The following is a 55786-nucleotide window of genomic DNA, read 5'->3' as shown; positions in this document are numbered from 1 at the left end:
GCCCCGAGCCAGGATCAGGCTGGGGCGAGGTCTGCCCAAGCGCCGGAAACGTCACCAGCGCGACAAGGCCGAAAAACAACGATCGCCGCAAGATCATAACCAAATTCTCCGAGCTCTGTGCCTATTCGAATGCCGGCACCTCCACCCCTCGCTTCACGTCAATCACCTGACCGTCCGGGCCATAAGCCAGCACTCCCGGAATCGGTGCGAGCCGATTGATATAGAACGATCCATTGTTGGGATATGTACCGATCACGCGAAAATCGGCTGTGACGATGCCCGTCGGATCTACGCCAGGCATAATCGGCGAATCCGGTCGCACCGGTACCAACGTCGCGACGAGAAACAGATTGCTGCCGTAGATGCTGGCACCGAACCCGGACTCAGCGGCAAGTTCGGGCACCTTGGACTTACCGCTCGCCTGATCGGCCAGATATGTGCCGACATCGACAATACGGCCGGCGGGCGCGGAGAAACCGACCGTTCCAAGGCAATTGCAGACCGTCATGTAGTTGTTGTTGGTGATCCCGTAGAGCACGTAGTCACCCGGCGGCACCTCGACGAGGTAGAAGTCTCCCCCCTCGCCCGTCGCGCTCGGCTTTCCGTCGACATTCTGTACGTTCGGTGCGCGCGATTGTTCGGTCGTCCCGGCCGGCACCACACGCATCAGCACTGGTCGCGCCGATGGCTCGCCCGCGCCGCGGCGCGTGCGGAAGAGGATATAGGCGCGATCAGGTCTGATCGTGATCGGCTGCCCGGCTGGCAAGGTGACGAAAATACGCACCCGATCACCCGCGACCGCTGGCGCGGCTACGGACAACAGCACGACGACCAACCACAAGAAGTGTCGCAACATCATTTCGCCGGCACCGGCAGGTCGGGTCTGGGGCCGGAAGCGAGCTTGGCCAGGATCGCCACGTCGCGCGTCGGATCACGTCCGTCGAAGCTTTCCCACAGCTTCTTGGCCATCGGAAAGCGGGTATAGCCGCGCGTTTCCATGCACCTGCGCATCCGCGACACGCGATCGCGGCGGTCTAACATATCGTTGATCGCGCCGCCGATCACGTCAGCAATTGCGGCGCCGACCAGCCCAAATGACTGGTTTCCCGAAGACTTGGTTTTCCTGGCGACGCCCTGAAAGGACGAATAGCCCGGCAACGCCAACAACTGTACCTTCGGCAGGTATCCATGACAAAAAGCTACGTCGGCACGCGCTGTTTCGAACGAGACCCTATCCTTATGGAAAAAGTGATATTTCCACCCATTGGCGATGAGGTCATCGGCCGCTGCTCTATCTTTGGGCAAGCTGACATCAGGCACAGCAATTGTGGCGGGATCGATCTTGCCCTGCGCGATTACAGGCGATGAGATGACCGTCGCCATGATGATCGCCAGTGAACCAGCAAACCGCATAATACCCCCACAACCAAGCCCATCCTATGGCGCCGCAACCGACCGGGCAACCGTTCAGGCGGGTACTCAGCGATGATGCGCGACCGCATCCTATAGGCAGGCGACGCGGGACGGACCGTGATCTAGTCGCTCAGGAAAGCGCCTTCTTCAGCAACTCGTTGACCACGCCCGGATTGGCCTTGCCCTGCATCGCCTTCATCGTCTGGCCGACGAAGAAGCCGAACAGCGCCTCCTTGCCGCCGCGATACTGCTCGAGCTGATTCGGATTCTTCGCCAGCACGTCGGCGATCACCGCCTCGATCGCACCGGTGTCGCTGGTCTGCTTGAGCCCTCGTTCCTCCACGATCTTGCCCGGCGCGTCGCCGGTCTCGAGCATCACCTCGAACACCTGCTTGGCGAGCGTGCCCGACAGCGTGCCGTCGCCGATCAGCGCGAGCAGTTCGGCCGCTTGGCCGGGCGAGACCGGCGATTCGGTGATGTCCTTGCCCAGCCGATTGAGCGCGCCGAACAGTTCGGACGACACCCAGTTTGCCGCCGCGACGGGCTTGGCGCCCTGGTCGAGCAAGGTGTCGAACCAGCGCGCGATCTCGACCTCGGCGGTCAGCACGTTGGCCTGATAGGGCGTGATCCCCTGCCCCTCGTACCGCGCGCGCTTGGCGCCGGGCAGCTCGGGCAGGCTCGCGCGGCACGCTTCGAGGAACGCGTCGTCCAACTCGAGCGGCAGCAGATCGGGATCGGGGAAATAACGGTAATCGTGGGCGTCTTCCTTCGACCGCATCGACCGCGTCGTGCCGGTGTCGGGATTGAACAGCCGCGTTTCCTGGACGATCTTGCCGCCCGATTCGAGCACATCGACCTGACGCGACGCCTCATGCTCGATCGCCTGCATCACGAAGCGGATCGAGTTGACGTTCTTGGTCTCGGTGCGCGTGCCGAATTCGTCACCCGGTTTGCGCACCGAGACGTTGACGTCGGCGCGCATCGAGCCCTGATCCATATTGCCGTCGCACGATCCGACATAGCGCAGGATGGAGCGCAGCTTGGTCAGATAGGACCCGGCTTCGGCCGGCGAGCGCATGTCGGGCTTGCTGACGATTTCCATCAGCGCGACGCCCGAGCGGTTGAGGTCGACATACGACCGCGTCGGATGCTGGTCGTGCATCAGCTTGCCGGCATCCTGCTCGACATGGATACGCTCGACGCCGATCTTTTTGGTCGCCTCGGCCTCGCCTTCCAGCTCGATCTCGATCGCGCCCTCGCCAACTAGCGGATGGTAGAGCTGGCTGATCTGATAGCCCTGCGGCAGATCGGCGTAGAAATAATTCTTGCGGTCGAACCGCGACCATTTGTTGATCTTGGCATCGATCGCCATGCCGGTGCGCACCGCCTGGCGGATGCATTCGCGATTGGGCACGGGCAGCATGCCCGGCATCGCCGCGTCGACCAGCGACACTTGCGTATTGGGTTCGGCGCCGAATTCGGTCGCCGCGCCGGAGAATAATTTGGCCTGCGAGGTGACCTGCGCGTGGACCTCGAGCCCGATGATCACTTCCCAGTCGCCGGTGGCGCCATGGATGCGGTAGGTCGAGGGAGCGGCAGTGCTGAGCGGTTCGGTCATGCCGGCCGAATAGCCTTAGCGACACGCGGGCCGCAAGGCTCAGGACATCGGATAGACGTCCGAACTCCTGATCCAGCCCCTAACCGGCTTGCCGCCACCGAGGAAATCGACCTGGAGCCAACCCGGCCGCTGGGCGCGGATGCCGACGCCATCGCCTTTCACGACATAGCTTTTGCGCGGCACTGCGTTGGCCGGGCTATCGTATAAATGGGCGCGGGCGCTCTTGATCACGGCCACCGCCACCCAGGGATAGGCCGTCTGGAGGGTGAATTCCGCCGGCTGATCCTTGTCGGCGAAATGCTGGACGTTCCAGCAGCCACCATGCTCCGTCGCCAGCCGGACGCTGAGGCTCCCGTCACTTTCCCGGGACAGCGTTCCCATGACCACCTCTTCGGGAGTCTCCGGAAAGTAACTGCGGATCGCGCCGTTCACCTTGCCGGAAAAATAGAAGATGCAGTTGAATCGCCCATTGCCGGTCGACGATTGATAATAGCCGCGGACGATATGTGATGCCGGGTCGACGGCGATCAGCATGTCTCCCCCATAATTGCCGCTGGCGATATTGCTGTCGGTTACGGGACGCGAACTCGCGGGAGAGGCGGTGGCGACCGCCAGGAAAGCAATTCCGGCCAGCGTCCGCATCAGTCCGCCCATCGTACCCTCCCCTGTCTTCGCGGCTTTATCGCTACGCCGCGGCTTCCTGATCGAACAGCGAGAAGCCGCGCGGCAGGCGGCGTGGGCGCGGGCGCCCCTGGATCTGCCCGTCGATCGCTGCGATCGCGGCGATCAGGTCGGCCTGGCGATAGGGTTTGGCGAGGCAGCCGCGGGCAAAGGCGCGACCCCCTTCGGGGCATTCGCCGGTGACGAAGACCACCGCGACGCCGCGGGCATGTGCCGCCCGCGCAACCTCGATCCCGCTGCCATCGGCCAGGGTGATATCGACAAGAACGAGATGGACATCGACACCGGACGCCAGCACCGCGATCGCGTCGGCGATGCGGTCAACCGTGGCGACGACCTCGAATCCATGCTCGATCAGCGCATGCTCGTTCTCGAATGCGATCAACGGCTCGTCCTCGCAGACGAGGAGGCGCGTAATGACTCTTTTTCCGTGTCCGAACATCATGATCGTTCAACCCAGTCGCGCGCAGATCGTTTCGTCAGCGCGTCGTTACGTGTGCGTGGCTTAACGCCCGGCAACGGGTAGGGTGTAAATTTTCCCCCGCTCCCCAGCCATTCAGTATATTGGCGCGACCATGCCTCCCTCCAAGACTCCCGACGATCAGCGGATCGCAAAAATGTTGGCGCGTGCCGGAATCGCCTCGCGGCGCGAAGTCGAACGCATGATCGCCGAAGGCCGCATCGCGATCGACGGCGTCGTCGTCGAAACGCCCGCGACGCTCCTGACCTCGCTCGCCGGCGTCACCGTCGACGGCAATCCGGTGCGTGAGGCGGAAGCCGCGCGGCTGTTCCTCTATCACAAGCCCAAGGGCCTGCTGGTCACCGAACGCGATCCGGCAGGCCGCCCGACGATCTACGATCGCTTGCCCAAAGCACTGCCGCGGCTGGTCCCGGTCGGTCGGCTCGACCTCGCGACCGAGGGGCTGTTGCTGCTGACCACCGATGGCGGACTCAAGCGTCAGCTCGAACTGCCGGCGACCGGCGTCGAACGGGTCTATCGTGCCCGCGCTTATGGCACCGTCGCCCAGTCACAACTCGAGGATCTGATCCACGGCGTAGAGATCGAGGGCGTCCGCTACGGATCGATCGACGCTAATATGGAGCGACGCACGGGCGCCAACTTCTGGATCGAACTCAAGCTGACCGAGGGCAAGAACCGCGAGGTGCGGCGCGTGCTCGAATATCTCGGCCTGGAAGTCAGCCGGTTGATCCGCACGCGCTACGGCCCGTTCGTGCTCGGCGACCTGCCGATGGGGGCGATCGGCGAAGTCCGCGCGCACGATATCGATTCGTTCCGCAAGGATCCGACCCGACTCGATCTGCCGCAACCGGCACGCAAACAGGTCAGCGAACTTTCGAGCCCCTCGCCCGCAGCTGCATCACACGCCGCTCGGCCGAAACCAGCGGGCACTTCCCGCGCGCGCAACGAGCCAGAGCAGCGACGCTGGCAGACGGCAGCGCCTCGCGCCGCTCGCCCGGCATCTTCGGCGACGCACCAGCGACCGCAGCAAGACGCCCCGCATCGTTCGGAGCACGCGCGCGACGCGGCCGATCGGGCTCCGTTCAGGGGCCGCAGCACGCGCACTTCCTCGCCCGACGACGTGCCGCGGCCAGCGACGGGCAAACGCCCGCCCAAACCCAAAGCGGGCCCGCGCCAGCGCGCCGACGGAACGCTGGCGACCCGCTCGACCGGTGCGCGAAGCGATCGCTCGCGCAATTTTCGCAACGACCGCAGCGATCGTGACACGGCCGAACGGCCAGAGCGTCCAGGTCGTCCGACCCGCCCTGCTGGTGCGACTTCCTCGCGTGGCTCTGGGCGCCCATCGGCGCCGTCGCGTCCCTCCGGCCCAGCGGGCTCGCGCGGCCCTTCCGCCCCCCGCGGCGGAACGCGGCCGCCGCGAAAGCCGCGCTAGATGCGGATCATTGCCGGACAGTGGCGCGGCCGCCCGCTCGTCGCACCCAAGGGTGACGCGACTCGCCCGACCGCGGACCGCACGCGCGAAGCCTTGTTCTCGATGCTCACCAGCCGGCTCGGCAGTTTCGAGGACCTCGCCGTCGCCGATCTGTTCGCCGGTTCGGGCGCGTTGGGGCTCGAAGCTTTGTCGCGCGGTGCCGCCTCGTGCCTGTTCGTCGAGCAGGACAAGCCTGCGCTCGACGCGCTGCGCACCAATATCGCCAAGCTCGGTGCCAAGGCCGATGTCCGCGCGCAATCGGTCATGGCGCTCGGGCCAGCGCGTGCGCCGCTCGACCTGATCCTGATGGATCCGCCTTACGGCACTGGGGCCGGCATAGTGGCGCTCGACAAATTGGCGCGGCTCGGCTGGGTCGGCCCGGCGACCTGGATCAGCATCGAAACGGCGAAGAACGAAAAGCCGCTGGCGATGGCGCGACACGAAGCGGCCCCGGCCTTCGCCGGGGCGACGGCTAATTCCGATCGCTACTTCCGACAGGTCCTTCCGACGGCTATTTCCTACGCCGCCTTCTTCACCGGCTTCGGCACCGGGTTGGAGAAGTTCATCTCGTCGTCGACCGACCCGAACTTCAGCGCCATCAAATCGCGGACGTAATTCTGGTGGACCCGCCACGGCTTGCGGTCGCCCTGGCGCGGGAATTTGTCGATCGAGCGCTGGACATAGCCCGAGGTGAAATCGAGGAACGGCTCTTCCCCCACCGGCGCTGAAGGCTGCGGCGTCGCCTGGCGCAGCCCGCGCTTCCGCATCGTGTTGAGCAAGCGGCAGACATAGGCACAGGTCAGATCGGCCTTCAGCGTCCAGGACGCATTGGTATAGCCGAACGAGGACGCCATGTTCGGGATGCCCGAATACATCATGCCTTTGTAATTGATCGTCCGCGACAGATCCTTGGCCTCGCCGTCGACGGAGAATTGGACGTCGCTCAGCAATTGCAGTTCCAGCCCAGTCGCGGTGACGACAATGTCGGCGGGCAGCGTCTTGCCCGATTGGAGCAGGATTCCTTCCGGCACGAACCGCTCGATCGTATCGGTCACGACATCGGCCTTGCCCTCGCGGATCGCGCGGAACAGGTCGCCGTCGGGTACCAGGCAGAGGCGCTGATCCCACGGATTATAGCGCGGGGTGAAATGCGTCTCGATATCGTGGTCGGGCAATTCGGCGCGGACCATGTCGATGATCCGCTCCTTCGCCTTGGCCGGATATTTCCGCGCCTGATTGAAGAAGAACAGACCGAACAGCACGTTGCGCCAGCGCACCAACCCATAGGCCAATTTGCCGGGCAGCTTGGTGCGCAGCCAATTGGCCAGCTTATCCTCGGCCGGCCGCGCGACGATATAGGTCGGCGACCGCTGCAGCATGGTGATGCTTTCGGTCTGATCGGCCATGGCCGGAACGAGCGTCACCGCGGTCGCGCCCGAGCCGATCACCACCACGTTCTTGCCCGAATAATCGAGATCCTGCGGCCAGAATTGCGGATGGACGATGCGTCCCTTGAAATCCTCGACGCCGGCGAAATCGGGCGAATGGCCCTTGGCGTAATTGTAATAACCCGAGCACATGAAGAGGAAATTGCAGGTCAGCGTGACCGGCCCGTCGGCGGTTTCGGCTTCGACCGTCCAGCGCGCGTCCTCGGTCGACCAGGACGCCTTCTTGACGTGGTGATTGTAGCGGATGTGCTTGTCGATGCCGTATTGGGTCGCCGTTTCCTTGAGGTATTTCAGGATCGCGGGTCCGTCGGCGATCGCCTTGGCGTCGGTCCACGGTTTGAACGAATAGCCCAGCGTGTACATGTCCGAATCCGAGCGGATGCCCGGATAGCGAAACAGGTCCCAGGTCCCGCCCATCTGCGGCCGCCCCTCCAGGATCGCATAGCTGCGGTCCGGGCTCTGCGATTGCAGATAATAACCCGCACCCACGCCCGAAATGCCCGCCCCGACGACGAGGACGTCGAAATGCTCCATATGTCTCACCTCTCCGCCATACCGGATATTCGATTCCGTGCGGGTTGCAAAGAGGCTGTTTACATGGGTGTCAGTTAGAAGCGGCCGACGCACCTCAATCCGTCGTCACCCCGGCCTTGTGCCGGGGTCCACTTCTCCAAAACCGAGATGGGGTGTTGTTGCGCGGTGGATGCCGGGACAAGCCCGGCATGACGTTCGCGATTGGGGAAATCGTCAGAAATCCTTCTGATATTTGACGCTCGCGCCAGTCCCGCTGAACGACCCCGTCTGCGACAGGATGCTGAGGCTCTTGGTCAGCGCGATCTCCAGCTGGGTCGCGGTGAAGCCCTTCGCGTCGGTGATGATCTCCACATAGATATTGTCGGTGATGTACTTGCCCGCCGCGAGTGCCGTGCCGCGGCCGCTGGCCTGGTCCGCGCCCAGGATCCGCAGGCGGTCGATGCCAGCCGCCCCACGCAGCTTGCCGAGCGGATTGAGGCCCCCACCCCCGCCACGCAGCGAATTGAGCGCGGCGGCAAGCTGCAGCGCCTCGATCGCCGACAGATTCTGCGGGCTCGATCCGAACAGCAAACGACTCAGCACTTCGTCCTGCGGCAAGGCGGGCGACGAGGTGAAGGCCACTTGCGGACGCTGGCCGGTGCCGGTGATGTTGATGATCGCGTTGATGCCGTTGGTCGTGGTCGAGGCGGAGATGTCGAGCGTCGGATCGGACAGCACGCCGCCACTGAAGCGGACGTTACCGCGATTGATGTCGAACCGCTTGCCCGCGAAATTATAGGTACCGCGCACGATCGTCGCGCTGCCATTGACCTTCGGCGTCGTCGCGGTGCCGGACACACGCATTGCCAGACTCCATTCGGATTCGAGGCCCATGCCCTCGACGAAGACCTGGTCGTTGGCGCGGATGCGGATATCGAGCGCGAAATTGCTCGGCGGCTTGGGCGCGATGTGCGGCCGCGGCGGGTCGCTCTTGCGGCGGATGCCCTTGAGTTCCTCGACTTCGGCCTGTCCCTGATAGACCACCTGATAGCGGGCGTTGGGAATGGTCAAGTCGCCCTTGACCAGTCCGCCGTCCCTGCCGTTGGTCACGGTCAGCGTGCCGGTGGCGGTTGCCCCCAGCGAATCCCCGCTCGCCAGCGTGGCCCTGTTGAGTTTCGCCGTCWGGCTCATCGGGAAATTCTGGTCGGCCGACAGGCCGACCCAGCCGCTCGCCTCGACCGTGCCGTCGCCCGCTTTCGCGTTCAACTGGCTGATGTCGAACCGGTCGTTGGTGAAGCGGCCCGCGAGCTTCATCTGCGTCAGCTTGGTGCCGTAATTCGAGTTGATATAGGTCAAATTGTCGCCGCGCACGATGCCGTTGAGCTGCGGCGATCCCAACCGGCCGGAGAAATCCGCCGCGACGACCACCCCGCCGGCGACCTGCTGGCCCGCCAGGCCAGAGAGCGAGAACAGCACGCCGGACGGCCCGTTATAGCGGATCCCACCCGACAGCGGCGCGGCATAGAGCCGGTCCATCCAGCTCGCGCCGCCGCCCAATGGCGCCAGCCGCGCCTGCAAGCGGCCGACCGTCGTCACCCCGCGCTTGACGAGCGCGCGCATATCCCCGCCCGCCTCGGTCAGCCGGCCGACTACCTGGATATCGACCGGCTCGGAGACGATCACCGCGCTCGATCGCGTGAAGTTCGTGATCGTCAGACGCGTATCGATATTGGGCACGTTCGCGCCCGCCGGCTGGACGTAATCCACGCTGCCGGTCGCGCTGCCGTCGATGCCGAGATCGGGGAACAGTGCATTGGCCACCGACAGGTCGAGCTTGTCGAGCCGCGCCTGCATCGACAGCCCCTTGCCATAGGAGCCGGCGATCCGGGCGCTGCCCTTGTCGAAATCGAGCTGGCTCGGGAGCAGGCGGTATTCGCCGTTCAGCGGCTCGATCTGCGCCGCGCGCGGCGTGCGGAAGCCGATCCCGTTGGCCTTGCCCGATACCGCCACCAGCCACAATTTGGGCTGGAGCCGGGCATTGATGCCCATGCTGAACGGAACGCCCGACGACCCCGCCAGCACTGCCTGGGCAGTACCGCTGCCGTTCGAATAATCGATCTTGGCGCGTGCCGCCTGGAACACCGTCGCGCCATAGCGCATGTTGCCGACCTGGATGTCGGCCAGCACGCGCGGCGCGTTCGGGTAGAGCACCACGCTGGCGCTGACGATCGCGCGACCAATGGTGAAATCCTCATTGCCCGGGATCGTCGCGTTATAGGCGCGCGCGGCGATGTCGGCGCGCTGCACCTTGCCCTCCGCGCCGAGCGTGGCGGTGCCGTTGATCCCCGATCCGGCGAATTGCAGCTTGCCCGCGAACGGTCCCGCCGCGGTCTGTTGCAGCGCACCGGTCAGGTTCATGCCCGCGAACGTACTGCCCTGGTTGACCTGGATCGCCAGCGTCTTGCCGCTGCGCACCAGCACGTTGGCGGCGAACGGCCCGTAATTGGTCGTACCCTTGGCGACGATGGCATAGCCATCGCCTTTGCCGCGGATCGTGGCTTCGAGCCCGGCGAGGCCGACGCCGACGCCCGGACGGGGCGCATGGATCACGATCACCGGTGCGGCGGCGGTCCCGGTCACGCGCGCATTGATCGGGCCGTAATCCTTCGAATGCGCGTCGCCGACAAAGGTGATCTGACCATTGGGCCGATAGCTGCCCGAGCCGCGATAGATGCTGAGGCGCGGCGCAGCCAGCTTGACGTTGGAGAAAGTGAAGACCCCGTCAGTGCCGTAGCCGATATCACTGGTGACGATCGCCTGGCCGCCGAGGAAGCTTTCCGCGCCCGAATTGAAGATGCGCCGGGTCCTGGCCGCGATCCGCCCTTTGATCCCGAATCCGCCCTTGGGCATCGACACCAATTTGGCGTCAGTGGTCAGGTCGACAATGCCGATCCCGTCGATCGTATAATTGTTGACCCGCCCCTTCAGTGCCCCGGTATAGTGCCCGCTCGGCAGATCGGCGACGACGATCGCGGTGGCGTCGATCTTGTCGGATTTGAGCTTCAGATTGTCGGACAGAAGCTTGCCGTTCGAATAAGCGAAGTCGCCGACCGCGGTGACATTGGTCAGCAACATGCCGGCAGCCGCATTCAATCCGGTGACGCGGCGGGCGCGCGCGTTGACCGGGATCAGGACATGCTTGGCATCGACCGTCGCCTTGCCCGAGGCGGTCAGCCCTTCCAGGCCGGTCCCGCTGAACGCGATCGCCGCGGCGCTGAGATTGTAGCCGATGGTCGGGGTCGCGAACGGCCCGTCGAGCGTCCAATGCGTCATCACGTCGCGCCCGGACAGATTGGGCAGCATCGCACCGGGTGTGAGCAACCGCGCGTCGATCACGAAATTGCCGAACTTGTTCTCGCCGAGATCGAGCAGTCCGCTCGCGGCCACTGCCAGCGCGTCCGACTTGAGCGTCATCCGCGTCGTCGCCTTGCGCTTCTCCAGGGTCGAGACGATGTCGACGTTCAGCCCAGGCGCGGTCAGGCGCTCGACCGGCCCTTTCAGGTACAGGCCGGGATGAGTCACGCCCTTGATCGTGAAGGTGCCGTTCTGCGCGCCGAGATCGAGATCGGCGAGCGACTGGCCGTTGAGCGCGGCGACGCCCTTCCCTTTCCACGATTTCCAGTCGCCGGCGCCGCCGATCCGGATCGCCATCGGCGCCTTGACGCCGGTCATGCTCGCGGCGACGCCGTCGGCGGGTGCGTCGAACCTGACGCGAATGCCCAACTTGTTCGCGTCGGGCTGGGCGTCGAGCACCAGCCGCAACCGATCGCCACCGGCAATTCCCGGCCCGCGTACCGCGTCGGCATTGGCGATCAGCTGCGCGCGGCGGTCGGCGATATGCGCGACGCCGTCGAGCCGGATGATATGCTGCTGTCCGGTTACCGGCGCCTTTAGCCACAGCCGGTCGACCTTCAGGCTGCCGATGTCGATGTCGATATCGGGGAGGATCGGCGTGTTGGGCGCGCTGGGCAGCAACGACGGCGAACGGTGCATTACCACGGTCGGCGCCGCCATCGAATTGACGTCGATATGGTTCCACAGGAACTGGAACGGATTCCAGTCGATCGTCGCGGTCGGCGCGGTCAGGAAAATGCCCTGGGGATCGCTGACCCTGAGGTCGAGCAATTCCATCTTGCCGTAGATCGAGCCGCGAATCCGCCCGACCTTGATGTTGAGCCCGGTCTCGGTCTTGTAGCCTTCCAGCCGCGAGACGATGAAGCGGTGGCCGGGCGCGGTATCGAGCCCGAAATAGACCATCGCGAGCAACGCCAGGATCGCGACGCAGAAAATGACCACGCCGCGTGCGAGTTGCAGCCACCAAGGCCGCTTCACCACGACGACATCGTTCTCGGGAGTCTCGACCGGGGGCGTCTCGTCGACCATCAGAAGGCCTGGCCGATCGAGATGTAGAGCGCGATCCGCGAGTCACCCTTGCGCTTGTTGAGCGGGGTCGCGACGTCGACGCGGATCGGCCCGAAATTGGTATAGAAGCGCCCGCCAATGCCCGCGCCGAATTTCCAGTCGGTGAATTTGGGCATCGAGCTGGCGTAGGAATTGCCGGCATCGATGAACGGCACGATGCCGTAATTGCCGAACCGATAGCGCGCCTCCAGCGCGAATTCGTTGACGCTGCGCCCGCCGACCGGATCGCCATTGGGATCGAACGGCCCCAGCCGCTGATAGCCATAGCCGCGCACCGACCCACCACCGCCGCCATAATAACGCCGCGACGGCGCGAGGTCATCGCGGGCAATACCCAGGATCGATCCGACTCGCCCGCGGCCGGCGATCACGATGCTGCTCGTCACCGGATAATAGACGCTCGCGTCGATCTGGGTGCGGGCATAGGGACGGATCGGCCCACGCACCGACGTTTCCGGGCTGAGCGTCAGTTTCAGGCGATAGCCCTTGGTCGGATTGAGCAGATCGTCCGACGTGTCCCACTGAATGTTGAGCGGCAGCGCGGCGATGAAATAGGTGCCGCGTTGGCGCTTGCCGGCATTGAAATTATAGACGCTCTCGTTGGTCCCGGTCAGCTCGAAGCCATAGCCATACGTGATCCGCTTCTGCCAGATCGGCGTCGAATCGTACGAGACGCGGCCGAACAGCGACAGGGTCGCGGCGTCGAAGGCGTCGTAATTGTTATGCCCCGCGCTGAGCCCGAACGACAGCGTGCGATCGCGCTGATTCCAGTTCGAGCGACGGAAAGTGACCGTCCCGCTCTGTTCCTGCGTGCCGGCGACCGCGCCGACGATGAACGCGCCTTCGGGCGGGAAAGCATTGCGCGCGGTGAAGGTGCCTTCGACCTTGATCCCCTCGCCCGTGCTGTAGCCTCCGGTCGCCGCGATCGACCGCGTCCGGCCGACCCGCTGGGTCACCGCCAGGTCGACGATCCGGGTACCGTCGGGGGCGGTCTTGCCGGTATCGACCGGCTCGACCGTCACGGTGGAGAACAGCCCCGTCGCGACCAGCGCTTTCCTGAGATCGTCGACCTTTTCGGTGTCGTAGAGCTGGCCCGGCTTGAAGCGGCGCAGGAGGCGGATGTGATCGGGCCCGAAGGCAAGCCGCCCGCTCGTGCTGACATCGCCGAAACTCGACCGCGGTCCGGTGTCGACCGGCAAGGTATAATCCCCGGTAAAGGCGGCGTCATCGAGCAGGATGTCGCGTGTGCCCAGATGCACGAACGGATAGCCGTTACGTCCCATCTCCAGCGTGACATTGGCCTCGGCGCCCTGCACGCGGACCGCATCGATCGGCTCGCCGACCTTGAGCGGCAGGTTTCTGGTGATCAGGTCGCCCGGCACCACCGGCTGCGAATCCACATTGATCGACGCGAACGTGTATTGCTTGCCCGGCACCGCGTTGATCACCACGCGGACGCGGCCGGGCTGGTTGGGGATGCTCTCGACTGAGGAGAGCGCCGTCGCGTCGTAATAACCGCGCGAATGCATCAGCCGGACCGCCAATGCCTCATCCTCGCGTCCGCGCGCTGCCACCATCGCCGCGTTGGCCGCCTTGCCGTCGCCCTTTTTCAATGACGAGAAGGTCTTGAAGTCGCTGTCGAGGCCGAGGTCGCCGAGTCCGTTGACGACCGTGTCGTACCGTATCTCCGCACTCTTGCCGCCCGGCACGTCGGCGACTTCGGTCACCGGCGTCGTATTGTAGCTGTCGAGCGTCGGCAGCGGCGCGGCGAGTTCGGGCGCGGGCTCGGGTGCCGGCGGCAGCGTTCCCGGCGGCACGTCTGGAGCCGGCGCCGGCGGCGTGACGCTGGGCGGCGCCTTGTCCGCGGTCTGCGGGGTGAACGGCGCTTCCTGCGGGATCGGCTCGAGCGGCGCGTTGATGTCGTTCGACAAAGGCGGCAGCGACTTGTCGAACTGGTCGTCGGGCACGATCGGCTTGTCGCCAAGCGGATCGCTGGTCGGGGTCGGCACCGGCTTGGGCTCGCCCGATTGCCGCGCTTGATCCTGGCTCGAAGGGTCGGCCGGCGCGCTGCTGTCGGTGCGCGCCGGCGGGTTGGTCTGTTGCGCGACCAACGCTCCGGGAACAACGGCGCACGCCGCGATAGCCAGACAACAATGCGATACAAGACGCGACACGACGGCCCCTTTTCGGGGATCGTCCTTCGCCCCCTTCGCGCCTGCCAACGCGCCACAGCCCGATCGGTTCACGCTCAATCCGCCCCGACGCCCTCGGGCGCGACTTCGCTGGCCGCCGCCTCGATGCGATCGAGCATCGCCGACAAGGCAAGACGTTCGCCGGCGTCGAGCTGCTCGAGCAGCTTGGCCTCGAGCTCGAGCGCCTTGGGCGCGACCTGCTCGTAGAGCAGCCGGCCGGTGGCGGTCAGCGCGAGCAAGTGCGATCGCCGGTCGCCTTCGTTCGGCGCGCGCGCGACCAGCCCGCGCTCGACCAAAGCCTGCGCTGCCCGGCTCACCGTCACCTTGTCCATCCGCGTCGCCACACCCAGCGCCTGCTGCGTGATCCCCGGCCCTTCCGCAATAACAGCGATCAGGCGCCATTCGGGGATGCGCAGCCCGAACAGCCGGTCATAAGCGGTCGCGATCGCCGCCGACACGCGGTTGGACACGACCGAGAGCCGGTACGGAAGGAACTGATCGAGCTTCAAATCGGCCATTGCTTTGTGACGCTAGCGTGACCCTTCTCATTCGTCACCCCGGACTTGTTCCGGGGTCCAACCTTCCCAGCGGAATTCGTTCGTTGTTGCACGTTGGATGCCGGAACAAGTCCGGCATGACGGGCTTTGGCTAGCTTTGACCTGCAAGCAAAATGCCTATATAGTTTCATCTGAAACGACTTTTCCCCCTGGAGCATGTTCCAATGACCGACGCGCACGACAATCCGATGGGCCTGGACGGGTTCGAATTCGTCGAATTCACCTCGCCCGACCCGGAAAAGATGGCCGATCTGTTCGAGAAAATGGGCTTCACCCATGTCGGCACGCACAAGTCGAAGAATGTGCGCCGCTATGCCCAGGGCGACATCAACTTCCTGCTCAACATGGACGATGCCGGCCAGGTCGCTGGCTTCCGCAACGTGCACGGCCCGAGCGCCAATGCGATGGCGTTCCGCGTCGCCGACGGCGAAAAGGCGCGCGACCTCGCGCTCGAACGCGGTGCGACCGAAGTGAAGGGCGAACACGGCCCGGGCGAACTCGACATCCCAGCGATTGAGGGCATCGGCGGCGCCAACCTCTATCTCGTCGATGCCAAGTCGAAGATCTACGAGACCGACTTCGTGCCGACCGGTGCAGGCGTCGACGATCATTCGGTCGGGCTGCACACGCTCGATCACCTGACCCACAATCTCAACCGCGGGCGGATGGATTATTGGGCGAATTATTACGAGCGGATCTTCAACTTCCGCCAGATCCGCTATTTCGACATCGAGGGTCAGTCGACTGGCCTGTTCTCCAAGGCGATGACCGCGCCCGACGACAAGATCCGCATTCCCTTGAACGAAAGCCAGGACGAGCATTCGCAGATCGAGGAATTCATCAAGGATTATAAAGGCGAAGGCATCCAGCATCTGGCGCTGGCGACCGACGACATCTTCTCGACGATCGACCAGCTGCGCGCCAACGGCATCCGGTTCCAGACCGCGCCCGACACCTATTTCGACCTGATCGACAAGCGCCTGCCCGGCCATGGCCATGACGTCGCCGAGATGCGCAAGCGCCACATCCTGATCGACGGATCGCCGGAGACCGGCGGCGGTCTGCTGCTGCAGATCTTCACCGAGAATATGGTCGGTCCGATCTTCTTCGAGATCATCCAGCGCAAGGGCAATGACGGCTTCGGCGAAGGCAATTTCAAGGCGCTGTTCGAGAGCATCGAACTCGACCAGATCCGCCGCGGCGTCGTGCCGGCGAAGGCGGAGGCTTGACACTTTAACGCCCTCGCCCCTGGAAAGGGGAGAGGGATACCGAAGCTTGGCAGCTTGCTGCCTAGCGTAGGTTGGGAGAGGGGTTGAGCGAGCCGCAGGCTCGCGCCGAGCTGCGCTCGGCACACCCCTCTCCCAGCTCCGACTAGGGCCGCGCGACAGCGCGACCCAAGTCTGCGCAACCCTCTCCCCTCGTCCCGAGGGGCGAGGGAGGAGATGGTGATGACAAACTACCAAACCGGCTTCGGCAACCATTTCGCGACCGAGGCGATCCCCGGCGCATTACCCGTCGGTCGCAATTCGCCGCAAAAGCCCGCTTTCGGCCTGTACACCGAGCAACTCTCAGGCACAGCGTTCACCGCACCGCGTCACGAAAACCGTCGCACCTGGCTCTACCGCTTGCGCCCTTCGGCCGCGCACCCTGCCTTCGTCCGCTACCAGGGCGCCAAGCGCTTCGCCCCCGGCCTGTCGAAATCCCCCCTCGCTCCCAACCGCTTGCGCTGGCGGCCGCTCGAAGAAGCGACCGACGCCGACTGGCTCGACAGTCTGACGACGATGGTCGTCGCCGGCGACGGCCCGCGCACCCAAGCGGGGGTGGCGATGCATCTCTATCACGCCACGCGCGACATGACCGACCGCGCCTTCGCCTCGGCCGATGGCGAGCTGTTGATCCTGCCCGAGCAAGGTGCGCTGCTCCTGCTGACCGAAATGGGCCGGATCGACCTCGCGCCGGGCCAGGTTGCGGTGATCCCGCGCGGCGTGCGCTTCCGCGTCGAACTGCCCGACGGACCCGCGCGCGGTTATGTCGCCGAAAATCACGGCCAGCCGTTCCGCTTGCCCGACCTCGGCCCGATCGGATCGAACGGCCTCGCCAATCCCCGCGATTTCGAGACCCCGGTCGCCTGGTTCGAAGATCGCGAAGGTGATTTCGCGCTGATCCAGAAATTCGAGGGCGCGCTATGGCAGACCGAGCTCGGCCGCAGCCCGCTCGACGTCGTCGCCTGGCACGGCAATTACGCGCCCTATCGCTACGATTTGAAGCATTTTAACACGATCAACACGGTCAGCTTCGACCATCCGGACCCGTCGATCTTCACCGTGCTGACCTCGCCCAGCGACGTGCCCGGCACCGCCAATGCCGATTTCGTCATCTTCCCGCCGCGTTGGATGGTCGCCGAGGACACGTTCCGCCCGCCCTGGTTCCACCGCAACACGATGAGCGAATGTATGGGCCTGCTCTACGGCGCCTATGACGCCAAGGCCGACGGCTTCCGCCCCGGCGCGATGTCGCTCCACAACCAGATGTCGGGCCATGGCCCCGACCTCGCCTCGTGGAAAGGTGCGAGCGAGGCCGAGCTCAAGCCGCACAAGATCGACGGCACGATGGCCTTCATGATCGAGAGCCGCTGGGTGTTCCATTGCACTGACTATGCGTTGGAAACGAGCGCGCTCGACGAGGATTACGATCAGGTCTGGTCGGGATTCCCCAAGGCGGAATTGCCCTAGCGCTAACGATCAATCGTCGTCTTCGTCGCCTTTGGTCAGAAGGGCCTTGGCCTCCTCCGCCTTGCCGGCATCGATCAAGTGCAGAGCATCAAGCGGAATGTTTTTGGCGCGCAGGCTGTGCGGGGTGAAGGCAATTGGCTGGAGCAAGGCGCGCGCAGTGGCCGCGTCGCCGTCCAGCAGGAATTGCTTGGCGAGCGCCATGCGGACATCGTCGCTCTCCGGCGCCAGAACGGCGGCGCGCATCAGGCCTTTGATCGCGCCCGGGCTGGGCTTGGTCTTGGCGCTGACGAAGCTCATATAATAGAGATATAGCGGCATGACCTGATTGGGATCGGCGCGGTTCGCCTTGAGAAACCAGGCACGGGCTGCCGTCCACACAGCAGGATCGCTGGCCTTCGCTTCGTGTGCCCGGGCGATCCCAACGCTTCCCTTCTGGAGGAGCGCCAATACCGAATTGGGATCGACCGCCAGTGCCTTGTCGGCCGCCGCGTCGGCCTTGTCGAAACGCCTCGCCACCGTCTCGATCTCGGCAAGCTGTGCCGCGACCACCGCGTCGTCCGGATAACGCTTAGCGATGCCTTGTGCGCTCTGAGCAAGACCGATGCGATACAATTTTGTCCCACCGGTCCGCATCGCGGCATAGACCGGCAGCATCGCCGCTTCCCCGGGAGTCAGCGTCGTGACGACGGCGGACACCGGTTTGCCCGGCGGGACCCGAAGCGGCGCCAGAAGCAGACTTCGTCGATAGCCGCTGAGTTCTTTGTCGAGCGCCGCCAGATCGCCGAACGCCTGTTGCGCGGCCTTGAGGCTCGGCACGCCTGCGTTCATTGCCGAGAGATAGGCGGCAAGCTGGCCACGACGCTCCGGCTTGAGCATCAGATAATGGGTCAGTAGCCATCCATACCCATAGATCAGATCGGGATTGTCGCCGTATCCGTACTGGTTCGGATCAAACAACCGCTTCAGCGACGGTTTGGAACCGTTCAGCAACCCGTCGCCACGGTAATTGGCCGGATAGCCGATGATCAGCGACCCGTCCTTTTCGAATGACGTGTTGGCATTGAATTCGGCGAAGCCTTCCTGGAACCAATAAGGATAGGCGATCGGAAAATTCGTCGACACGAAATGGTGGGTATATTCGTGCAACAGCAGCGCCTGTGAACTCCACCCTCCCGTCTTTGCCTTGCGATCGATGTTGGGAAGGTGGAGCGTCATGATGAACGAGCTGTCGGTCCGCGCCGAATAGAAGCCTGCCATGGCGGGACAGCGGCACGCAGCAAAGAACAGGCCTTCCTTGAACGCGTAGATGGCGACGGGGCGCAGATGCTGATCGGGGTTGTCGGGCACGCCGTAGAGCAGGCGCAGCGCCGCATCGAACCGCTCCAGCCGCACCGCGAAATCGCGCGCATTCTCTTCACTGTCGTCGATTGTCAGGATGAAATGATCGGTTCGCGCGTGCCGCCATTCCGCCCTCGCTGGCGACATTATCGCCAGGATGAGCCCGATCATCACGATCAGCCTGCGCATTTTCCCCCTCGAGAAACTACCCCGTTTCCGCACGATAGGCGAACAATAGCGGTCGAGGAAGGGGCGCGGCCCGCGCGGCCCTCAGGCCGGCAATACCGTCATCGCTCGCCAGCTTATTGCGATCAGCACGGCCGCGAGCACCAGCACGCCGATCATCATAGCGAGGCTGCGCCGACCGGTAATGATCATCCACAATCCATAGGTGATCGATCCAAGTCCGAACACGATCACCGCGGCGAACACGGTCAGGATCGTCTTTCCCTGCTCCGCGGTGCCGGTGAAGGTGGTGCCGCCGGTCAGGTCGCCGGGATGCGCCATTGCGGGGGCGAGCACGGTCCAGAGATAGCCCATCAGCCCGACGAGGAAGACACCGCAGGCGAGCAGCAACCAGCCCAGCGCGCGGATGGTGCGCGGCGTCCGCATCTTCCCGCCGCAATTGGGGCAAGGGTTGACGGTCCCCTCGACCTTGGTGCGGCATGACGGCGCAAGACAAGTGCTGACGGCTGGCATCGATTTCCCCCTTTTGAACCGAGCGGTAACCAGCCGGACAATCGCACGACGGCATGACGAGTCAACGCCGGGAAATCGACATTCAGCGTTTCTTGCCGCCCCCGTTCGCCGCTGACGCTGCGCGGACCAACGCCTTGAACGCTTCCTCGTCGATCGCGTCGCCCTCGTGAAAGTCGATCGCCCGGCGGACATTGCCGTCCAGGCTCGAGTTGAACAATCGCTTGGGATCGTCGAGCGCCGCGCCCTTGGCGAAGGTGGTCTTGACCGCGTTCTTGTACGTCTCGCCGGTACAGATGATCTTGTCGTTGGCGTACCAGGTCGGCACGCCGCGCCATTTCCATTCCTCGACGATATCGGGTTCGGCGTCGCGGATCAGGGCGCGGACCCGCGCCAGAGTCGTGCCGCGCCAGTCGCCCAGCGACGCGATCCGGTCGTCGATCAATTCGGACGGCGACTTCGCGTCGGCTTCGGTCGTGGTCATCGTTCTTCCTTTTCGATCGCTCAGGCGGCATCGCGTGCGGGCGACGCCGTGCGACCCTTCGCCAGATAGGGTAGCGCGAACATGTAGAGGCCGGTTATCATCAACAGGATCAGCGGGGACAAGGCCGTCAGCCCGACCCATGTCGCCTGGCGGCCCAGCACGAGCATGACCGTATTGAAGATCACCGCCACCACGAAGACGATCGACGTCCAGCGGTGAAACTGGCGGATAGCCGAATTCCCGTTCATCCCTTCCTCCCTGATATGCTCGAAAAAACGTGGCGATCAGTCGATCCGGGCCACGACCTCGTCCAGATTGGCGAGGAATTTCTGCCAGCCGAACTTGGCGCCGGCGAAGGCCTGCTGCTGATCGGGCCGAAAGCCCGCCTGCTCCATCCGAACATGCGTGCCGGCGGCCGACGGCGTCAGCGTCCAGGTGACCACGCTCTCCAGCCCCATCGCATCCCAGCTATAGGCGAGTGCCCGCTGCGGCTCGACCTCGAGCACCTTGCAATCGACCGATCCCCAATCGCCGGTCAGCGTGAAGCGATGATCGACCGTCGGCACGAAATCGTTCTTCATCAGCCATTCCGCGATCAGATGCGGCTGGGTCAGCGCGCGCCAGAGCTTGTCGGGCGCATGCGCGAACTCGCGTTCGATCACCACGGAACGGGTTTCGGTCGAAGTCGTCGTCATTGGTCCATCCTCTTGAGCAAATCATCGAGATCGTCGAACCGGCTTTCCCAGAATTCGGTCATCTGGCTGGTCCAGTCGACCAGTGGCGCGAGCGCCTGTCGCCGCGCGGTATAATGGGTCTGGCGCCCCTCATGCCGATCGAGCACCAGGCCGGCCTTTTTCAGCACGCCGAGATGCTTGGACACCGCCGGCTGCGAGACACCTGCCATCGCGGTCAGTCCGCCGACCGTCTGCTCGCCGCCACGACACAGCCGCTCGAAAATCCCGCGACGCGTGGGATCCGCCAGGGCGCTGAAAATGACGTCGTGTTGGGTCGACATGAAACGTATAACTCTCCGGCTATGGATGCAACCCATAACCGCGAGGTTATATATCAGTCAAGAGGTGACGTGCAGCCGATCGCGCGCCCGAAATAATGCGCCGACGATGCAGGCAGCGAACAGCGCGCCCTCCACGCCCCCGGTCACGACTTGTGTGGCCAAACCGAAGTCGTGATCGCCCACCAATATGCCCAGCTGGCCGAGCCGCAAGTGCGAGCCGGGAAAGGTTCGCGCCAGCAGGTCCAGGCTGCCGCCCATCAGCCTCCCGCCCAATAGCGGCACCAGCACGCCACCCACCGCTCCGACCAGACCGGCGATAGCGATCCTGCGCCGCGTTGAAGCCGCTCGTTGCCGGCCGGCCAGCCACGCGCCCAGCCCCACCGCGCCACCGAGCAATAACCCCTCCGGCGCGCCGGTGATACCGCCCGGCGATCGGCCGAGCAGCAAGCTGAACGCATCGAGGCCAAGCAGCTTGACGATTCCCCCGATAGCCATGCCGCCAAGCGCGCCGCCGACGATGGTCGACCAACCGCGCCGAGCGAAACCGGCCACGGCAATCCCGAAGCTCACGCCGGCGCCGCCGACCAGCGCCACGACGATAGTCAGCCACAGCAGCACGAACAGCACCGACGCCCCGCCCCCGGACTCGAGCGGCTGCGATGCGGCGACGAAGCCGTAGAACAGTCCGCCGATCGCGCCGGCGATGCCCGCCCCGATCGTTCCTGCGCCGCCGAGCAACACGACCTCGCGCCAGGAATAGGAAGAGGTCGGCGATATCGGGGTCGCCGCTATCGGCTCGATGCTCGCCTGCTCTACCCAGTCGACCGGCGCGACGAAGCGATAGCCGTGCTTGGGGATGGTTTCGATGAACCGCGGATTGGCCGCGTCATCGCCGAGTTGGCGCCGCAGCGTCTTGACGCATTGGGTCAGGGCTTCGTCGGTGATCGGCACGTCGCGCCACACCTCATCCAGGAAGCGATCCTTGGTGACGAGCTTGCCGCTTTCCCGCAGCAACAGGACGAGCGCATCGAAATAGCGTGCGTTGAGCTCGACCACGGCACCATCGCGCATCAGCCGGCGCTGGGCCGGGTCGAGCTCGAAACCGTCGAAGCGAAAGCTGCCGGACGCCATTTTTCAGCGAAACCTCAGGAGTTGCTCATGCCGCTCACCGGCGAGTCCGTCAGGATGACGCCACATTCAAGCATGGAGGCGACGTGATGGCAAAGGCGATTGAACGCGGACCTGGCGTGAACCCCTGGAGGGTAGCAGGCTGGAGTCTTGCCGCGCTGTTGCTGCTGTTGCCGCTGGTGGCGATGCAATTCACGCGCGAGGTCAACTGGACGCCGTTCGACTTCGCGTTCGCCGCGATGATGATCGGTGGAGTCGGCATCGCGTTCGAATTGACGGTCAGAGCCACGCGCAACAATGCGTATCGCAGCGGTGTCGCGATCGCGCTGGCCGCGGCGTTCCTGCTCATCTGGATCAACGGCGCGGTCGGTATCATCGGCGACGAGGATAACCCGCTCAACCTGCTCTATATCGGCGTCATCGCCATCGCCTTCGGCGGCATGGCCTGGACGCGCTTCCGGGCGAGAGGCGCGGCACGCGCGATGACCTCGGCGGCGATCGCCAATGCCACGGTCGGACTGGTCGCGATCGTGGCGGGGCGCAACGACCCGCCCGGCATCGTCGGGCTGATCCTGCTGAACGGCTTTTTCGTCCTGCTGTTCCTGGGGGCATCGCGGTTGTTCGGCATCGCGGCGGCAAGCGGCGCTACGCCGAATGAGCCTGATCCGAGCGCTAACGGTCGGTAATTGCGCCGGCTCGGAGCGTCGGGCGATCTAGCATTGCAGGTGCCCGCACCAGTTCGATGGGTACGGTAGATGCCTAGGACGCCGGCGCAGCTCCGATCTGTTGCATAAGGCCCAAAAGGTCCGGCTGACCACGCTCCTCGACGATCTTGCCGTTGGAAACGCGGTAAAAATTCACAGCCTGGACAGCGATCGACTTCCCGGTGGCGGGAACGCCGAAAAAAACGCCTTGGTGCGTTCCCCGCATGGTGAAGCGCGCTGCGATCCGAGTACTGCCGGCTCCGAGCTTGTCTTCTTCGGCAATCGTCTCCTCCAGCGTCCACTGGATGTCGGGGAAACCACCGCGCATCATGCCGATGATGGCAAGATAGCCCGCAAGGCCTTGCATGGGCTCACTCTGGTTCGGGACGTGGAAGATTGCCTCATCGGCGATCAGCTCATTCCCGAGCGTTTCGTCGGCCGTATTGATGAACTCGACAAAGCGCCGCATGAATGTGTTGGCAATGATAGACATGATCGTCTCCGCGCTAGACACCGTTTGGCTGATCGCTTGCAGGTCGAGGCAAACGTCCGCGCTCACCTTCGCGGCAAGGGCGTCACTTCTGACGGCTCTCCCTTGAGGAAGCAACGTAATCGGGCAAGGAAGGGCGATGAAGTTCACTGAATATGCGGCCCGCGATGCCGTCGGCCTGGCGGAGCTGATCCGGCATGGTGAGGTCTCGCCGCTCGAGGTCGTGGACGCCGCGATCGAGGGCATCGAACTTTATGATCGCGAGATCAACGCCGTCGTCTATCGCGCATTCGATGAGGCGCGGGCGGCGGCGGAAGGGCCGCTGCCGGAAGGTCCGTTCACGGGCGTTCCCTTCCTGGTGAAAGACTTGCTGCTGCAGGTCGCGGGCTGGCCGCGTACGTCGGGCAGCCGCTATGCGGCGAATGCGGGCTTCGCGGATGCCCAGGACAGCGGCCTGATGCGCCGCTACCGAGCGAGCGGGGTCGTCCCCCTGGGTAAGACCAACCTTTCGGAGTTCGGGATCGCCGGCACGACCGAAGGAGCATTGTTCGGGCCGTGTCGAAACCCATGGGACCTTGGGCACATCGTCGGCGGATCGTCGGGCGGTTCGGCGGCAGCGGTGGCGTGCGGCATGGTGCCGATGGCGCATGGCGGCGATGGCCTTGGCTCGATCCGGATTCCCGCTTCATGCTGCGGCCTGGTCGGGCTGAAGGTGACGCGCGACCGCAATCCGGATCTGCCCGACGGCTACGATTTCGCCCAAGGCAATGTCGTAGAGCACGTGATCACCCGCACTGTCCGCGATACCGCGGTGATGCTCGACGTGACCGGCAATCCGGAACCGGGGTCGCCCTATGCCATCCCGTCGAAGGAACGGCCCTATGCGGACGAAGTCGGGCGCGATCCGGGACGGCTCCGCATCGCGTGGTCGGGCGGGACGCCGCTCGGGCGCGCGATTCATCCCGACGTGCAAGCAGTGCTCGAGGATATTGCGCGATTGCTCGACGGGCTCGGCCATCACGTGGAGGAGCGCGCGCTCGGCACCAATACGCTGAGCGACTATGTCGCCAATCTGCCGCTTGCCGGCGCGAATTTCGCCGCCGGCATGAAACGGATGATCGAGGCGATTGGGCGCGAGCCGGCAGCGGACGAGCTGGAACCGCTGACCTGGGCAGTGCTCAACGGCGCGCGCTCGGTGTCGGGTGTCGACGCGCTCTACAGCGCGCAGGAACGCCGGATGCGAGCCCGAGCGACGCTTCGCTTTTTCGAGGATTGGGACGTGTTCCTTTGCCCGGTGATGGGAACCCCACCGCCCAAGATCGGCTATCTCGATCCGATCAACGTGTCGGCGGCGGACATCCAGACGCGAAATGGCGAGGTCTATCCCTTCGCCGCCCCGTTCAACTTCACTGGTCAGCCCTCAATCTCGCTGCCGCTCGGCCAATCGCGTGAGGGTTTGCCGATCGGAATGATGTTCTCGGCGCGCTACGCCGACGAAGCGACACTGATCCGACTTGCGGCCCAGCTCGAACAAGCCTGCCCGTGGCATGACAAGCGACCGAAGCTCGGCGGGTGGGTAAACGGCGAGCAAACTTGACCGCCCATTCTCGGGGGCGCCGTTTATGGCTCCCGACCTAATCCTCGATCAGCTTCATCAGCCGCCGTTCGATCGGCGCCAGCACCGGGCCGAGTTCATGGCCGCGCTTCACTACCTGGCCATGTTCGGCGATCAGCGCCCACATCCCCTGGCGATTGCGCAGATCGGGGCGTTTCTCGATCCTGAATTCGGGGCGCTCGGCGGTGCGGCGGAACGCGGCGAACACCGCCGCGGCGTGGCCGAGCTCGATCGCATAATCGCGCCAATGCCCGGCGGCGACCATGCGGCCGTAGAGATCGAGGATCCGGGTGAGCTCGAGTCGCTCGAAGCCGATCTGGCTCGGTTGGCGGCCGGATAGCGGAAACGGCGTGACCGTCCCCATCAGGCCCGGTCACGCTCCGGCAGCTGGGTGGGCTCATGTTCGGCGAGCAAGGCGTCGAGCCGCTTGCGCAATGTCTCGATCTCGCAGCGAAGCAATTCCACTTTCTGCGTCTGCGGATCGAACATCTCGCTGCACGGCGTGCCGTAGGCGAGGAACGGCTTTTCGCCCTTCCCTTCGACCATCGTCGGCCGCGCCGGGATGCCGACCATCACCGCGCCCTCGGGTACGTCGCGCGTGACGACTGCATTGGCGCCGATCCGCGCGCCGACCGCGACCGTCACCGGCCCCAGCACCTGGGCGCCCGACCCGATGATGACATTGTCCTGGATCGTCGGGTGGCGCTTGCCAGCGACGCCGTCAGCCGGATTGGTCCCGCCGAGCGTGACGCATTGATAGATCGTGACATTGTCGCCGATCACCGCCGTCTCGCCGATCACGGTGAAGCCGTGATCGATGAAGAAGAACTTGCCGATCTTGGCACCCGGATGGATGTCGATCGCGGTGAAGAAGCGCGCGATATGGTTCACCCAGCGCGCCAGGAAAAACAGCCGCGCATCGTATAAGGCATGTGCGATACGGTGATAACCGAGCGCCCAAACGCCCGGATAAAGCAGGATTTCCACGTTCGATCGTGGCGCTGGGTCGCGCGCCCGAATCGAGTCGAGATAAGCCCTGAGGCCAGCAAGCATTGGCGCGTCCCCTTCGCCGATTTCGCTATATCTAGGACGCCCGGCTGACGATTTCCATAACCGCCCTGTCGCAACTTCGTCGGAGAAAAGCCCATCTTTGTTGTAGGAATTAGGTTCGCGCGTCATGCAACGGACAGGGCCCCGGGGAGTTTGCGCTGTTGATGGTCGATGTTTCGCTGGCCTCGATCGAGGCGATCCTGCCGTTCATCGCGATCGGGTTCGCCGCACAATTGGTCGATGGCGCGCTGGGCATGGCGTTCGGCCTGATCAACTCGACATTGTTGATCAGCGTGATGGGCCTGCCGCCGCGCGTTGCCTCGGCCAGCGTCCATGCGGTCGAGACCTTCACTACCGCGGCGTCCGGCATCAGCCATGTCCTGCACCGCAACGTGAACTGGCGGCTGTTCGCGCGGCTGGTGATCCCCGGCATGATCGGCGGCGTGCTTGGCGCCTATGTGTTGTCGTCGGTCGACGCCTCGATCGCGCGGCCGTTCGTGATGGCCTATCTGAGCGCGATCGGCCTTTATCTGCTGTTTCGCGCCTGGCGCGGTCGGGTCGAACCGAGGACGCCCAAGGTGATCGAACCGCTCGGGCTGGTCGGCGGCTTTCTCGACGCGGCGGGTGGCGGCGGCTGGGGTCCGGTGGTGACGAGCAACCTGCTGGTGCAAGGCGCCTCGCCGCGCGAGACGATCGGCACGGTCAACACCGTGGAATTCTTCCTGACGACGACGATCTCCGCGACGTTCATCTTCACCTTGGGATTCGCCGCTTTCACCCTGCAGACCTTGGGTCTCCTGATCGGCGGGCTGCTCGCGGCGCCGCTGGGCGGGTGGCTGGCCAAGAAGGTGCCGGCGCGTCCGCTGATGGCGATGGTCGGCGTGCTGCTGACGCTGACCAGCGCGTTCTCGATCTATCAGGCCCTGGCGCGGTAGCGCTCTTAGACGTCGAACATCTGCGGGGCGCTGTCGATGACGCGGCGCGTGACCTTTTCCAGCGCGGCATTGAGCGCCACCCGCTCCGCGTCGCTCAGATCGGTGAGCCATTGCTCATAGAATTTGCCCCGCGCTCCGCGGATGGCGGCGTGGACCGACTTGCCCGCTTCGGTCAGCGACACCAGGCTGCTCTTGCGATTGCGCGGATTGGCCTCGCGCTGGACGAAGCCGCGCTGCTCGAGTGACGCGACGGCCCGGCTCACTTCGGCCCGGTCCGAATAGGCGACGCTGGCCACTTCCGCGGCGCTGCACTTCCCGATCATTTCGACATGCGTCAGCACCCGCCATTCGGCGAGAGAAAGCTGTGCCGTATCCCGGACATGCTGCGCCGTAACCCGATCGATCATCTTGCTGAGCAAAAGGATGCGATAGGGAATGTGCGAGGGGCCGAATTCGAACGATGGTCGGCTGGACTTCGCCTCCGTCGGTGGTTCGGTACGGATGATCTTCTGCTGCATCGCGATTTTGTAGCCGCCAGAATCGCTATTGTCTTCTCGCCGTGAGGTATCGCGCCTGATCGTTGACAAATCAACAAATGCGGCGTTTATCCGCTGTCCATGAGCGGACACCATCCTTTCGCGCCGGGGCTCGACTACGCCTTCACCATCTCGATCACGCTGTCGAAGCCCTATTGGATCAAACCCGGCGCGCGCGGCGACACGCGCGCAGCAATCTACGCAGCAGAGGGCACGGTTGAAGGGCCGCGGCTCAATGGTCGCGTGGTCCCCATGTCGGGCGGCGATTTCCCGCTGTCGCGGCCGAACGGCGTGATCGATTTCGACGCCCGTTACCTGCTCGAGGCCGACGATGGCGCGATCATCTATCTCGAAAATCGCGGGTTTCGCTGGGCGCGAAGCCCCGAGATCGCCGAGAAGATGCGTCGCAACGAGCCGGTGTCGTTCGACGATTATTATATGCGCGTCACCCCGCGCTTCGACGCGCCGGCGGGTCCGCATGAATGGATGTCGCAGCACGTGTTCGTCGGCGTGGCGGAAAAGGTGCCGAACGCCAACCGGATCCATTATTTCGTCGTCTTGTAGGGAGGCAATGTGCGTTTTCGGCCGCTGATGCGCGCGGGGAGCGACCCTTTCGGTCACCCCACCAAGCCGCCTTTGCCGCCGGCCGACTTCTCCTGCCGGACCGAACGCGGCCTGACGATCGAGCGCAATTGCCGCATCCGCTTGCGCGACGGCGTGGAAATCTTCGCCGATCTCTATCGCCCCGAGGGCGCGACGACGAACGTGCCGCTGCTCTTGGCCTGGGGCCCTTACGGCAAGCATGCGCTGACCAACCGCGTCTTCTGGCCGCGCTCCGGCGTGGACCCGGAATGGCTGTCGGAGCTGACCCCGTTCGAGGGCCCCGACCCCGTCTGGTGGGGTCGGCACGGTTATGGCGTGGCGGTGGTCGACCCGCGCGGCGCCTGGCTGTCGGAGGGCGATTTCCACCACAATGGCATCCAGGAGGCGGAGGATTGCGCCGACGCGATCGAGTGGCTCGGCCGATTGGCCTGGTCGAACGGACGGGTCGGGATGACCGGCGTGTCCTATCTCGCCAACATCCAATATCTGGTCGCGCCATTACGCCCCGGGCCGCTCGCCGCGCTCAATCCGTGGGAAGGCTTTTCGGACTGGTATCGCGAATTCGCCTATCATGGCGGCATATTGGAGACGAGCTTCCTGCGGCGCGCCTGCGACAATATCCAATGGTCGCTCCATCGCACCGAGGATAGCTGGGCCAATATCATCGCCCACCCGCTGATCGACGATTATTGGAGGTCGAAGGAGCTCGACCTGGAGGCGATATGCCAGCCGGCTTATGTCGTCGCCAGCTGGTCCGATCAGGGGCTGCATTTGCGCGGCACGATCGAGGCGTGGCGCCGGATGGGATCGGCCGAGAAATGGCTCGACATCCATGGCCAGAAGAAATGGGCGCATTATTACCGGCCCGAGAGCCGCGCGCGCCAGCTCGCCTTTTTCGACCATTATATGCGCGACCGGCCCACGTCCCTCGCCGCCTGGCCGAAAGTGCGGATCGAGGTGCGCGAACGGCATGGCGTGGCCGAGGAGCGCGCGGAGAATGAATGGCCGCTCGCGCGCACCGACTATCGCCGGCTCGCGCTCGACGCGGCGAGCGGTACGATGGACGACGATGCGCCGAGCGAAAGCGAGGTCCGGTATCCGGCGTCCGACGGACGCATCTGCTTCGACCATCTTTTCGCCGAAGCGACCGAGATCACCGGCCATGCCAGCCTGAAGCTGTGGGTCGAAGCGGTCGGGAGCGACGACATGGACCTGTTCGTCGCCCTGCAGAAGATCGACGCGGCGGGCGAGCCCGTCGGCTTCACTTTCTACGCCTTCTATGAAAACGGTCCCGTGGCGCTTGGCTGGCTGCGCGCCAGTCACCGGGCGCTCGACCCCGAGCGTTCGCGCCCGGAACGGCCGGTCCATCGACACACCAGCGAAGACCGGCTCGCGCCCGGCGACTGCGTGCCGGTGGAGATCGAGATCTGGCCGTTCTCGGCTCGCTTCGCGGCGGGCGAGACATTGCGGTTGATCGTCGCGGGGGCGGACATCTATCCTAAGGAGGAAGGCGCGATGCTGCCTTTCCCACTGCACCAGCAGACGCGCAATGCCGGCACGCATATCATCCGTACCGGCGGCGCCTTCGATTCCGCGATCCTGCTTCCCATCATCCCATCAAAGGACGCACCCCAATGACCGCCGCGGACTGCACGCTCGAGCATGTTTTCGACATCGAAGTCCTGTTTGGCGCCGACCGGCATATCTTCGGTCCGCTGCCCGGCGGCGGCAGCCAGAGCTATACGTCCGCGATCGGCGGCACGATCAGCGGACCGCGCCTGTCGGGCCGCGTGGTTCCACACAGCGGTGCCGATTATGCCCTGGTCCGCGACGACGGCACGGTCGAACTGAGCGCGCATTACATGCTGGAGGCGGATGACGGCACGAGCATCTACATCCAGAATCGCGGCTACCTCGTGCGCGCCGCCGCCGGCAGCACCCAGCCATCCTATTTCCGCCTGACGCCCTATTTCCGGGTGCCCGCAGGACCGCACGACTGGCTTTCGCGCACCGTGATCGTCGGCGGAGGCGAACGGCGGACAGCACCCGATCGGTCGCTCTTCCGCTATTACGCGCTGGTGTGACGGGATGAAGCGGCGCGCGGCTGACCACTATCGCCCGCACGATTTCACGCGCGCGACGCGGAGGCTCCGGGGTATCTTCCGCCGATGAGCTCGACCGGACCCACGGCACCGCGCGGTGCGGCCGACAGGCTTGCCTATCTGCTCAAGCTCGTCGCCGCGGGACCGCCTCAGTTCACGCTAGGCGAACTGGCGGCCGGCGCCGCCCTGCCGGCAAGCTCGGTTCATCGCCTGCTTCAGGCGCTGGTACGATCGGGTCTGGTCGAGCGCGGCCATGGCCAATCCTACCGCCCCGGGCGCGAACTGCATCGCCTGGCCTCGCAGCTCGTGGCGCGGTTCGATCTCGTCCGTTGCGCGTCGCCGCTGCTGGAGGAGCTGGTGACCCAATGGCACGAGACGGCGGTCTTGTGCACCTACAGCCCGTCGGTGCGCGCCGCGATCATCGCCGATGTGGTGATGACCCCTCACCCGCTGCGCTTCGCGGTCGAGCGCGGGCTTGAGGTTCAATTGCCTTGGGGATCGCTTGGCCACGCCATTCTCGCCTTCCTGCCATATGGCGACGCGGAAGCGATCATGCGCGAGGCCAAGGTCGGACCGTTGAGCGGCCGCCCGCGATCGTCGCGCCCGGAGATCGAGGCGGAGCTGCAGCAGATCCGCGAACGGGGCTTCGCCCGCTATTTCGATCCACGCTATGACATCGCCGGTATCGCGGCGCCCGTGTTCGGCGCCTTTGGCGAGATTTTGGGATGTCTCGGCGTGACCATGCCGTCGAAGCGATACCAGCTCCATCTCGAAGACGATCTCGCCACGGCAGTGCGCGCATCCGCCGAGACCCTGAGCTCAATGGCTGCGATCTCGCACAGCTGATCACGCATCTTCCGTATTCCGGAATTGAGCTTCCGGAATTTGGAATTGCCTTGACAGTTGATTGTTCAACATGTCCATCTCCGCTTCGGCGATGCCGCAAAGGCACGCGACGAACCCTAGGGGGGATGCACTATGGCAATTCGATTGACTGCGCTCCGTGCGGCTACTTCGATCCTCGCGCTTGCCGGCTCCATGTCCGTCGCAGCACCCGCGCTGGCCCAAGACACACCGGACGCCAGCGCACAGGATCAAAAGGACAGCCAGGCGCCGTCCAAGGACGACATCGTCGTGACCGCGCAATTCCGGTCCCAGCGGTTGCAGGATGCGCCGCTGGCGATCACCGCGGTGTCGGGAGCCATGCTCGAAGCGCGCGGCCAGACCAGCATCGCCGATATCGGCAACCAGGCGCCCAACGTCACGCTGCGCCAGGCGCCGGCAACCTATGGCCCGGCGGTCGTCGCCTATATCCGCGGCGTCGGACAACGCGACACCAGCTTTGCGCTCGAACCTGGCGTCGGCCTCTATATCGATGACGTCTATCTGCCAACGTTGCACGGTTCGTTGCTCGACCTCATCGATCTAGATCGCGTCGAGATCCTGCGCGGCCCGCAGGGTACGCTTGCCGGGCAGAATTCGATCGGCGGGGCGATCAAGCTCTATTCGAAGAAGCCGGACGGCAAAGGCGGCGGCTATGTCCAGGCGACCTATGGCGCCTATAATCGGGTCGAGCTGCGCGGCGCCGCCAACTTCACCATCCTGCCGGATCTGTTCGCGCGCGTGTCGGGCACGGCGGTCCACAAGGACGGTTATATCACGCGCTACGATTATGCCTGTACGCATCCTGGCACGGCGATTCCGTCGACATTGGTCAATTCCCAGTCGTGCAAGCTGGGGACCGAGGGCGGCAAGGACTATGTCGCGGGGCGCCTAGCCTTGCGGTATGAGCCGAGCAGCAACGTGACTCTCGATGTCGTGGCCGACGTCACGCGGGACGACAGCGAGGCGGGGCCGACGACCCTGCTTTATGTCGGGCAGAACGCCAATCCCGGCGTCGCCAACACCGGATCGGCGACGACGGGGACATCGGTTCCCGCGTATACGCTCAATGGCGTGCGATACGGCACCTCCACCGGATCGCAATTCATCAGCTATTCGCCGTTCGGCAATTATGCGCAGGATACATTCAGTTCCAGTCCGTACGTAAGTTACGAAAATTACATGGAACTCAAGCCGCGCGACGGATCGGCGCCGTGGTCCGCCCCGATCAAATCGGCGATCAATTCCTGGGGTGTTTCAGGAAATCTGAAAGTCGATCTGTCGCCCGATTTCAGCATCACGTCGATCACCGCCTATCGCAAATTCGATGGCGTCTACTCTTCGGCCGATGGGTCGCCCTTCTCGCCGACCTTGCAGGCGAGCCAGATCTACAATCGCCAGTTCAGCCAGGAGCTCAGGCTCAACGGCAATATCGGCTCGGCGTTCAACTTCACCGTCGGCGGCTATTATCTGCACAAGCGCAGCCAGAACATCACGCGCGTCACCCTCACGACGCTCAACTTCATCGAGAACAACAAGATCCCGGCGACCACCAAAGCCGTGTTCGCCAATGGCGATTGGGAACCCCTCAAGAACCTGCATCTGGTCGGCGGCATCCGATATACCGACATGACCAAGAGCTTCATTTACGGGCGCAAAGGCATTCCCGGATCCTCGACGGGAGGGGCGACGCCGCCGTCGATCGCTTCGCTCGACGGCCTGGTCGGGACATTCAAAGGCAATCGCGTCGATTGGCGCGCCGTGCTCCAATATCGCTGGTCGGACGAGATCATGACCTACGCCCAGGTTTCGACCGGCTTCAAGAGCGGTGGCGTCAATCCGCGGCCGTTCTTCCCTGCCCAGGCGCTGGCGTTCGGACCCGAGACGCTGACCGCGTATGAGGCGGGATTCAAGAGCGACCTGTTCGACCGTCACGTACGGCTGAACGTCAGCGCCTTCCTCAACAAATACAATGATATCCTCGTTACCGTCGCGAGTTGCCCGCTGCCGGGCGTACCGGCGGCGCCGTGCGCGCTTCCGCTCAACGCCGGCAAGGCGGACGTGAAAGGCGCGGAGGCCGAATTGACGCTGCGCCCGGTCGAGGGCTTCACCATCGATGCGTCGCTTGCCTATCTCTACTTCAAATACACCTCGATCTCGGCGACCGCCGCGACCTCCGGCATCGGCATCGAGGACAAGGGGCAATATATCTCGCCCTGGCAATGGAGCCTGGGCGTGCAATATGATTTCGAGTTCGCCAGTGGCGCCAAGCTGACGCCGCGGATCGACGTCGATCACCAGGATTCGTTCAATCGCAACGCGAACAATGTCGACGCCGTGACTGGCGGCAAGGACATCTTCGGCGAAGTGAAAGGACGCACGCTCGTCAATGCGAGGCTCACCTTCCGGACGCCGAAGGACGATTGGTCGCTCGCGATCGAGGGCCGCAACCTCACCAATAAACTCTATTATACCGATATTTTCGACAATCGCGGGTCCACCAATTCGATCCAGGGTTCACCGGGCGAACCGCGGACATGGGCCGTCACCCTAAAACGGAAATTCTGAGCCGCGGCGAAACAGCCCTGCCACCACCCGCTCGCCTCGATTCCGAATCCAGTGGAGTTTGCCATGGTCTCTCAGCCCAACCCCATCGCCACCGCAGCGCCAAGCGGGCCGATCGTCGCGGGGCTGCCCATGCCCGATTTCCGCCGGATCGGCGTGAAGCCGATTTCGGGCGCGTGCGGATGCGAGATCAGCGGCGTCGACCTGCGCCAACCGCTCGACGACGAAACGCTCGCCGAGGTGATGAAGGCGTTCGAGCATTTTCTGGTGATCCTGTTCCGCGACCAGGATCTGACGCCCGAGCAGCACAAGCATTTTTCCCGCTATTTCGGCGAGATCACCGAACTGCCCCAGGCGCCGATCTATGACGGGCATCGCGACATGCAGGAGGTGCGCCGCGAAGCGCACGAGCCCGAAAATGTCGTGCCGTCGTTCGAGCATTTCCACACCGACAGCCCGTTCCTGCTTCAGCCGCCCAAATGCGTCGTCATGCGCGCGCTGGAAGTGCCGCAATGGGGTGGCGATACGGCATTCTCGAACGCCTATCTCGTCTACGAACATATGTCCGATGGGCTGAAGGCGCTGCTCGACGGCCTTCAGGTGGTCTATTCGGGCAAGGATATCTGGGCAAAGAATGCCAAGCTGGCTCCCGACAAGCGGCTGCGCCTGCGCGAGAGCCATGATTTCACCGAGGACGAGCTCGAAAATGTCCATCCCGCGGTGCGCGTCCATCCCGTGACGGGGCGCAAGGCGCTGTTCGCGACGACCGCTTACTTCAAGCGTTTCGTCGGATGGAGCGAGGAGGAAAGCCGGGCCTTGCTCGCCTATCTGCAGAGCCTGGCCCAGCACCTCCATTATCATTGCCGCGTGAAATGGGAGAAAGACACGCTGATCGTGTGGGACAATCGCTTCACGCTCCACCGCGGCGTGCATGATTTCAAATATGAGCGGCGGCATCTGGTCCGCACCACCGTGATCGGTGAGCGGCCCCTTGGTCCATCGGACCTCGAGCGATCATGAAGGTCAGCGCGGCGATCGCGGAAATACTCGCGCGCGAAGGGATCGACGTCATCTTCGGCTATCCGCGCAATGCCGTGCTCGAACAGGCGGCGGCGATCGGCATCCGCCCGATCATCGTCCGCCAGGAGCGCACCGGCGTGCACATGGCCGACGCGCTGTCGCGGCTCTCCCGCGGACGGCGGATGGGCGTGTTCGCGATGCAGCACGGGCCCGGCACCGAAAACGCCTATGGCGGCGTCGCCCAGGCCTATTCGGAAAGCGTGCCGATATTGGTGCTGCCGCAAGGCTATACGCGGCGGCTGGCGCACGTGCCCGACAATTACAACGCCAGCATCTCGATGCGCGACATCACCAAGACCTGCGAGCCGATCCTGCGCGCCGAGGATACGCCCGCAATCCTGCGCCGCGCGTTCACCGCGCTGCGCAACGGCCGGCTTCGCCCAGCGCTCGTCGAAATGCCGTGGGACGTGCTCGACGAGGAACTCCCCGAACCGCTCGATTACACGCCGGTCGTCACCACCCGCAGCGCGCCCGATCCGGAAGCAATTGCCCGGGTGGCGGATCGCCTGGTCGCGGCAAAGCGGCTGGTCATCCATGCCGGGCAAGGCGTGCATTGGGCCGAAGCCTATGCCGAATTGCGCATGCTCGCCGAATTGCTCGGCGCGCCGGTGTCGACCAGTCTGGAAGGCAAGAGCGCGTTCGACGAGACGCATCCGCTAGCGCTCGGCTCCGGCGGCGCGGCCATTCCGGGACAGCTCCGCCATTTCCTCGACCGCGCCGACCTGATCCTCGGCATCGGCTGCAGCCTGTCCGAAACCGCCTTCGGCGTGGCGATGCCGGCAGGTGCGGCGATCGTTCACGCAACGCTCGATCCCGCCGACATCAACAAGAGCGTGCCCTGTATCGACGCGCTCATCGGCGATGCGAAACTGACGCTCGCGATGCTGGTCGCGGCCTGTCGCGACCGGCTGGACGGCTCGCGCGATCCCGGCCCGGCCGCCCGCGAGATCGCCGAGGTCGAAGCCCAATGGCTCGCCCAATGGCTGCCGCTGCTCGAAAGCGACGATACCCCGCTCAGCCCCTATCGCGTCCTGTGGGACCTGCAGCGCACCGTCGATGTCGCCAATACGATCATCACGCATGATGCGGGGTCGCCGCGCGATCAGCTCTCGCCTTTCTGGACGACGACGTCGCCGCTCAGTTATATTGGCTGGGGCAAGACCACCCAGCTCGGCTACGGCCTCGGCCTGGCGATGGGGGCGAAGCTCGCCTGTCCGGACAAGCTATGCATCAACGTCTGGGGCGATGCCGCGATCGGGTTCACCGGCATGGATTTCGAGACGGCGGCGCGCGAGCGGCTGCCGATCCTGTCGATCCTGCTCAACAATTCGGCGATGGCGATCGAGCTGCCGATCATGCCTGTCGCCACCGAGCGCTTTCGCGCGACCGACATTTCGGGAAATTATGCCGATTTCGCGCGTGCGCTGGGCGGTTATGGCGAACGCGTCACCTCGCCCGACGAGATCGTCCCGGCCATCCGGCGCGGGATCGCGGCGACCGAAGCCGGGCAGCCGGCGCTGCTCGAATTCATCACCGCACAGGAAACACGGGCATCGCGCTTATGAGCAATTCCGGCGAGACGCGGCGCTGGCCCTGGTCGGCGACCTGGCCGTTATTCGTCCTGACGCTGGTTTCGGTGTCGAACTATCTCGACCGTTCGCTGCTCGGGCTAGCGCTTCCCGCGATAAAGCGCGAACTGGGGTCGTCCGACACCGTGCTGGGCTTGGTATCGGGACTCGCCTTCATCCTCTTTTACTCGTTGCTCGGCATTCCGATCGCCTGGCTGGCCGATCGCGCCAACCGGCGCAACATCATCGCCGCGGGTCTCGCTTTCTGGAGCGTGATGACAGCGTGCACGGGATTGATCGGCGGCATCTGGCAATTGGCGGTGGTGCGGCTGCTGATGGGCGCCGGCGAAGCCTGCGGAACAGCCCCATCCAATTCGCTCATCGCGGACCGTTTTCCGGCGGAACGGCGGCCGCTCGCGCTGGCGTTGTTCGGAACGGCTTCGCCTTTGGCCTTCATCCTGTTCTTCCCGCTCGCGGGGTGGATCGCGCAAACCTATGGCTGGCGCGCGATGTTCATCGCCATCGGGCTGCCAGGACTGTTGCTCGCGCTGCTGGTGATCTTCACGGTTCGCGAGCCGGAACGGACCGTCCCGCCTCCCCCTCGCCTGCCGATCGCCAGTTCGCTGCTCACCGACCTGCGAGCGCTCTTCGCCAATCGCTGCTTCACCTGGATCTTCGCCGGCGTGACGCTGATGGGGGCGAACGTCTGGGCATCGGGGGCCTGGGTGCCGTCCTTTTTCATGCGCGTGCACCATCTGGGCGTCAGCGACGTCGCCAACATCATCGGCCCGACGCGCGGGTTCATCGGCCTGTTGGGCATCTTGATCGGCGGCGTGCTGATCGATCGTCTACCCAAGGAGCGCATCGCCTGGCGGGTCGGCCTTCCCGCCATCGCCTGCTTGCTGGCCGGCCCCGCTGAGGCCCTGTTCCTGCTCGGCAATTCGCATTCGGCCTGGCTGGGCGGGTTCGCGCTCAGCAGCTTCTTCATGCTGATCCATCAGGCGCCGATCTACGCCGCGGTGGTGAACATCGTCGGCGAGCGGCGCCGTGCGCTCGCCACGGCAGTCATCCTGCTCGGCGCGAGCCTGATCGGCGACGCGGCCGGCCCGACCGCGGTAGGCGTGCTCAACGACCTGCTTGCCCCGCGTTTCGGCGACGAAGCCATCCGCTATTCGATGCTGATCGTCGCCGCTACGCCGGTGTTCGCCGGATTCTGCTTCCTGCGGGCGGCAACCCTCTATGCCGCGGCGGCAAGTGCTGGCCCGAAGGAAGCTGGCGCGACGAGCTAGCGCTTTATGCTATCGCTGCATGCACCGTCGCGACGGCCTTCATCACCGCCGCCCAGCGCACCGCGTCCTGGATCGCCTGCGCCGTCACTCCGGCCTTCTTGAGCACATTCTCATGCGCGTCGATGCACAAGCCGCAGCCGTTCATCGCGCTGATCGCCAGGCTGAACAGCTCGAAATCGTCCTTCTCGATGCCCGGCGCGCCGATCACGTTCATGCGCAGCTTGGCCGGCATGTTGGCATATTCCTTATTCCCGGCGAGGTGGGTGAAGCGGTAATAGACATTGTTCATCGCCATCACCGCCGCCGCCGCGCGCGCCGCGTTGGCGGCTTCGGGTGACAATTTGCCGGTGACTTCCGCCTCGGCCGCTTCGACCAGCGGCTTGTAGCCGGAGGCGTGCGCGCAGGCCAGGATCAGGCCGTATTTGCGCTGATCGCCGAGCGACGCTTCGTTGAGCAACGACCCGACATTGAGCCGGATATCTTTGGCGAAATCGGGCAGCGACTGGGCGAAATCCTTGAGCGACATGCGATATGCTCCTCGCGGCGGTGATCGCCGTCGTTGGGATAAGCGCCCCGGCCGAAGCCGGGGCGAGAGATCGGGAAAGGGTGGCGCGGGGCCGAGGGGGGGAAAGACCCCGCGCCGGGGGATACGGCCCCTGATTCAAAAAGGCCGCATCTGTTAGACGAAGTCGTTAGGCGGCAACCTTGAGGACATCGTCGCCTTTATTCCAATTGCACGGGCAGAGCTCGTCGGTCTGAAGCGCATCGAGCACGCGCAGCGTCTCCTGCGGGTTGCGGCCGACATTGAGGCCGTTGACCTGCACCGCCTGGATCACGCCGTCGGGATCGACGGTGAAGGTGGCGCGATAAGCGACATTCTCGTCGGCATCGAGGATGCCCAGCGCAGAAGCGAGCTTGCCGCCATTGTCGGCGATCCACGGAAAGTCCGCGGCCGCCAGGTCCGGATCCGACTTGCGCCACGCCAGGTGGACATGGCTGGTGTCGGTCGAGGCGCCGATCAGCACCGCGTCGCGATCCTCGAAATCGCCCTTGAGCTGCGAATAGCCGACGATCTCGGTCGGGCAGACGAAGGTGAAGTCCTTCGGCCAGTAGAACACGATCTTCCACTTGCCGGGAGCGGCGGTGGTGACGTCGATCGTCTCGCCGGCGGGCAAGGCGTCGACGCCCTGCTGGACGGGAACGGTGATAGCGGGGAACTTGTCTCCGACGGTCAACATGATTCTGGGCCTCCTGCCTGAATTGGGGTCGGCCTTCTTGGACATCCTCTCGGGGACAGGCGGGCCTTCAGGCCTCTTTCGTTCGAGCCGCATATAGGCTGGCTTTTAAACGATCCAATAGGTTATTTAGCCGTTGTTGATCGATTGAGGCGATGAATGAGTACTACCTATCTTCCGACGCTGAAGCAGCTGCAATATCTCGTCGCCTTGAAGGACCATGGCCATTTCGGCCGCGCGGCCGAGGCGTGCTTCGTCACCCAATCGACCATGTCGGCGGGGATTCGTGAGCTCGAGACATTGATCGGCGTGACCCTGGTCGAGCGGACGCGGCGTGTCGTCCGGTTCACCCCACTGGGCGACCGTATCGCCGACAAGGCGCGGCGGGTGATTCGCGAGGCCGAGGAACTGGGCGACATGGCGCGCGCCGCCGGGCGTCCCTTGTCGGGAGAGATGCGAATGAGCGTCATCCCGACGATCGCGCCGTTCATGCTCCCCCACATCCTGCCGGCGCTGCGCCGAGACTATCCGGACCTGAAACTGTTCCTGCGCGAGGAGACGACGGGCACGGCATGCGAAGGCCTGCATAACGGCCGCACCGACTGCGTGCTGCTGGCGCTGCCTTATGCCTGTGGCGAGGTGACCGCGGCGCGGTTGTTCGACGATCGCCTGTTCGTCGCCTTTCCCGATGCCGAGCTGCCCAATCCTCCCGCCATGATCGCGGCAGCCGATATCGACGAGAACCGATTGCTGCTGCTCGAGGACGGGCATTGCCTGAAGGACCATGCGCTGGCCGCCTGCAACCGGCCCGAACTGGGCGCGCAGGCGATGATGCTGGGGACCTCGCTCCACACGATCGTGCAGATGGTCGACAATGGATTGGGCGTGACGATGCTGCCCGAAATGGCGGTGCAATCGGGCATATTGGACAATACCGCGATCTCGGCGCGGCCGTTGGCGGGGGATCACGCCACCCGCACCATCGCGCTGGTCTGGCGGCGCGCATCGCCGCGCGAACGCGACTTTCGGCTGTTGGCGGACATCCTCAAGGCGGCGGCCTGACGCTTTTCCGCGTCGGGCGATGGGAAACCGAACGGCCATCCGCGCGTATCCTTCAGGACACCCGGCACGGGTGCACCCATGAAAGGATGCTCATAGAATGAAGCTGTTACGTATCCCGGCGCTTGCTCTCGCGCCGGTCCTTGCCCTTCCCGCCTTCGCCCAGACCACGCCTGCCGCTCCGCCGGCCGGCCCAGCACCTCAGACCACAGCGCCTGCTCCCGCAGCTGCAGCCGCTCCTAATCCTTCGGTTGGTGGCGCGGCGATGGACGCCAGCAAGACCATCATCGCCAACGCCTCCGCCGCGCCCAACCTCTCGACATTGGTCAAGGCGATCACCGCCGCGGACCTGACCGCCACCTTGTCGGGTCCCGGGCCGTACACCGTGTTCGCACCGACCGACGACGCCTTCACCCGGCTGCCGCCCGACACGCTCGCGCAACTGATGAAGCCCGAGAACAAGGCGCTGCTGGCCAAGGTGCTGACCTACCACGTCGTACCCGGCACGATCGATTTCACCCAATTGAAGGCGCAGATCACCGCCGGCAACGGCACCGCTACCTTGACCACCGTCGCCGGCCAGCCGCTCAAGGTGACGATCACCGGCAATAACGTCGTCACGCTGACCAGCGTCAACGGCAATGTCAGCTATCTGGAGACGCCCGACGTCCACCAGTCGAACGGCATCGTCCACGTCGTCAACGGCGTGCTGCTGCCCAAGCTGAACTGATCTCGGCAGAAATCAGCCTTCCAATCCCCTCCCGCCAGGAGGGGCTATCGCATAAGGACCGGTATGGCGGTGAGGCTGCCACGATTGGCTTCCACCGTCATGCCGGCCTTGTGCCGGCATCCACCGCGCCGCTTACCCAACGGCTGATGGATGTGCGGCACAGTGGATGCCGGCACAGGGCCGGCATGACGAGGAGGGAATGGCCCGAACATATCTTCAATAGCCGCGGTCACTGTTTCCAGCGGTCGGCGGCGTGAAGATCGCTGTCGCGCTCGCCGACCCAGCGCGCGTCCTGGCCACGCGTCTCCCGCTTCCAGAACGGCGCGTCGGTCTTGAGCCGGTCAATCAAAAAGGCGCACGCCTCCAACGCCCCGGCGCGATGGGCCGCCGCGGTGCCGACAAAGACGATGCGTTCGCCCGGTTTCATCGCGCCGACGCGATGGATGACCGTCGCCGCCGCCAGCGACCAGCGTTGGACTGCTTCCGCCGCCAGGTCGCGCAGCGCCTTATCGGTGGCGTCGGGATAATGTTCGAGGAACAGTTCCTCCACCCCGTTATCGTCGCGCACCAGTCCGGTGAACGTCGCCACCGCGCCGCCTCCGGCGCGTTCGAGTGAGTCCAGTTCGGCGGCGACGTCGATCGCCGCATCGGTGACGAGAACCCGGATCATCCGCCGGTCACCGGCGGAAACAGGGCGATTTCGCGCGCGCCGACGATCGACGCGTCGAGCGGCACGAACAGCTGATCGACCGCCGCCCTGAGCTTGGTCTTGTCGCCGAGCGCTTCGGCATAGCCGCCGCCGCGCGCCGCGAGCCAGTCGATCAGCCCGGCGACGTCGGCTATCTCGGCTGGGGGCGTCGCGCGTTCGTGGCCGGTCCCGATGCTTTCGCGCACCCAGGCGAAATAGAGCAGGTCGATCGCCGCCATCAGTCCATGTGCTTCAGGCCGGCGCGCAGATAATCCCACCCGGTGACCAGGGTGAGCGCGGCGGCACCCCACAAAGCGACCAGGCCGATGCTATGGACGATCGGCCAGCCAGGGAGCGCCCCTGCCAGGATCATCGCGCCGAGCGCGACGAGCTGGAGCGTCGTCTTCCATTTAGCGAGCTGCGACACCGGGACCGAGACTTGCAGGCCGCCGAGGAACTCGCGCAATCCCGACACCATGATCTCGCGCGCCAGAATGATGATCGCCGCGATCACATGCCAGCCGCCGATGTCGCGCGTCGCGACCAGCATCAGGATGACGGCCGCCACCATGATCTTGTCGGCGATCGGATCGAGGAAGACGCCGAGCTTCGACACCGTCCCCTGGGCGCGGGCGAGATAACCGTCGAGATAATCGGTCAAGGCGATCAGCGCGTAGAGGACGAAGGCGAACGCATAGCCGAGCTCCCAGCCCGGCCACCACAGAAAGGCGACGAGCAAAGGCACGCCGAGGATGCGCGACAGGGTAAGGATGTTGGGGAGCGTCCACATGATCGTTATCCCTAGGACGCCCGGCGGGAACCGGCAACGCCCCGGATCGAGCGGTGGAGGCAATCGCCTATCGAGCTTGCGTGGTGAACTGGCTCGTTTGTCGCATTTCGCATCCCCTCGACGCCGGGAATACGCCGCTCATTATCGAGGTGATTCCGCGTCCACCTTCGTCATGCCGGGCTCGTCCCGGCATCCACCGTGGTACCTGACCAACGGCCGCTGGATGCGCGGCACGGTGGATGCCGGCACAGGGCCGGCATGACGGCGGAAGCGAAGGGTGTGTTGGGGCCGGGCGCAATCGAGCGCTAGCGGCGATTTCAGGACGCCAAACCACATTTACCAATTGAACGATTGTCGCGGCCTATGCCCCTCCGCTAAGGGACCGGCTTCTTTCGCCACGACGGGGCCCCAAACTCGTAATGCATAGTGCGCTCGGCTTGTTGAAGGAGCGCCGATTCCTGCCGCTGTTCGTCACGCAGTTCCTCGGTGCCTTCAACGATAATCTGTTCAAACAGGCGATGGTCATCGTCGTGGTTTATCAGATTTACAACAACCCACAGTACGAACAGAGCTTCACCGCGCTTGCCACCGCGATCAGCATCGTACCCTTCTTTCTGCTGTCCGCGCTTGCCGGCCAGCTCGCCGATGCCAACGACAAGAGCAAGATCATCCGCATCGTCAAGACTGCGGAAATCGTCATCATGGTGGTCGGCGGCGGCGGGCTATTGCTCGCCAAAGCGGGCCACACCGCCATCGGCATGGCGTTCATGCTGACCGCGGTGCTGGCGCTCGGCATCCATTCGACCTTTTTCGGCCCGATCAAATACGCGATCCTGCCGCAGCATCTCGAAGAGGATGAAGTGCTGGGCGGCACCGGGCTGGTCGAATCGGCGACCTATCTGGCGATCCTGCTCGGTACCGTGCTCGCCGGCTTCATGAAGGTTGAACATGCCGTCATCGGCACGCTGGTCGTCGCGGCGATCGGCTGGTTCGCCGGACGGAAGGTCCCCCCGGCTCCCCGCGTCGGGCCCGAGCTCAAGATCAACTACAACCCCTTCACCGCCTCGTGGCGGCTGATCAGCGGGACGATGCACATCCCCCGCCTGTTCCTGGCGATCTGCGCGATCAGCTTCTTCTGGACGATGGGCGCGGTGCTGATCATCATCTTCACGCCGCTGGCCAAGAACGTGCTGACCGCCGACAAGCATGTCGCGACCTTACTGACCGCTTTATTCTCGATCGGCATCGCGATCGGATCGGTCGCGATCAACTCGCTGCTCAAGGGCCATACCTCGGCCAAATACGGCCCCGCCTCGGTGCTGATCATGGGCGCGTTCGTCGTTTTGTTCTCGCTCCTGTGCAAGACGTGGCCGCCCGCGGTCGGCCATTATTACGGCTGGCTCGAATTCATCGCGATGCCGCGCGCGCTGCTGGTGATCGGCGCCTTGATGGGGATCGCTATCTTTGGCGGGATGTTCGTCGTGCCGCTCTACGCCTTCCTGACCACCACGGTGACCAAGGACGAGACGTCGCGCACGGTCGCCGCCAATAATGTGGTCAATTCGGGATCGATGGCGATCGGCGCGGCGATGGTCACCGCGCTGTCGCACGCCGGGGTGACCCCGACCAATATGCTGTTCGTCGTCGCCGCGATGTGTCCGATATCGGCCTGGCTCGCGCAGAAGCTGCACAAGGCCTGCGACTGAGCGGAGGCCCGCCAGCGCGGGCGATCAGAGAATGAGCGTGTAGATGCAGATGAAGAAGGCGGTGAAGCTCATAACGAAGAGCTTCAGGTCGCCATCGTCATTACGTCGCAACGTCTCCCCGCCAAGGCCGAGCCGGCGGCGGAAGGAATGGCTGGCCCCACGCGGGGCGATTTCGAGATACCCTGGCATAGGCAGCAGTTAACGCGCCGTTTACGATTTCGGCCATCGTTAAGATTGGTTAACCACTGTCCGTGAATGGGACGGTCGCGGAAGGAACTTTCTGCCAGCCGTCGGGCGATACTCACGCTTGGCGAGCAAGCACGGTTTCGGTGTCGCCCGCCATCGTCGATCCGGCTGCGGCAAGCACGCCGAACAGGTCGCGCGGATCGCTCGGCCGCGCGAGCAGGTCTATCGTGCTGTAGAGGCCCGCCTCGCCCACCACGTCGTCGAGATAGCGCAGCGCCGAGAAATCCTCGATCGCGAAACCGACCGAATCGAACAAGGTGATCTCGTCGCGATGCGCGCGGCCCGGCGTTTCGCCGGCGATCACGCGCCACAATTCGGTTGCCGGAAAGTCGGCCGGCTTCTGCTGGATCTCGCCCTCGATCCGCGTCTGGGGCAGATATTCGACGAACACGCTGGCGCGGTCGAGGATCGCCTCCTGCAATTCGGTCTTGCCCGGGCAATCGCCGCCGACCGCGTTGATATGGATTCCCGAGCCGATCATGTTGTCCGACAGGATCGTCGCGCGCTTCTTGTCCGCGGTCACCGTGGTGACGATGTCGGCACCCTCGACCGCTTCCTGCGCGGACGGCGTGACGGTGATAGCGAAATCGCGGCCGGCCATGTTGGCGCGGAACTTGGCGGTCGCGGCGGGATCGACGTCGTAGATGCGCAAGCGGTCGATACCGAGCAAGGCGCGGAACGCCTCCGCCTGGAATTCCGACTGCGCGCCCAGCCCAATGATCGCCATCGTCCGCGCCCCGGGCCGGGCGAGATAGGTCGCGGCCAGCGCCGACATCGCCGCGGTGCGGAGCGCGGTCATGATCGTCATCTCGGCGATCAACCGCGGATAACCGGTCGCGACATCGGCCAGCACCCCGAACCCGGTCACGGTCTGCAGCCCCGCCGCCTGGTTGGCGGGATGGCCGTTGACATATTTGAACCCGAAATCCTGTTTGTCGGCGATCGGCATCAGCTCGATCACCCCGCCGGGCGAATGGCTGGCATAGCGCGGCGATTTGTCGAATTCGGGCCAGCGGCCGTAATCGGCGGCGATATAATCGGCGAGTTCGCGGAGCAGATTGCCCAGCCCCTTGCGCCGGACCAGTTCGACGACGTGACCTACCTCGACTAAGCGCATGATCCTCATCCTTTCGAGCGAGGATGCTAGGCAGGCGAACCGCTGCGCATAATTGCATTATCGCTGGATAAAAATACAACGATGGAGCAGAATGCTCAGCCGCAAGGAGCATATCGATCATGCAGGAGCTCGACTCGACCGACCGGCGGCTGATCGCCGAATTGCGCAAAGACGGCCGCGCGCCGATGGCGCAACTCGCGAGCCGTATCGGCATCTCGCGCGCGACGGCCGAGAAGCGCGTCGCGCGGATGGTCGAGAACGGCACGATCCTGGGCTTCACTGTCCGCGCGCGCGACGAGACATCGAGCATCCGCGCCGTGATGATGATCGAAGTGGCGGGCCGCGCCACCAGCGCGGTGATCCGCAATCTGAAGGAAATTCCCGAACTCCACACGCTCCACACCACCAATGGCGGCTGGGACCTGATCGCCGAATTGCGCGCCGACAGCCTGGGCGATTTCGACCGCGTGCTGCGCGAGGTGCGGCTGATCGACGGCGTGCTGAACAGCGAGACGAGTTTGTTGCTGAGTTCGGCTTGAGGGGGAAAGCCCTCTCCCGCTCGCGGGAGAGGGTTGGGTGAGGGTCTTCTTTCTTCTTCCAAGCGGCTGGAATTCGAGAAGAAGTAAGAAGACCCTCACCCTCCCACCGCTTCGCGGCGGGCCCCTCCCTCTCCCGCAAGCGGGAGAGGGATAAATCGAACCCCGTTACCGCTCCTCGTCGATCCGCGTCGTCACCCCGGTCGCGACGATCGTCCGTGTCGCGTCGATCGAGGCATAGGTCCAGAAGATCGCCATCTCCTCGCTGTCCGAAATATTCCGAAAGCAATGCGGGATTTCCGCCGGGATCCAACTCGTGTCGTTGGGCGCCACGGGATGGTCCGCCCCGTCGATATGCGCGACCCCATTCCCCGACAGCACCACCACGCATTCCTCGCAATTATGCGTGTGGAGCGGCACCGCCGCACCCGGCGCGATCCTGGTGATGCCAGTCAGCATCGCGCGCGATCCGCGGCCGGCAGTGACCAACGGCGTGGTGACGATGCCGCCGCCGCGATCCTTGACCGGCAGGCCTTGGGGCGTGAGGACGATCGGGGTCATGCGGCGCTCCGGATGGTCTTGGCGTTGGTGAATTCGCGTAAGCCCAGGTCGCCGAGTTCGCGGCCGTAACCGGACGCCTTGATCCCGCCGAACGGGACGCGCGGGTCGGACGCGACCATCGCGTTGACGAACACCGCGCCGGCATCGATCCGCCGCGCGAGATCGAGCCCGCGCTGCGTATCGCGCGTCCAGATCGAGGCGCCGAGCCCGAACGCGGTGCGGTTGGCGAGCGCCACCGCTTCCTCGGTGTCACGCGCCCGGATGATCGCGGCGGCAGGGCCGAACGTCTCTTCGTCGAATGCGGCCATGCCCGGCACGACGCGATCGAGGATAGTCGGCTGATAGAAGAACCCTGCCCCCTCTCCCGCCGCGCCGCCGATCACCGCGCGCGCGCCGGCCGCGACGCTGCGCTCGACCTGATCGGCGATCGCCGCACGCAGATTGGCGCGCGCCAGCGGCCCCAGCGTGGTGCTGTCGGCAGTCGGATCGCCCAGCACCAGCGCGCTCGCTTTGGCCGCGAAGGCCTCGACAAAGTCGTCGGCGATGTTCGCATCGACGATGAAGCGCTTGGCGTTGACGCAGCTCTGCCCGGCATTGGTGAAGCGCGCGGTCACCGCCATCGCCGCGGCACTCTCGATATCGGCATCGGCGAGCACAACGAACGGGTCCGACCCGCCGAGTTCGAGCACCTGCTTCTTGAGCGCATGGCCCGCCTGCCCCGCGACGATCATCCCGACCTGGGTCGATCCGGTCAGCGTGACCGCGGCGATGCGCGGATCGGCGATCAACCGGCCGACCGTCTCGGGCTCGACGCGCAAACTGGCGAATAGCCCTTCGGGCGCCCCCGCCTCGGCGACGATCCGCTCGATCGCCATCGCGCATTGCGGGACGTTGGCGGCATGCTTGAGGATCGCGCCATTGCCGGCGGCGAAGGCGGGCGCGAGGAAGCGCACGACCTGCCAGATCGGATAATTCCACGGCATGATCGCCAGCACCACGCCGAGCGGCTCATAAGCGACGAACGCCCCCGGCGCGCCGGCGACCGGGGCATCGGCCAGCATGCCGGCCGCGGCATCAGCGTAGAAATCGCAATTGAGCGCGCATTTCTCGACCTCGGCACGTGCCTCGGCGATTGGCTTGCCCATCTCCTCGGTGACCAGCGCGGCCAGCGCGTCGCGTTCGCGACGGAAACCGGCAGCAAGTCGCTTGAGCAGATCGCGTCGGTGGTCATGCGACGTCCAGCGCCACGCTTGCTGCGCGGCGACGGCGCGATCGAGCGCGGCATCGACCGCGCGGCCATCGTGAAGCGCGAATTCGGCGATGGTCTCGCCGGTCGCGGGGTTGATCGTCACGTTCATAGCGCGGCGACCACCGCTTGCGCGAAGGCATCGGTGCCGAGCGGACCGCCAACGTCGCGCGTCCTGCTCTGCGGATCGTCGAGCACGCGATCGACCGCGCGCTCGATCCGCGCGGCGGCGGCAGTCAACGCCACGTCCGATTTGCGTCGCCCCAGCCAGTCGAGCAGCATCGCTGCCGACAGGATCAGCGAAGTCGGGTTGGCGACGCTTTTGCCCGCGATATCGGGCGCCGAGCCGTGTTGCGCCTGTGCGACGCAGATATCATCGCCGGCGTTGATCGACCCGCCCAGGCCCAGGCTGCCGCTCAGCTCGGATGCCTCGTCGGACAGGATGTCGCCGAACATATTGGTCGTCACGATCACGTCGAACCGCGCCGGATCGCGCACCAGCAACGCCGCGGCGGCATCGACGATCACCTCGTCGAGCGTCACCGTCGGGAAGTCGGCTGCGACCGCGCGCACTTCGCGCAGGAACAGGCCGTCAGTCAGCTTGAGCACGTTCGCCTTGTGCACCACGGTCAGCTTGCCGCTCCGCGCCGCCGCGATCTCGCACGCCGCGCGCGCCACGCGGCGCGAGGCCAACGCGGTGATCTTGCGGATCGAGAAAGCGCTGTCGGCATCGGGCATGAACTCGCCGGGGCCGGCATACATGCTGCGGTCGGCATAGAAGCCTTCGGTATTCTCGCGCACGATCACCAGATCCATCGGCTGGCGCAGGATGCTCAGCCCTTCGCGCGACCGGCACGGCCGGACATTGGCGTAGAGCTGGAACCCGGTGCGCAACGCCGCCGACGGATTGGGCTGACCGGCGGGATAGGTGTAGTGCGACACCGGCCCCAGGATCACGCCATCGGCTTGCGGCACTGCCGTCATCACCGCCTCTGGCAGGGTCGAGCCCGCTGCCGCCAGGCTCGCCTCGCCGATCGCCATCTCCTCGAACGTCACACCCTCCCCCGCCGCCGCCCGGACCACCGTGATCGTCGCGGCGGTGATCTCGGGCCCGATCCCGTCGCCCGGCAACACCAGCAATCGCGTCATTGACCGACAACCTTCATCGCAACTTTCTCCCGTTGATCTTGGGCGCGCGCGGCTTTGCGCGCCCGCTCGCGCCGCGTGCGCGTGAACCACAGCCACAATCCGCTGAGCGCCATGCCGAACAAAGTGAGGCCGGTGAGCAGCATGATCGCTTGGGTCACCGCTCCGCCCCACAATCCGGTGTGCACGGTGTAGACCCAGTCGAGGAACTCGGCCCCGCCCGATTGCCTGCCCGCAATGTAATGGGCGAGCTCGCGGCCGTCATAGCGGTTGAAATAGATTTGGTTGGTACCGTCGGCGCGGATCGTATGATTGCTGCCCAGGAACACCGCGACGACGCGGCCGCCACTCGAAAAGCGCAATTGGCGAAGTGGCGTGTCGCCATAGGCCGCCTTGGCCCGCGCGATCAGCGGATCGACCGGCACCATCGTCGCGCCGTCGCTCTTGGCGACCTTGGGTGACGGGCGGCTCTCGGTTGTCGCCACCAGGTTCATTCCGGCGCGGACCTGTTCCTTCCACACCATCAGCACACCGGTGGTCGCCGACATCAGCAGGATCACCGCGACCCCGCCGCCGACCGCGCGGTGCAAGGTCCGCCAGCGCAGATCATTGTTGCCGTCGAGCTTGACCCGGAACCCCTGCTTCAGTCGCTTTCGGCCGGGCCACCAATAGGAAAAGCCCAGGATCGTCAGGAACAGCAGAGAGACGCCCTCAATTCCGATCAGCGTCTCCCCGATCGGCCCCGACAGCAATTGCTCGTGGATGTTGAAGATGAACTCGAGCGGCCAGGCGGTGGCGGTGCCGTCATGGACGGCATGACCGTCGAACGGATCGATCGCGGTCAGCCAGCGCGCTTTCTTGATGGTCGATTTGACGATCACTGCCTGGTTCGCGGCATCGGGAAATTCGACGCGCGTCAGCTCGGCATCGGGGTGCGCGCGATGAAATGCGTCGAGCAGACCCTGGACCGGCAATCGCGCCGGACGCTCCGCTACGATCAGCGACGGCACCACGACCGGCTCGAGCGCATCGCGAAACGCCATGATCGCGCCGGTCAGTCCCTGGACCATCAGGAACAGCCCGACCGTCAGGCCGAGCCAGCGGTGCCATTTCAGATAGGTTGGTTTTCGGATCACGCCGCACCCAAAAGACAGAGAGTCGGAACAGGCGCGAGACGACGCCCGAGCCCGTTCGCGGTCGATAGGCAAATTTTGAACTATTGACAAGAATAATACAAAATCATTGACGATGGACCGGGCGGACGGTAACCGTTCGAGACCCTTCAGCCCCTGTCCGGGACCCCTTCGTGGCCTCTTCTCTTCCGTCTGTTGCAACCCCTTCCCCGGACGGCCTGCGCCGCGGCTCGCCGTCGAGCGCGGGGGTCGATTCGCGCGAAATCCTGGGGTTCATCGACGATGTCGAAGCGGCCGGGCTGGAGCTCCACAATCTGATGCTGTGGCGCGACGGTGTGGTGGTCGCGGAGGGCTGGCATTGGCCGTATAGCGGCGACCGGCTGCGCATGACGCATTCGATGACCAAGAGCGTCACTGCCTGCGCGATCGGCATGCTGGTCGATGCCGGCCGGCTGACGCTCGACCAGAAAGTCGCGCCGCTCTTTCCCGAAGTAACGCTCGATCCCGATAGCCCGGCGGCGCGGATGACGGTCGAGGATTTGCTGACGATGCGCTCGGGCCAGGGCACCGAAGTGTCGGGATCGATCTGGCGCGGCATCGCCACCAGCTGGATCGCCGAATTCTTCCGCATCCCGTTCGATCACGAACCGGGCACCACCTATGTCTATTCGAGCGCGGCCAGCTACATGCTGTCGGCGATCGTCACGCGCGTTACCGGACAAACGACGTTCGACTATCTGAAACCGCGGCTGTTCGATCCCCTGGGCATCACCAATATCCGCTGGGATGTCGGCCCCGACGGGATCAACCCCGGCGGCAATGGGATCAGCTTCACCACCGCCGACGGCCTGAAGCTTGGCATCCTGCACGCGCAACGCGGCCTGTGGCAGGGCCAGCGCATCCTGTCCGAACGCTGGGTGGCCGAGGCGACCCGGATCCATGCCGGGGAGCCGGGCGATCAATATGGCTATCACTGGGTGGTCGGCGACGGTTACTTCGCCATGCTCGGCGTGTTCGTCCAGATGGTCCGGGTGTTTCCGGGATCGAACGCCGTCCTCGCTTTCAACGCCGCGATGGACGAGAGCAAGGTCGTGACGCCGTATCTCGATCGGCACTTTCCCGCCGCGTTCAGGAACGGCACCGATGCCGCCTCCGATGCCGCGTTGGCCGAACGCCTAAAGGGATGGAGCGAGCGCCCCTCCTTCGTCTCGACCGCACCGATCGATCCCACGGCTTTCGCCGGGCGCTGGACGATGGCGCCGAACGACAAGGGGCTGGCCGGGCTGGCCTTCGACTTCGGTCCAGACGAAGCGCGCATCACGCTGAGCGACGGCGAAGGCGAGCATCGCCTGACCGCCGGGCGCGATGGCTGGACGATCGCCCCCGCCTATCTGCCCGGCGCCGACCTTCACCACGGCTATCGCATGGAGGGCTTGCCGATCGCGGCCGCGCTTCGCTGGATCGCCACCAACAGGATCGAACTGGTCGTCCACTTCCTGGAATCGGCATTCCGCGACACGTTCGTATTCGAGGTCGACAGCGACCGGCTGACAATGGACCGTTCGGTCAACATCAACTCCGGCGCCCGCGCCTGGCCGACGATGACGGCGGTGCGGGCGAGTTAGGCCGAGGAGGCGCTATTTCGCGCGGCCCGTCACGGCGTTTGCCCGCGACGAATAGGTAATGCGGCCCGCGCTGTCCGATCGCACACGAGTGCGCATACGGGCTTTCAGCCCCGCTTTGTCACTATCGCTCATGTCGCGGGTGGCCTGGGTCATACCGATGGCGATCTCGACCGAGCCCCAGAAGTCGTCGAAATCCTCGAAAGTGCGAGATACCGTGATCTCGCTCGTCGCGACATCGGTCAGGCCAGCATCGAGCCATAGCGAACGAAGCGCATCCATGCGCGACACCTCGGCGCTTGGCGGCAGCAAGGGCTGGATGCCTGACGAGCGCATCTCTTCCTGGAGCGCGGCCATCGGAAATCCGCCGGGCTCGAGCAGATCCCAGACATAGGCCGAAATCGCGCCGCCGGGTTTCACTACCCGCACCATCTCGGCCACGCCCTTTGCCGGATCAGGCACGAAGAAGATGACCAGCGCCATGACCGCGGCATCGAAGCTATGGTCGTCAACCGGTAGCGCGGTAGCATCGCCCTGCAGGAACTTGGCAATCCCGGCCCGGTGACGAGCGCGTGCGAAAGCGAGCTGCCCTTCCGAAGGGTCGACACCGACAATCTCCGACGGCGCGCAACGCTCGACCAGCAACTCGGTAAAGGCACCGTTGCCGCAACCAACGTCTATCCAGCGCAGCCCGGCGGCGGGCGCGAGCCAATCGACGAAGTCCTCACCGACCAGCCGACTCCACACGCCCATCATGCGCTCATAGGCCGCGCCATCATCGAACCGTATCTGGTTGTCGCCCATCGTCATGGCCTCCATCCGTAAGGGATCGCTCATATCCAGGTGGAGAGCAACAACTGGGATCGACAGCTTTGCGAGATCGCAGATCTTGATAACCCAGCGTGGCACTGTATTGTTGCAGTATAACAGTAGCCTTCAGGAGGGATGAAATGGCGATACTCTCGACGGTCATCGCGGCGGTGCTCGCCGCAGCCGAAGTCGCTTCCGCCCAGTCCGTGCCGCCGCCGTCGGCATTGGTCCGGGCGCATTCCGTAGCGAACGCCGCCGAGCACATCATTGTCCGCGTGCCGAAGACCGCGACCTACGTCGGCAGCGACCGTTTCGACCTCGACGGCGTTGCCGATGCTGAAGTGCATGTGTTCGCCGAGGCCGACGCGAAGAAGCACCTGACGAGGCTCTACTGGATCCAGTTCGAACATTATCTGCCGAGCAAGCCGGATCTCGCACACGATTACACGAGCGACCGGCGGACGCAGCAGTGGGGCACGACGACCTGGCTGCGCGGGGGGCCGTCTTCGACCTCCTCACCGTCCCGGCCCGGGTCGGACACCGAGCATGTCCGAGCAATCCTCAGCCGAGCCGGCTACACGGCGTCGCCTGGAGTCATGAGCCTGCGCATGGTGCAGCTGCTCGACGACCCCAAGGGCACCGGCCATGGACGCGACGAATTGATGCTCATCTACAGCGAGGACTTGGCGCCGACCGGCAAGACGCTCGCGGAACTGACGACCGACGGCAAGCCGAACGCGAGCTGGGCGCCCCTTGAGAAGGGGCTGATCGAACGGGCAACGAAGGCCTTCTCGGTGGAGCGGAATCCTCGATGATCGCGGGTCGATCCCGGGCGAACGAATTCGCGCTATCCAATTTTCTTGGAATCACGGTGACGGGAGCATAAATCCCTAAAAGATAATTCGGTATTGTCGCACCCGTCACCGTAATTCCAACGCTCGACCAGCAACTCGATAAAGGCACCGTTGCCGCAGCCAACGTCTATCCAGCGCAGCCCGGCGGCGGGCGCCAGCCAATCGACGAAGTCCTCACCGACCAAGCGACTCCATGCGCCCATCATGCGCTCATAGGCGCACCGTCATCGAACCGTATCTGGTTGTCACCCATCGGCCTTGCCTCCATCATCGCTCTTCATATTCCACGGGGCCCAGATAGCCCAGTGTCGAGTGTCAGCGCCTCGGGTTGTAGGAGCGCTCGATCTAGTCGAACCCATCCCCGTCTGGGCTATCCGCCCGCATGGTCGTCGCCACCGTGCGCCGCGATGAACATGGCGACGGCCGACCGGCAATAGGATTCGATTTCGGTGTCGTCCGCTGCTCTCTCCTCATCGAAGCGTGCGATAAGCAGGAGATCGGATCCCTTGAAAAGCGCGGCAAACAAGCGGGCGGACTGGAGAGGGTCGGGCACGTTCAACGCCCCCTTCGCGTGTAACTGACGCAACAGGCCCTCGATTTGGGCGACGACATGGGCGGGGCCGGCTTCGTAATGGACCTTGCTGAGCGACTTTTGATTCGTCTTGTCGGCCATGACCATGGCTTCGACGCTGCGGACATCCGAGCGCAACAATGTGCGAAGCAGGGACGATCCCGCCGCCATGAGCTGGTCTTCGGCCGAACCGTCGACGCCTTCGAAAAAGGCCTGTGGTACGAACTGTTGGCAGCGAGCCGCCATGGCCGCGCTGAACAGCGCCTCCTTGTTCTCGAAGTGCCGATAGATGCTGAGCTTGGATATCTTCGCCCGCTGGGCGACCTTGTCCAAGGTCGTCGCTTGAAAACCCAATTCCACAAAAAGTTCGTACGCGGCATCGACGATCGTTTGGCCAAGCGCCTCGTTGGCGGGCCGGCCGCGCCGGGCCTGGTTGCTTTCGGTCACGACAATTCCAGTACTTGACAGTATCCAAATCATTCATTACGATACCACACAGTTTCTAAAATGTGCAAGCCAGGCCCAGCACAGCCACAACTCGGAGCCCATCACCATGGATGACGTCATCATCATCGGCGGCAGCTTTGCCGGCCTCGCCGCCGCCCTGCAGCTCGGCCGTGCCCGCCGCAAGGTCACCGTTCTCGATACCGGCCTGCCGCGCAATCGCTTCGCCGGCCACTCGCATGGCCTGCTCGGGCACGATCACAAGCCACCGCTGGAAATCCTGGCCGAGGCGCGGCAGCAGTTGGCGCGCTATCCCACGGTCAGGCTGGTCAATGCCCGGGCCGACAGCGTTTCCGGCACCATCGACGATTTCTCTGTCATCACTGACGATGGCGAACGCCTTGGGGCGCGCCGCCTGATCCTGAGCTATGGCGTCGTCGACCAGATGCCCGATGTTCAGGGCTTTGCCAAAGGCTGGGGCAGGTCCATCGTGCCCTGCCCCTATTGCGACGGTTTCGAAGTCGCCGGCCAGCATTGGGGTCTCGTCTGGTCCGGCCCACAGTCGCACAATCAGGTCAGGCTGTTTCACGATTGGACCGACACGTTGACGGTCTTGGCCGATGGTCACGAAATTCCATCCGATGTCCGGGCCGATCTGGCGCGCCGCGGTATACCTGTCGTCGATGGCCGGATCGCCGAAATCGCCCATCTCGGGGACCATAATGCCATCGTCATGCTCGATACCGGATCCAAGGTTGCGGTCGACATCCTGTTCGCGCATCCGCGCAACAAGCCGTCGGCAAGCCTGCATGAATCACTGGGCCTCGCCACGGTCGATACGCCCCTCGGCATCGTCCTCAAGGTCGATGAGCGCCGCGAAACCAGCATGCCCGGCATCTACGCCGCGGGCGACCTCACCAACCCCGTCTTGCCCTCGGTCACCACGGCATCATGGCAAGGCGCGATGGCGGGCATCTTCGCCCAACAGTCGATGCTGGTTTGAGAGCAGAGATTGGAGGATGAGCATGGCCGTCGAACCGGACAGCGCGGGTGTGCGCTTCCCTCCGCCCTTCGTCTATCTGGGAGCGCTGCTGTTGGGGCTGGCGGCGGAGCGGTTCGTCGTCCTGCGCTCTTTCGGCATCGACTGGCGGTTGCTGCTCGCGACGGGCGCGCTGCTGTTCGTTGCCGGCGCGGCGATGATGCTTGCCGCAGCGGGGCTGTTCCGGCAGCTGGGCACCAACATTCCGCCGGCGCAGCCAACGACCCTCATCGCAACGACCGGTCCTTATCGGTGGACCCGCAATCCCATGTATCTCGGCATGGCGCTTGTCTATGCCGGCCTTGCGATCGGCTTCGACGGGCCGATTGCCCTCGCCTTGCTCCCGTTGGTGCTGATCGCGATCCAGACGCAGGTGATCGCCCGCGAGGAGCGCTATCTCGAGGCGAAGTTCGGCGACGACTACCGCCGCTACAAGGCCGAGGTTCGCCGCTGGCTCTGACTATTCCGCCGCTGCCGCCTGCGGGGCCTTCTGATGAACCAGCACTAGAGTTTGTTTCAGCAAAGCTGAAACGGTAGCGGTGCCGGCCCACTCCCCCACCCGGCCTCCCATAGAATACCCTGATT

56 protein-coding genes and 1 pseudogene (1 of these 57 cut by a window edge) are annotated in these 55786 nt (G+C 64.6%); 23 read left to right on the top strand and 34 right to left on the bottom strand.

Annotated features, from left to right (window positions below; all coding sequences use genetic code 11):
- The 6 genes from AC1DQQ_RS19165 to AC1DQQ_RS19140 all read right to left on the bottom strand — a co-directional run.
- Window positions 1-97 carry the beginning of a peptidylprolyl isomerase gene (locus AC1DQQ_RS19165; protein ID WP_478046391.1) on the bottom strand. It extends 557 nt beyond the left edge of the window, so only the first 97 of its 654 coding nucleotides appear in the window; its start codon is at window positions 95-97; the stop codon falls past the left edge of the window.
- A gap of 24 nt (window positions 98-121) precedes the next feature.
- A complete protein-coding gene (locus tag AC1DQQ_RS19160; RefSeq protein WP_478046390.1) occupies window positions 122-859 on the bottom strand; it encodes a hypothetical protein in 738 nt (245 codons plus the stop codon).
- Window positions 856-1383 (bottom strand): hypothetical protein, encoded by a 528-nt coding sequence (locus AC1DQQ_RS19155; RefSeq protein WP_478046389.1) that lies wholly within the window; start codon window positions 1381-1383, stop codon window positions 856-858. Before AC1DQQ_RS19155 ends, AC1DQQ_RS19160 begins: the two co-directional genes overlap by 4 nt.
- A 160-nt stretch (window positions 1384-1543) precedes the next feature.
- The gene (gene gatB, locus AC1DQQ_RS19150) at window positions 1544-3031 is read right to left on the bottom strand and encodes an Asp-tRNA(Asn)/Glu-tRNA(Gln) amidotransferase subunit GatB (protein ID WP_478046387.1); all 1488 of its coding nucleotides are present in this window, start codon (window positions 3029-3031) and stop codon (window positions 1544-1546) included.
- 39 nt (window positions 3032-3070) lie between these two features.
- Window positions 3071-3685: a hypothetical protein gene (locus tag AC1DQQ_RS19145; protein ID WP_478046386.1), complete on the bottom strand. Its 615-nt coding sequence runs from the start codon at window positions 3683-3685 to the stop codon at window positions 3071-3073.
- A 31-nt stretch (window positions 3686-3716) separates the two neighbouring features.
- Window positions 3717-4154, bottom strand: coding sequence for a response regulator (locus AC1DQQ_RS19140; RefSeq protein ID WP_478031825.1), 438 nt, complete (start codon window positions 4152-4154; stop codon window positions 3717-3719).
- Window positions 4155-4329: 175 nt separating this feature from the next.
- On the opposite strand from AC1DQQ_RS19140, the gene AC1DQQ_RS19135 reads away from it, so the two are divergent.
- Entirely contained in the window at window positions 4330-5625 is a 1296-nt protein-coding gene (locus AC1DQQ_RS19135; protein ID WP_478046385.1) for a pseudouridine synthase, read from the top strand.
- Window positions 5626-6081 (top strand): annotated as a pseudogene (rsmD, locus tag AC1DQQ_RS19130) (16S rRNA (guanine(966)-N(2))-methyltransferase RsmD); the annotation flags it as partial.
- A 101-nt stretch (window positions 6082-6182) separates the two neighbouring features.
- Here the strand turns inward: rsmD and AC1DQQ_RS19125 are convergent.
- From AC1DQQ_RS19125 to AC1DQQ_RS19110, 4 genes are all read right to left on the bottom strand, one after another.
- Window positions 6183-7646: a flavin-containing monooxygenase gene (locus AC1DQQ_RS19125; protein WP_478046384.1), complete on the bottom strand. Its 1464-nt coding sequence runs from the start codon at window positions 7644-7646 to the stop codon at window positions 6183-6185.
- 213 nt (window positions 7647-7859) lie between these two features.
- Complete coding sequence (locus AC1DQQ_RS19120) at window positions 7860-12068, bottom strand: translocation/assembly module TamB domain-containing protein (protein ID WP_478046383.1); 4209 nt, start codon at window positions 12066-12068, stop codon at window positions 7860-7862.
- On the bottom strand, window positions 12068-14281 hold the full coding sequence (locus AC1DQQ_RS19115; protein ID WP_478046382.1) for an autotransporter assembly complex protein TamA: 2214 nt from the start codon (window positions 14279-14281) through the stop codon (window positions 12068-12070). The genes AC1DQQ_RS19120 and AC1DQQ_RS19115 overlap by 1 nt, the downstream gene beginning before the upstream one ends.
- 74 nt (window positions 14282-14355) lie before the next feature.
- A complete protein-coding gene (locus AC1DQQ_RS19110) occupies window positions 14356-14817 on the bottom strand; it encodes a MarR family winged helix-turn-helix transcriptional regulator (protein ID WP_478046381.1) in 462 nt (153 codons plus the stop codon).
- Window positions 14818-15020: 203 nt separating this feature from the next.
- On the opposite strand from AC1DQQ_RS19110, the gene hppD reads away from it, so the two are divergent.
- Both hppD and hmgA read left to right on the top strand, forming a co-directional pair.
- On the top strand, window positions 15021-16085 hold the full coding sequence (hppD, locus tag AC1DQQ_RS19105; RefSeq protein ID WP_478046380.1) for a 4-hydroxyphenylpyruvate dioxygenase: 1065 nt from the start codon (window positions 15021-15023) through the stop codon (window positions 16083-16085).
- Window positions 16086-16304: 219 nt separating this feature from the next.
- On the top strand, window positions 16305-17588 hold the full coding sequence (gene hmgA, locus AC1DQQ_RS19100) for a homogentisate 1,2-dioxygenase (RefSeq protein WP_478046379.1): 1284 nt from the start codon (window positions 16305-16307) through the stop codon (window positions 17586-17588).
- A gap of 9 nt (window positions 17589-17597) precedes the next feature.
- Here the strand turns inward: hmgA and AC1DQQ_RS19095 are convergent, their stop codons facing one another.
- The 7 genes from AC1DQQ_RS19095 to AC1DQQ_RS19065 all read right to left on the bottom strand — a co-directional run bounded on the left by AC1DQQ_RS19095 (window position 17598) and on the right by AC1DQQ_RS19065 (window position 22252).
- Window positions 17598-19115: a hypothetical protein gene (locus tag AC1DQQ_RS19095; RefSeq protein WP_478046377.1), complete on the bottom strand. Its 1518-nt coding sequence runs from the start codon at window positions 19113-19115 to the stop codon at window positions 17598-17600.
- A gap of 81 nt (window positions 19116-19196) precedes the next feature.
- Window positions 19197-19625: a hypothetical protein gene (locus AC1DQQ_RS19090; RefSeq protein ID WP_478046375.1), complete on the bottom strand. Its 429-nt coding sequence runs from the start codon at window positions 19623-19625 to the stop codon at window positions 19197-19199.
- Between the two features lie 82 nt (window positions 19626-19707).
- The gene (locus AC1DQQ_RS19085; protein WP_478046374.1) at window positions 19708-20106 is read right to left on the bottom strand and encodes a DUF1801 domain-containing protein; all 399 of its coding nucleotides are present in this window, start codon (window positions 20104-20106) and stop codon (window positions 19708-19710) included.
- 20 nt (window positions 20107-20126) lie between these two features.
- A complete protein-coding gene (locus AC1DQQ_RS19080; RefSeq protein ID WP_478046372.1) occupies window positions 20127-20354 on the bottom strand; it encodes a hypothetical protein in 228 nt (75 codons plus the stop codon).
- A gap of 36 nt (window positions 20355-20390) precedes the next feature.
- Window positions 20391-20801 (bottom strand): SRPBCC family protein, encoded by a 411-nt coding sequence (locus AC1DQQ_RS19075; RefSeq protein ID WP_478046370.1) that lies wholly within the window; start codon window positions 20799-20801, stop codon window positions 20391-20393.
- Window positions 20798-21121, bottom strand: a complete 324-nt coding sequence (locus AC1DQQ_RS19070) for an ArsR/SmtB family transcription factor (RefSeq protein WP_478046368.1) — start codon at window positions 21119-21121, stop codon at window positions 20798-20800. The genes AC1DQQ_RS19075 and AC1DQQ_RS19070 overlap by 4 nt, the downstream gene beginning before the upstream one ends.
- Window positions 21122-21178: 57 nt before the next feature.
- A complete protein-coding gene (locus tag AC1DQQ_RS19065) occupies window positions 21179-22252 on the bottom strand; it encodes a winged helix-turn-helix domain-containing protein (RefSeq protein ID WP_478046366.1) in 1074 nt (357 codons plus the stop codon).
- A gap of 86 nt (window positions 22253-22338) precedes the next feature.
- On the opposite strand from AC1DQQ_RS19065, the gene AC1DQQ_RS19060 reads away from it, so the two are divergent.
- Window positions 22339-22935: a hypothetical protein gene (locus tag AC1DQQ_RS19060; RefSeq protein ID WP_478046365.1), complete on the top strand. Its 597-nt coding sequence runs from the start codon at window positions 22339-22341 to the stop codon at window positions 22933-22935.
- A gap of 73 nt (window positions 22936-23008) precedes the next feature.
- On the opposite strand, the gene AC1DQQ_RS19055 is transcribed toward AC1DQQ_RS19060, so the two are convergent.
- On the bottom strand, window positions 23009-23593 hold the full coding sequence (locus AC1DQQ_RS19055; RefSeq protein WP_478046363.1) for an ester cyclase: 585 nt from the start codon (window positions 23591-23593) through the stop codon (window positions 23009-23011).
- Between AC1DQQ_RS19055 and AC1DQQ_RS19050 the strand changes: the two genes are divergently transcribed.
- On the top strand, window positions 23583-25040 hold the full coding sequence (locus AC1DQQ_RS19050; RefSeq protein ID WP_478046361.1) for an amidase: 1458 nt from the start codon (window positions 23583-23585) through the stop codon (window positions 25038-25040). The genes AC1DQQ_RS19055 and AC1DQQ_RS19050 overlap by 11 nt on opposite strands.
- Before the next feature lie 37 nt (window positions 25041-25077).
- Here AC1DQQ_RS19050 and AC1DQQ_RS19045 read toward each other — a convergent pair whose 3' ends face one another.
- On the bottom strand, window positions 25078-25422 hold the full coding sequence (locus AC1DQQ_RS19045; RefSeq protein WP_478031596.1) for a DUF2794 domain-containing protein: 345 nt from the start codon (window positions 25420-25422) through the stop codon (window positions 25078-25080).
- Window positions 25422-26111 (bottom strand): serine O-acetyltransferase EpsC, encoded by a 690-nt coding sequence (gene epsC, locus AC1DQQ_RS19040; protein ID WP_478046359.1) that lies wholly within the window; start codon window positions 26109-26111, stop codon window positions 25422-25424. The genes AC1DQQ_RS19045 and epsC overlap by 1 nt, the downstream gene beginning before the upstream one ends.
- A gap of 161 nt (window positions 26112-26272) precedes the next feature.
- Between epsC and AC1DQQ_RS19035 the strand changes: the two genes are divergently transcribed.
- Window positions 26273-27043: a sulfite exporter TauE/SafE family protein gene (locus AC1DQQ_RS19035; RefSeq protein ID WP_478031824.1), complete on the top strand. Its 771-nt coding sequence runs from the start codon at window positions 26273-26275 to the stop codon at window positions 27041-27043.
- A gap of 5 nt (window positions 27044-27048) precedes the next feature.
- On the opposite strand, the gene AC1DQQ_RS19030 is transcribed toward AC1DQQ_RS19035, so the two are convergent.
- Entirely contained in the window at window positions 27049-27561 is a 513-nt protein-coding gene (locus AC1DQQ_RS19030; protein ID WP_478031594.1) for a MarR family winged helix-turn-helix transcriptional regulator, read from the bottom strand.
- Window positions 27562-27660: 99 nt separating this feature from the next.
- On the opposite strand from AC1DQQ_RS19030, the gene AC1DQQ_RS19025 reads away from it, so the two are divergent.
- The 8 genes from AC1DQQ_RS19025 (at window position 27661) to AC1DQQ_RS18990 (ending at window position 37668) form a co-directional block, all read left to right on the top strand.
- A complete protein-coding gene (locus AC1DQQ_RS19025; RefSeq protein WP_478031592.1) occupies window positions 27661-28143 on the top strand; it encodes a DUF3237 family protein in 483 nt (160 codons plus the stop codon).
- A gap of 9 nt (window positions 28144-28152) precedes the next feature.
- The gene (locus AC1DQQ_RS19020; protein ID WP_478046357.1) at window positions 28153-29820 is read left to right on the top strand and encodes a CocE/NonD family hydrolase; all 1668 of its coding nucleotides are present in this window, start codon (window positions 28153-28155) and stop codon (window positions 29818-29820) included.
- Entirely contained in the window at window positions 29817-30266 is a 450-nt protein-coding gene (locus AC1DQQ_RS19015; protein ID WP_478046355.1) for a DUF3237 domain-containing protein, read from the top strand. Before AC1DQQ_RS19020 ends, AC1DQQ_RS19015 begins: the two co-directional genes overlap by 4 nt.
- Window positions 30267-30350: 84 nt before the next feature.
- On the top strand, window positions 30351-31130 hold the full coding sequence (locus tag AC1DQQ_RS19010) for an IclR family transcriptional regulator (protein WP_478046354.1): 780 nt from the start codon (window positions 30351-30353) through the stop codon (window positions 31128-31130).
- 192 nt (window positions 31131-31322) lie between these two features.
- Window positions 31323-33734 (top strand): TonB-dependent receptor, encoded by a 2412-nt coding sequence (locus tag AC1DQQ_RS19005; protein WP_478046352.1) that lies wholly within the window; start codon window positions 31323-31325, stop codon window positions 33732-33734.
- A gap of 63 nt (window positions 33735-33797) precedes the next feature.
- Window positions 33798-34751, top strand: a complete 954-nt coding sequence (locus tag AC1DQQ_RS19000) for a TauD/TfdA dioxygenase family protein (protein ID WP_478043000.1) — start codon at window positions 33798-33800, stop codon at window positions 34749-34751.
- Window positions 34748-36376: a thiamine pyrophosphate-requiring protein gene (locus AC1DQQ_RS18995; protein WP_478046350.1), complete on the top strand. Its 1629-nt coding sequence runs from the start codon at window positions 34748-34750 to the stop codon at window positions 36374-36376. The genes AC1DQQ_RS19000 and AC1DQQ_RS18995 overlap by 4 nt, the downstream gene beginning before the upstream one ends.
- Window positions 36373-37668, top strand: coding sequence for a spinster family MFS transporter (locus AC1DQQ_RS18990; RefSeq protein WP_478031581.1), 1296 nt, complete (start codon window positions 36373-36375; stop codon window positions 37666-37668). Before AC1DQQ_RS18995 ends, AC1DQQ_RS18990 begins: the two co-directional genes overlap by 4 nt.
- Window positions 37669-37672: 4 nt before the next feature.
- Here AC1DQQ_RS18990 and ahpD read toward each other — a convergent pair whose 3' ends face one another.
- Entirely contained in the window at window positions 37673-38194 is a 522-nt protein-coding gene (gene ahpD / locus AC1DQQ_RS18985; RefSeq protein ID WP_478031580.1) for an alkylhydroperoxidase, AhpD family, read from the bottom strand.
- A 166-nt stretch (window positions 38195-38360) separates the two neighbouring features.
- Window positions 38361-38906: a peroxiredoxin gene (locus tag AC1DQQ_RS18980; protein ID WP_478031579.1), complete on the bottom strand. Its 546-nt coding sequence runs from the start codon at window positions 38904-38906 to the stop codon at window positions 38361-38363.
- 156 nt (window positions 38907-39062) lie between these two features.
- Here AC1DQQ_RS18980 and AC1DQQ_RS18975 point away from each other — a divergent pair, with 156 nt between their 5' ends.
- Window positions 39063-39965 carry a hydrogen peroxide-inducible genes activator gene (locus AC1DQQ_RS18975; RefSeq protein ID WP_478031578.1) on the top strand — a complete coding sequence of 301 codons (903 nt, stop codon included), beginning with the start codon at window positions 39063-39065 and terminating at the stop codon, window positions 39963-39965.
- 97 nt (window positions 39966-40062) lie between these two features.
- The gene (locus tag AC1DQQ_RS18970) at window positions 40063-40692 is read left to right on the top strand and encodes a fasciclin domain-containing protein (protein WP_478031577.1); all 630 of its coding nucleotides are present in this window, start codon (window positions 40063-40065) and stop codon (window positions 40690-40692) included.
- A 229-nt stretch (window positions 40693-40921) separates the two neighbouring features.
- Here the strand turns inward: AC1DQQ_RS18970 and AC1DQQ_RS18965 are convergent, their stop codons facing one another.
- From AC1DQQ_RS18965 to pgsA, 3 genes are read right to left on the bottom strand one after another with little or no spacing between them, the layout of a single operon-like run.
- Window positions 40922-41362: a molybdenum cofactor biosynthesis protein MoaE gene (locus tag AC1DQQ_RS18965; protein WP_478031575.1), complete on the bottom strand. Its 441-nt coding sequence runs from the start codon at window positions 41360-41362 to the stop codon at window positions 40922-40924.
- Window positions 41359-41619: a molybdopterin converting factor subunit 1 gene (gene moaD / locus AC1DQQ_RS18960; protein WP_478031573.1), complete on the bottom strand. Its 261-nt coding sequence runs from the start codon at window positions 41617-41619 to the stop codon at window positions 41359-41361. Before moaD ends, AC1DQQ_RS18965 begins: the two co-directional genes overlap by 4 nt.
- The gene (gene pgsA, locus AC1DQQ_RS18955) at window positions 41619-42170 is read right to left on the bottom strand and encodes a CDP-diacylglycerol--glycerol-3-phosphate 3-phosphatidyltransferase (protein WP_478031571.1); all 552 of its coding nucleotides are present in this window, start codon (window positions 42168-42170) and stop codon (window positions 41619-41621) included. Before pgsA ends, moaD begins: the two co-directional genes overlap by 1 nt.
- 419 nt (window positions 42171-42589) lie before the next feature.
- Here pgsA and AC1DQQ_RS18950 point away from each other — a divergent pair, with 419 nt between their 5' ends.
- Window positions 42590-43876: an MFS transporter gene (locus AC1DQQ_RS18950; RefSeq protein WP_478031570.1), complete on the top strand. Its 1287-nt coding sequence runs from the start codon at window positions 42590-42592 to the stop codon at window positions 43874-43876.
- 24 nt (window positions 43877-43900) lie between these two features.
- Here AC1DQQ_RS18950 and AC1DQQ_RS18945 read toward each other — a convergent pair whose 3' ends face one another.
- Together AC1DQQ_RS18945 and AC1DQQ_RS18940 are read right to left on the bottom strand one after the other, a co-directional pair.
- Window positions 43901-44065: a hypothetical protein gene (locus tag AC1DQQ_RS18945; protein ID WP_478031569.1), complete on the bottom strand. Its 165-nt coding sequence runs from the start codon at window positions 44063-44065 to the stop codon at window positions 43901-43903.
- Window positions 44066-44177: 112 nt separating this feature from the next.
- Window positions 44178-45239: an ornithine cyclodeaminase gene (locus AC1DQQ_RS18940; protein ID WP_478046348.1), complete on the bottom strand. Its 1062-nt coding sequence runs from the start codon at window positions 45237-45239 to the stop codon at window positions 44178-44180.
- A 119-nt stretch (window positions 45240-45358) separates the two neighbouring features.
- Between AC1DQQ_RS18940 and AC1DQQ_RS18935 the strand changes: the two genes are divergently transcribed.
- Complete coding sequence (locus AC1DQQ_RS18935; RefSeq protein WP_478046346.1) at window positions 45359-45778, top strand: Lrp/AsnC family transcriptional regulator; 420 nt, start codon at window positions 45359-45361, stop codon at window positions 45776-45778.
- Window positions 45779-45943: 165 nt separating this feature from the next.
- Here AC1DQQ_RS18935 and AC1DQQ_RS18930 read toward each other — a convergent pair whose 3' ends face one another.
- Genes AC1DQQ_RS18930 through AC1DQQ_RS18915 form a run of 4 tightly spaced genes read right to left on the bottom strand, consistent with a single transcriptional unit; the run spans window position 45944 to window position 49864 of the window.
- Window positions 45944-46336, bottom strand: a complete 393-nt coding sequence (locus AC1DQQ_RS18930; protein WP_478046344.1) for a cupin domain-containing protein — start codon at window positions 46334-46336, stop codon at window positions 45944-45946.
- Window positions 46333-47694 (bottom strand): NAD-dependent succinate-semialdehyde dehydrogenase, encoded by a 1362-nt coding sequence (locus AC1DQQ_RS18925; RefSeq protein WP_478046343.1) that lies wholly within the window; start codon window positions 47692-47694, stop codon window positions 46333-46335. Before AC1DQQ_RS18925 ends, AC1DQQ_RS18930 begins: the two co-directional genes overlap by 4 nt.
- A complete protein-coding gene (locus tag AC1DQQ_RS18920; protein WP_478046341.1) occupies window positions 47691-48731 on the bottom strand; it encodes an isocitrate/isopropylmalate dehydrogenase family protein in 1041 nt (346 codons plus the stop codon). Before AC1DQQ_RS18920 ends, AC1DQQ_RS18925 begins: the two co-directional genes overlap by 4 nt.
- Complete coding sequence (locus tag AC1DQQ_RS18915; RefSeq protein WP_478046339.1) at window positions 48728-49864, bottom strand: PepSY-associated TM helix domain-containing protein; 1137 nt, start codon at window positions 49862-49864, stop codon at window positions 48728-48730. Before AC1DQQ_RS18915 ends, AC1DQQ_RS18920 begins: the two co-directional genes overlap by 4 nt.
- Window positions 49865-50034: 170 nt before the next feature.
- Between AC1DQQ_RS18915 and AC1DQQ_RS18910 the strand changes: the two genes are divergently transcribed.
- Window positions 50035-51486 carry a serine hydrolase domain-containing protein gene (locus tag AC1DQQ_RS18910; protein ID WP_478046337.1) on the top strand — a complete coding sequence of 484 codons (1452 nt, stop codon included), beginning with the start codon at window positions 50035-50037 and terminating at the stop codon, window positions 51484-51486.
- Window positions 51487-51498: 12 nt separating this feature from the next.
- Here the strand turns inward: AC1DQQ_RS18910 and AC1DQQ_RS18905 are convergent, their stop codons facing one another.
- A complete protein-coding gene (locus tag AC1DQQ_RS18905; protein ID WP_478046335.1) occupies window positions 51499-52293 on the bottom strand; it encodes a class I SAM-dependent methyltransferase in 795 nt (264 codons plus the stop codon).
- 140 nt (window positions 52294-52433) lie between these two features.
- Between AC1DQQ_RS18905 and AC1DQQ_RS18900 the strand changes: the two genes are divergently transcribed.
- Window positions 52434-53108: a hypothetical protein gene (locus tag AC1DQQ_RS18900; protein WP_478046333.1), complete on the top strand. Its 675-nt coding sequence runs from the start codon at window positions 52434-52436 to the stop codon at window positions 53106-53108.
- 409 nt (window positions 53109-53517) lie between these two features.
- On the opposite strand, the gene AC1DQQ_RS18895 is transcribed toward AC1DQQ_RS18900, so the two are convergent.
- Complete coding sequence (locus AC1DQQ_RS18895; protein WP_478046331.1) at window positions 53518-54165, bottom strand: TetR/AcrR family transcriptional regulator; 648 nt, start codon at window positions 54163-54165, stop codon at window positions 53518-53520.
- Between the two features lie 106 nt (window positions 54166-54271).
- Between AC1DQQ_RS18895 and AC1DQQ_RS18890 the strand changes: the two genes are divergently transcribed.
- Together AC1DQQ_RS18890 and AC1DQQ_RS18885 are read left to right on the top strand one after the other, a co-directional pair.
- Window positions 54272-55165, top strand: coding sequence for an NAD(P)/FAD-dependent oxidoreductase (locus AC1DQQ_RS18890; protein WP_478046330.1), 894 nt, complete (start codon window positions 54272-54274; stop codon window positions 55163-55165).
- A gap of 22 nt (window positions 55166-55187) precedes the next feature.
- Complete coding sequence (locus AC1DQQ_RS18885; protein WP_478046328.1) at window positions 55188-55661, top strand: methyltransferase family protein; 474 nt, start codon at window positions 55188-55190, stop codon at window positions 55659-55661.
- Window positions 55662-55786: the final 125 nt, after the last annotated feature.

The sequence above is a fragment of the Sphingomonas sp. P4_G3 genome (assembly GCF_056401105.1).
Note: the sequence above shows the minus strand (reverse complement) of the source record. Positions and strands in the feature narration are given on the sequence as shown.

Coding starts and splice junctions, on each gene's coding strand:
- AC1DQQ_RS19160 (WP_478046390.1), bottom strand. CDS start 859: ATGATGTTGCGACACTTCTTGTGGTTGGTCGTCGTGCTGTTGTCCGTA.
- AC1DQQ_RS19155 (WP_478046389.1), bottom strand. CDS start 1,383: ATGGCGACGGTCATCTCATCGCCTGTAATCGCGCAGGGCAAGATCGAT.
- gatB (WP_478046387.1), bottom strand. CDS start 3,031: ATGACCGAACCGCTCAGCACTGCCGCTCCCTCGACCTACCGCATCCAT.
- AC1DQQ_RS19145 (WP_478046386.1), bottom strand. CDS start 3,685: ATGGGCGGACTGATGCGGACGCTGGCCGGAATTGCTTTCCTGGCGGTC.
- AC1DQQ_RS19140 (WP_478031825.1), bottom strand. CDS start 4,154: ATGTTCGGACACGGAAAAAGAGTCATTACGCGCCTCCTCGTCTGCGAG.
- AC1DQQ_RS19135 (WP_478046385.1), top strand. CDS start 4,330: ATGTTGGCGCGTGCCGGAATCGCCTCGCGGCGCGAAGTCGAACGCATG.
- AC1DQQ_RS19125 (WP_478046384.1), bottom strand. CDS start 7,646: ATGGAGCATTTCGACGTCCTCGTCGTCGGGGCGGGCATTTCGGGCGTG.
- AC1DQQ_RS19110 (WP_478046381.1), bottom strand. CDS start 14,817: ATGGCCGATTTGAAGCTCGATCAGTTCCTTCCGTACCGGCTCTCGGTC.
- hppD (WP_478046380.1), top strand. CDS start 15,021: ATGACCGACGCGCACGACAATCCGATGGGCCTGGACGGGTTCGAATTC.
- hmgA (WP_478046379.1), top strand. CDS start 16,305: ATGACAAACTACCAAACCGGCTTCGGCAACCATTTCGCGACCGAGGCG.
- AC1DQQ_RS19095 (WP_478046377.1), bottom strand. CDS start 19,115: ATGCGCAGGCTGATCGTGATGATCGGGCTCATCCTGGCGATAATGTCG.
- AC1DQQ_RS19090 (WP_478046375.1), bottom strand. CDS start 19,625: ATGCCAGCCGTCAGCACTTGTCTTGCGCCGTCATGCCGCACCAAGGTC.
- AC1DQQ_RS19085 (WP_478046374.1), bottom strand. CDS start 20,106: ATGACCACGACCGAAGCCGACGCGAAGTCGCCGTCCGAATTGATCGAC.
- AC1DQQ_RS19080 (WP_478046372.1), bottom strand. CDS start 20,354: ATGAACGGGAATTCGGCTATCCGCCAGTTTCACCGCTGGACGTCGATC.
- AC1DQQ_RS19075 (WP_478046370.1), bottom strand. CDS start 20,801: ATGACGACGACTTCGACCGAAACCCGTTCCGTGGTGATCGAACGCGAG.
- AC1DQQ_RS19070 (WP_478046368.1), bottom strand. CDS start 21,121: ATGTCGACCCAACACGACGTCATTTTCAGCGCCCTGGCGGATCCCACG.
- AC1DQQ_RS19065 (WP_478046366.1), bottom strand. CDS start 22,252: ATGGCGTCCGGCAGCTTTCGCTTCGACGGTTTCGAGCTCGACCCGGCC.
- AC1DQQ_RS19060 (WP_478046365.1), top strand. CDS start 22,339: ATGGCAAAGGCGATTGAACGCGGACCTGGCGTGAACCCCTGGAGGGTA.
- AC1DQQ_RS19050 (WP_478046361.1), top strand. CDS start 23,583: ATGAAGTTCACTGAATATGCGGCCCGCGATGCCGTCGGCCTGGCGGAG.
- AC1DQQ_RS19045 (WP_478031596.1), bottom strand. CDS start 25,422: ATGGGGACGGTCACGCCGTTTCCGCTATCCGGCCGCCAACCGAGCCAG.
- epsC (WP_478046359.1), bottom strand. CDS start 26,111: ATGCTTGCTGGCCTCAGGGCTTATCTCGACTCGATTCGGGCGCGCGAC.
- AC1DQQ_RS19035 (WP_478031824.1), top strand. CDS start 26,273: ATGGTCGATGTTTCGCTGGCCTCGATCGAGGCGATCCTGCCGTTCATC.
- AC1DQQ_RS19030 (WP_478031594.1), bottom strand. CDS start 27,561: ATGCAGCAGAAGATCATCCGTACCGAACCACCGACGGAGGCGAAGTCC.
- AC1DQQ_RS19025 (WP_478031592.1), top strand. CDS start 27,661: ATGAGCGGACACCATCCTTTCGCGCCGGGGCTCGACTACGCCTTCACC.
- AC1DQQ_RS19015 (WP_478046355.1), top strand. CDS start 29,817: ATGACCGCCGCGGACTGCACGCTCGAGCATGTTTTCGACATCGAAGTC.
- AC1DQQ_RS19010 (WP_478046354.1), top strand. CDS start 30,351: ATGAGCTCGACCGGACCCACGGCACCGCGCGGTGCGGCCGACAGGCTT.
- AC1DQQ_RS19005 (WP_478046352.1), top strand. CDS start 31,323: ATGTCCGTCGCAGCACCCGCGCTGGCCCAAGACACACCGGACGCCAGC.
- AC1DQQ_RS19000 (WP_478043000.1), top strand. CDS start 33,798: ATGGTCTCTCAGCCCAACCCCATCGCCACCGCAGCGCCAAGCGGGCCG.
- AC1DQQ_RS18995 (WP_478046350.1), top strand. CDS start 34,748: ATGAAGGTCAGCGCGGCGATCGCGGAAATACTCGCGCGCGAAGGGATC.
- AC1DQQ_RS18990 (WP_478031581.1), top strand. CDS start 36,373: ATGAGCAATTCCGGCGAGACGCGGCGCTGGCCCTGGTCGGCGACCTGG.
- ahpD (WP_478031580.1), bottom strand. CDS start 38,194: ATGTCGCTCAAGGATTTCGCCCAGTCGCTGCCCGATTTCGCCAAAGAT.
- AC1DQQ_RS18980 (WP_478031579.1), bottom strand. CDS start 38,906: ATGTTGACCGTCGGAGACAAGTTCCCCGCTATCACCGTTCCCGTCCAG.
- AC1DQQ_RS18975 (WP_478031578.1), top strand. CDS start 39,063: ATGAGTACTACCTATCTTCCGACGCTGAAGCAGCTGCAATATCTCGTC.
- AC1DQQ_RS18970 (WP_478031577.1), top strand. CDS start 40,063: ATGAAGCTGTTACGTATCCCGGCGCTTGCTCTCGCGCCGGTCCTTGCC.
- AC1DQQ_RS18965 (WP_478031575.1), bottom strand. CDS start 41,362: ATGATCCGGGTTCTCGTCACCGATGCGGCGATCGACGTCGCCGCCGAA.
- moaD (WP_478031573.1), bottom strand. CDS start 41,619: ATGGCGGCGATCGACCTGCTCTATTTCGCCTGGGTGCGCGAAAGCATC.
- pgsA (WP_478031571.1), bottom strand. CDS start 42,170: ATGTGGACGCTCCCCAACATCCTTACCCTGTCGCGCATCCTCGGCGTG.
- AC1DQQ_RS18950 (WP_478031570.1), top strand. CDS start 42,590: ATGCATAGTGCGCTCGGCTTGTTGAAGGAGCGCCGATTCCTGCCGCTG.
- AC1DQQ_RS18945 (WP_478031569.1), bottom strand. CDS start 44,065: ATGCCAGGGTATCTCGAAATCGCCCCGCGTGGGGCCAGCCATTCCTTC.
- AC1DQQ_RS18940 (WP_478046348.1), bottom strand. CDS start 45,239: ATGCGCTTAGTCGAGGTAGGTCACGTCGTCGAACTGGTCCGGCGCAAG.
- AC1DQQ_RS18935 (WP_478046346.1), top strand. CDS start 45,359: ATGCAGGAGCTCGACTCGACCGACCGGCGGCTGATCGCCGAATTGCGC.
- AC1DQQ_RS18930 (WP_478046344.1), bottom strand. CDS start 46,336: ATGACCCCGATCGTCCTCACGCCCCAAGGCCTGCCGGTCAAGGATCGC.
- AC1DQQ_RS18925 (WP_478046343.1), bottom strand. CDS start 47,694: ATGAACGTGACGATCAACCCCGCGACCGGCGAGACCATCGCCGAATTC.
- AC1DQQ_RS18920 (WP_478046341.1), bottom strand. CDS start 48,731: ATGACGCGATTGCTGGTGTTGCCGGGCGACGGGATCGGGCCCGAGATC.
- AC1DQQ_RS18905 (WP_478046335.1), bottom strand. CDS start 52,293: ATGACGATGGGCGACAACCAGATACGGTTCGATGATGGCGCGGCCTAT.
- AC1DQQ_RS18900 (WP_478046333.1), top strand. CDS start 52,434: ATGGCGATACTCTCGACGGTCATCGCGGCGGTGCTCGCCGCAGCCGAA.
- AC1DQQ_RS18890 (WP_478046330.1), top strand. CDS start 54,272: ATGGATGACGTCATCATCATCGGCGGCAGCTTTGCCGGCCTCGCCGCC.
- AC1DQQ_RS18885 (WP_478046328.1), top strand. CDS start 55,188: ATGGCCGTCGAACCGGACAGCGCGGGTGTGCGCTTCCCTCCGCCCTTC.